This window comes from Shimia sagamensis, from assembly GCF_900182745.1.
GTDB classification, from domain to species: Bacteria; Pseudomonadota; Alphaproteobacteria; order Rhodobacterales; family Rhodobacteraceae; genus Shimia; species Shimia sagamensis.
Genome location: NZ_FXTY01000001.1, coordinates 170,814 through 228,484, shown reverse-complemented (window position 1 = coordinate 228,484; position 57,671 = coordinate 170,814). Strand labels below are relative to the sequence as shown.

At 59.1% G+C, this 57,671-nt stretch carries 48 protein-coding genes and 1 riboswitch (1 of these 49 only partly in view); of the genes, 29 read left to right on the top strand and 19 right to left on the bottom strand.

All coding sequences use genetic code 11. The features are described 5' to 3' along the window. Window positions 1–11: 11 nt before the first annotated feature. From dapB to QOL67_RS01020, 5 genes are all read left to right on the top strand, one after another. Complete coding sequence (gene dapB, locus QOL67_RS01040) at window positions 12–821, top strand: 4-hydroxy-tetrahydrodipicolinate reductase (protein ID WP_283424086.1); 810 nt, start codon at window positions 12–14, stop codon at window positions 819–821. Window positions 822–1,096: 275 nt separating this feature from the next. Further along, window positions 1,097–2,059 carry an ABC transporter substrate-binding protein gene (locus tag QOL67_RS01035; protein ID WP_283424085.1) on the top strand — a complete coding sequence of 321 codons (963 nt, stop codon included), beginning with the start codon at window positions 1,097–1,099 and terminating at the stop codon, window positions 2,057–2,059. Window positions 2,060–2,065: 6 nt separating this feature from the next. Then, window positions 2,066–3,118 carry a quaternary amine ABC transporter ATP-binding protein gene (locus tag QOL67_RS01030; protein WP_283424084.1) on the top strand — a complete coding sequence of 351 codons (1,053 nt, stop codon included), beginning with the start codon at window positions 2,066–2,068 and terminating at the stop codon, window positions 3,116–3,118. Further along, a complete protein-coding gene (locus QOL67_RS01025) occupies window positions 3,115–5,187 on the top strand; it encodes an ABC transporter permease subunit (protein WP_283424083.1) in 2,073 nt (690 codons plus the stop codon). Before QOL67_RS01030 ends, QOL67_RS01025 begins: the two co-directional genes overlap by 4 nt. Before the next feature lie 292 nt (window positions 5,188–5,479). After that, a complete protein-coding gene (locus tag QOL67_RS01020) occupies window positions 5,480–6,817 on the top strand; it encodes a tetratricopeptide repeat protein (protein WP_283424082.1) in 1,338 nt (445 codons plus the stop codon). A 7-nt stretch (window positions 6,818–6,824) separates the two neighbouring features. On the opposite strand, the gene QOL67_RS01015 is transcribed toward QOL67_RS01020, so the two are convergent. Then, entirely contained in the window at window positions 6,825–7,010 is a 186-nt protein-coding gene (locus QOL67_RS01015) for a DUF1674 domain-containing protein (protein ID WP_283424081.1), read from the bottom strand. 77 nt (window positions 7,011–7,087) lie between these two features. Between QOL67_RS01015 and QOL67_RS01010 the strand changes: the two genes are divergently transcribed. The 9 genes from QOL67_RS01010 to QOL67_RS00970 all read left to right on the top strand — a co-directional run bounded on the left by QOL67_RS01010 (window position 7,088) and on the right by QOL67_RS00970 (window position 17,263). Continuing rightward, window positions 7,088–8,359 (top strand): RsmB/NOP family class I SAM-dependent RNA methyltransferase, encoded by a 1,272-nt coding sequence (locus tag QOL67_RS01010; protein ID WP_283424080.1) that lies wholly within the window; start codon window positions 7,088–7,090, stop codon window positions 8,357–8,359. Window positions 8,360–8,460: 101 nt separating this feature from the next. Beyond that, complete coding sequence (locus tag QOL67_RS01005) at window positions 8,461–10,203, top strand: heparinase II/III family protein (RefSeq protein WP_283424079.1); 1,743 nt, start codon at window positions 8,461–8,463, stop codon at window positions 10,201–10,203. Between the two features lie 19 nt (window positions 10,204–10,222). After that, window positions 10,223–11,812 carry a bifunctional phosphoribosylaminoimidazolecarboxamide formyltransferase/IMP cyclohydrolase gene (gene purH, locus QOL67_RS01000; RefSeq protein ID WP_283424078.1) on the top strand — a complete coding sequence of 530 codons (1,590 nt, stop codon included), beginning with the start codon at window positions 10,223–10,225 and terminating at the stop codon, window positions 11,810–11,812. A 176-nt stretch (window positions 11,813–11,988) separates the two neighbouring features. Continuing rightward, window positions 11,989–12,462, top strand: a complete 474-nt coding sequence (gene lspA, locus QOL67_RS00995; protein WP_283424750.1) for a signal peptidase II — start codon at window positions 11,989–11,991, stop codon at window positions 12,460–12,462. A 26-nt stretch (window positions 12,463–12,488) separates the two neighbouring features. After that, the gene (locus tag QOL67_RS00990; RefSeq protein WP_283424077.1) at window positions 12,489–13,034 is read left to right on the top strand and encodes a DUF3035 domain-containing protein; all 546 of its coding nucleotides are present in this window, start codon (window positions 12,489–12,491) and stop codon (window positions 13,032–13,034) included. A 110-nt stretch (window positions 13,035–13,144) separates the two neighbouring features. After that, a complete protein-coding gene (locus QOL67_RS00985; RefSeq protein WP_283424076.1) occupies window positions 13,145–14,482 on the top strand; it encodes a M16 family metallopeptidase in 1,338 nt (445 codons plus the stop codon). Continuing rightward, window positions 14,479–15,777, top strand: coding sequence for a M16 family metallopeptidase (locus tag QOL67_RS00980; protein ID WP_283424075.1), 1,299 nt, complete (start codon window positions 14,479–14,481; stop codon window positions 15,775–15,777). The genes QOL67_RS00985 and QOL67_RS00980 overlap by 4 nt, the downstream gene beginning before the upstream one ends. Window positions 15,778–16,018: 241 nt before the next feature. Further along, the gene (locus QOL67_RS00975) at window positions 16,019–16,783 is read left to right on the top strand and encodes an SDR family NAD(P)-dependent oxidoreductase (RefSeq protein ID WP_283424074.1); all 765 of its coding nucleotides are present in this window, start codon (window positions 16,019–16,021) and stop codon (window positions 16,781–16,783) included. 111 nt (window positions 16,784–16,894) lie between these two features. Next, window positions 16,895–17,263 carry a MerR family transcriptional regulator gene (locus tag QOL67_RS00970; RefSeq protein WP_283424073.1) on the top strand — a complete coding sequence of 123 codons (369 nt, stop codon included), beginning with the start codon at window positions 16,895–16,897 and terminating at the stop codon, window positions 17,261–17,263. 103 nt (window positions 17,264–17,366) lie between these two features. Here the strand turns inward: QOL67_RS00970 and QOL67_RS00965 are convergent, their stop codons facing one another. Then, window positions 17,367–17,924 carry a TetR/AcrR family transcriptional regulator gene (locus tag QOL67_RS00965; RefSeq protein ID WP_283424072.1) on the bottom strand — a complete coding sequence of 186 codons (558 nt, stop codon included), beginning with the start codon at window positions 17,922–17,924 and terminating at the stop codon, window positions 17,367–17,369. 121 nt (window positions 17,925–18,045) lie between these two features. On the opposite strand from QOL67_RS00965, the gene QOL67_RS00960 reads away from it, so the two are divergent. The 13 genes from QOL67_RS00960 to QOL67_RS00900 all read left to right on the top strand — a co-directional run bounded on the left by QOL67_RS00960 (window position 18,046) and on the right by QOL67_RS00900 (window position 29,256). Continuing rightward, window positions 18,046–18,516: a YHS domain-containing (seleno)protein gene (locus QOL67_RS00960; protein ID WP_283424071.1), complete on the top strand. Its 471-nt coding sequence runs from the start codon at window positions 18,046–18,048 to the stop codon at window positions 18,514–18,516. Between the two features lie 109 nt (window positions 18,517–18,625). Further along, window positions 18,626–18,733, top strand: a riboswitch (TPP riboswitch). A 50-nt stretch (window positions 18,734–18,783) separates the two neighbouring features. Continuing rightward, entirely contained in the window at window positions 18,784–19,587 is an 804-nt protein-coding gene (gene thiD / locus QOL67_RS00955) for a bifunctional hydroxymethylpyrimidine kinase/phosphomethylpyrimidine kinase (RefSeq protein WP_283424070.1), read from the top strand. Then, window positions 19,584–20,561, top strand: coding sequence for an FAD-dependent oxidoreductase (locus QOL67_RS00950; protein ID WP_283424069.1), 978 nt, complete (start codon window positions 19,584–19,586; stop codon window positions 20,559–20,561). Before thiD ends, QOL67_RS00950 begins: the two co-directional genes overlap by 4 nt. Beyond that, window positions 20,545–20,739: a sulfur carrier protein ThiS gene (gene thiS, locus QOL67_RS00945; RefSeq protein ID WP_283424068.1), complete on the top strand. Its 195-nt coding sequence runs from the start codon at window positions 20,545–20,547 to the stop codon at window positions 20,737–20,739. The genes QOL67_RS00950 and thiS overlap by 17 nt, the downstream gene beginning before the upstream one ends. Window positions 20,740–20,742: 3 nt before the next feature. Beyond that, a complete protein-coding gene (locus tag QOL67_RS00940) occupies window positions 20,743–21,516 on the top strand; it encodes a thiazole synthase (RefSeq protein WP_283424067.1) in 774 nt (257 codons plus the stop codon). Next, a complete protein-coding gene (locus QOL67_RS00935; protein WP_283424066.1) occupies window positions 21,513–22,109 on the top strand; it encodes a thiamine phosphate synthase in 597 nt (198 codons plus the stop codon). The genes QOL67_RS00940 and QOL67_RS00935 overlap by 4 nt, the downstream gene beginning before the upstream one ends. Beyond that, window positions 22,106–23,071: a HesA/MoeB/ThiF family protein gene (locus QOL67_RS00930; protein ID WP_283424065.1), complete on the top strand. Its 966-nt coding sequence runs from the start codon at window positions 22,106–22,108 to the stop codon at window positions 23,069–23,071. The genes QOL67_RS00935 and QOL67_RS00930 overlap by 4 nt, the downstream gene beginning before the upstream one ends. 16 nt (window positions 23,072–23,087) lie before the next feature. Next, the gene (locus QOL67_RS00925; protein ID WP_283424064.1) at window positions 23,088–24,035 is read left to right on the top strand and encodes an ABC transporter substrate-binding protein; all 948 of its coding nucleotides are present in this window, start codon (window positions 23,088–23,090) and stop codon (window positions 24,033–24,035) included. Next, complete coding sequence (tenA, locus tag QOL67_RS00920; RefSeq protein ID WP_430458927.1) at window positions 24,035–24,715, top strand: thiaminase II; 681 nt, start codon at window positions 24,035–24,037, stop codon at window positions 24,713–24,715. Before QOL67_RS00925 ends, tenA begins: the two co-directional genes overlap by 1 nt. Beyond that, window positions 24,712–25,440, top strand: coding sequence for an ABC transporter ATP-binding protein (locus QOL67_RS00915; RefSeq protein ID WP_283424063.1), 729 nt, complete (start codon window positions 24,712–24,714; stop codon window positions 25,438–25,440). Before tenA ends, QOL67_RS00915 begins: the two co-directional genes overlap by 4 nt. Then, window positions 25,437–26,171: an ABC transporter permease gene (locus QOL67_RS00910; protein ID WP_283424062.1), complete on the top strand. Its 735-nt coding sequence runs from the start codon at window positions 25,437–25,439 to the stop codon at window positions 26,169–26,171. Before QOL67_RS00915 ends, QOL67_RS00910 begins: the two co-directional genes overlap by 4 nt. A gap of 176 nt (window positions 26,172–26,347) precedes the next feature. Beyond that, entirely contained in the window at window positions 26,348–28,183 is a 1,836-nt protein-coding gene (locus QOL67_RS00905; protein ID WP_283424061.1) for an ATP-binding protein, read from the top strand. After that, window positions 28,174–29,256 (top strand): extracellular solute-binding protein, encoded by a 1,083-nt coding sequence (locus tag QOL67_RS00900; protein WP_283424060.1) that lies wholly within the window; start codon window positions 28,174–28,176, stop codon window positions 29,254–29,256. Before QOL67_RS00905 ends, QOL67_RS00900 begins: the two co-directional genes overlap by 10 nt. A gap of 12 nt (window positions 29,257–29,268) precedes the next feature. Here QOL67_RS00900 and QOL67_RS00895 read toward each other — a convergent pair whose 3' ends face one another. The 7 genes from QOL67_RS00895 to QOL67_RS00865 form a co-directional block, all read right to left on the bottom strand. Next, window positions 29,269–30,057 (bottom strand): CpsD/CapB family tyrosine-protein kinase, encoded by a 789-nt coding sequence (locus tag QOL67_RS00895; RefSeq protein WP_283424059.1) that lies wholly within the window; start codon window positions 30,055–30,057, stop codon window positions 29,269–29,271. A 91-nt stretch (window positions 30,058–30,148) separates the two neighbouring features. Further along, a complete protein-coding gene (locus tag QOL67_RS00890; protein ID WP_283424058.1) occupies window positions 30,149–30,676 on the bottom strand; it encodes a dienelactone hydrolase family protein in 528 nt (175 codons plus the stop codon). 1 nt (window position 30,677) lies between these two features. Next, window positions 30,678–32,792, bottom strand: coding sequence for an NAD-dependent epimerase/dehydratase family protein (locus QOL67_RS00885; protein ID WP_430458932.1), 2,115 nt, complete (start codon window positions 32,790–32,792; stop codon window positions 30,678–30,680). A gap of 2 nt (window positions 32,793–32,794) precedes the next feature. Further along, window positions 32,795–33,763: a glycosyltransferase family 2 protein gene (locus QOL67_RS00880; RefSeq protein ID WP_283424056.1), complete on the bottom strand. Its 969-nt coding sequence runs from the start codon at window positions 33,761–33,763 to the stop codon at window positions 32,795–32,797. Continuing rightward, entirely contained in the window at window positions 33,760–34,983 is a 1,224-nt protein-coding gene (locus QOL67_RS00875; protein WP_283424055.1) for a glycosyltransferase family 4 protein, read from the bottom strand. Before QOL67_RS00875 ends, QOL67_RS00880 begins: the two co-directional genes overlap by 4 nt. Then, window positions 34,980–35,957 carry an NAD-dependent epimerase/dehydratase family protein gene (locus tag QOL67_RS00870; protein WP_283424054.1) on the bottom strand — a complete coding sequence of 326 codons (978 nt, stop codon included), beginning with the start codon at window positions 35,955–35,957 and terminating at the stop codon, window positions 34,980–34,982. Before QOL67_RS00870 ends, QOL67_RS00875 begins: the two co-directional genes overlap by 4 nt. Further along, entirely contained in the window at window positions 35,954–37,087 is a 1,134-nt protein-coding gene (locus QOL67_RS00865; RefSeq protein ID WP_283424053.1) for a Gfo/Idh/MocA family protein, read from the bottom strand. The genes QOL67_RS00870 and QOL67_RS00865 overlap by 4 nt, the downstream gene beginning before the upstream one ends. A 190-nt stretch (window positions 37,088–37,277) precedes the next feature. On the opposite strand from QOL67_RS00865, the gene QOL67_RS00860 reads away from it, so the two are divergent. Continuing rightward, a complete protein-coding gene (locus tag QOL67_RS00860) occupies window positions 37,278–38,027 on the top strand; it encodes a WecB/TagA/CpsF family glycosyltransferase (RefSeq protein WP_283424052.1) in 750 nt (249 codons plus the stop codon). On the opposite strand, the gene QOL67_RS00855 is transcribed toward QOL67_RS00860, so the two are convergent. From QOL67_RS00855 to QOL67_RS00845, 3 genes are read right to left on the bottom strand one after another with little or no spacing between them, the layout of a single operon-like run. Further along, complete coding sequence (locus QOL67_RS00855; protein ID WP_283424051.1) at window positions 38,024–38,776, bottom strand: SDR family oxidoreductase; 753 nt, start codon at window positions 38,774–38,776, stop codon at window positions 38,024–38,026. The genes QOL67_RS00860 and QOL67_RS00855 overlap by 4 nt on opposite strands. Beyond that, entirely contained in the window at window positions 38,769–40,325 is a 1,557-nt protein-coding gene (locus QOL67_RS00850) for a GMC family oxidoreductase N-terminal domain-containing protein (RefSeq protein WP_283424050.1), read from the bottom strand. The genes QOL67_RS00855 and QOL67_RS00850 overlap by 8 nt, the downstream gene beginning before the upstream one ends. Continuing rightward, window positions 40,322–42,373 (bottom strand): acyltransferase family protein, encoded by a 2,052-nt coding sequence (locus QOL67_RS00845; protein ID WP_283424049.1) that lies wholly within the window; start codon window positions 42,371–42,373, stop codon window positions 40,322–40,324. The genes QOL67_RS00850 and QOL67_RS00845 overlap by 4 nt, the downstream gene beginning before the upstream one ends. 169 nt (window positions 42,374–42,542) lie before the next feature. On the opposite strand from QOL67_RS00845, the gene QOL67_RS00840 reads away from it, so the two are divergent. Continuing rightward, on the top strand, window positions 42,543–43,055 hold the full coding sequence (locus QOL67_RS00840) for a serine acetyltransferase (protein ID WP_283424048.1): 513 nt from the start codon (window positions 42,543–42,545) through the stop codon (window positions 43,053–43,055). Window position 43,056: 1 nt separating this feature from the next. On the opposite strand, the gene QOL67_RS00835 is transcribed toward QOL67_RS00840, so the two are convergent. From QOL67_RS00835 to QOL67_RS00805, 7 genes are all read right to left on the bottom strand, one after another. After that, complete coding sequence (locus tag QOL67_RS00835; RefSeq protein ID WP_283424047.1) at window positions 43,057–44,598, bottom strand: hypothetical protein; 1,542 nt, start codon at window positions 44,596–44,598, stop codon at window positions 43,057–43,059. Between the two features lie 104 nt (window positions 44,599–44,702). Then, the gene (locus QOL67_RS00830; RefSeq protein WP_283424046.1) at window positions 44,703–45,368 is read right to left on the bottom strand and encodes a sugar transferase; all 666 of its coding nucleotides are present in this window, start codon (window positions 45,366–45,368) and stop codon (window positions 44,703–44,705) included. 484 nt (window positions 45,369–45,852) lie between these two features. After that, the gene (locus QOL67_RS00825; RefSeq protein ID WP_283424045.1) at window positions 45,853–47,124 is read right to left on the bottom strand and encodes a GumC family protein; all 1,272 of its coding nucleotides are present in this window, start codon (window positions 47,122–47,124) and stop codon (window positions 45,853–45,855) included. Window positions 47,125–47,197: 73 nt separating this feature from the next. Beyond that, a complete protein-coding gene (locus QOL67_RS00820; protein WP_283424044.1) occupies window positions 47,198–47,932 on the bottom strand; it encodes a 4'-phosphopantetheinyl transferase family protein in 735 nt (244 codons plus the stop codon). Beyond that, entirely contained in the window at window positions 47,929–52,602 is a 4,674-nt protein-coding gene (locus QOL67_RS00815; protein ID WP_283424043.1) for a MupA/Atu3671 family FMN-dependent luciferase-like monooxygenase, read from the bottom strand. Before QOL67_RS00815 ends, QOL67_RS00820 begins: the two co-directional genes overlap by 4 nt. Beyond that, a complete protein-coding gene (locus QOL67_RS00810) occupies window positions 52,599–53,609 on the bottom strand; it encodes a glycosyltransferase family 2 protein (RefSeq protein WP_283424042.1) in 1,011 nt (336 codons plus the stop codon). The genes QOL67_RS00815 and QOL67_RS00810 overlap by 4 nt, the downstream gene beginning before the upstream one ends. Continuing rightward, a protein-coding gene (locus tag QOL67_RS00805; protein WP_430458926.1) for a type I polyketide synthase crosses the window boundary here: on the bottom strand, window positions 53,606–57,671 show its 3' portion. 2,372 nt of this gene lie beyond the right edge of the window; 4,066 of the gene's 6,438 nt are visible here — the last part of the coding sequence; its start codon lies beyond the right edge, outside the window; the stop codon is at window positions 53,606–53,608. Before QOL67_RS00805 ends, QOL67_RS00810 begins: the two co-directional genes overlap by 4 nt.

Genomic DNA, 57,671 nt, shown 5'->3' with positions numbered 1-57,671 from the left:
GAGAGGACACCATGCAGGAATTGCCAGGAATCGTGATCACAGGCGCATCAGGCCGGATGGGGCAGATGCTGATCAAGACGGTGTCCGACAGTGACAAGGTGCGTTTGGTGGGTGCGGTTGAACGTGAGGGGCACGATTGGGTTGGCCGGGACGTTGGCGAAGCCATGGGCGGCGCTGCGCTGGGCGTGACGGTGACGGATCAACCGTTGGAGGCCTTTGCCAAAGCGCAGGCGGTGATTGATTTTACCGCACCAGCAGCGACCATTGCTTTTGCAAAACTGGCAGCCCAGGCCCGTGCGGTGCATGTGATCGGCACCACCGGCATGACCGACCAGGACATTGCGCAACTGGAGCCTTGCGGGCGTCATGCGGTGATTGTGCGGGCAGGCAACATGAGCCTGGGTGTGAACCTGCTGACCAAGCTGACGCAGCAGGTGGCAGCCGCACTTGATGAAGACTTTGACATCGAAATCATTGAGGCGCACCACCGTCACAAAGTGGATGCGCCGTCTGGCACTGCCTTGATGTTGGGTGAAGCTGCCGCCGAGGGCCGTGGTGTGGATCTGAAAGACGTGACTGACAGCGGTCGTGACGGTATTACCGGTGCGCGCAAGCGCGGCGATATTGGGTTCACGGCCATTCGCGGCGGCGACATCATTGGGGAGCATGATGTGATGTTTGCCTGTGATGGTGAGCAAATCATTCTGCGCCACAAGGCCACTGACCGGAGCCTGTTTGCCAAAGGCGCGCTCAAGGCGGCGATTTGGGGGCAGGGTCAGAAGCCCGGTGAGTATGATATGTTTGACGTATTGGGATTGTAAGAATCCCCTATCGACCCTGCGCAAAACGCTATGCGGCGTTTTGCGCGTCTCGTGCGATTGGCAATCTCGTAGAGCTGTGCTCAAATTGGTTGCAGAAAAAATGACCAATAAAATCAACTACTCAATGGTTGAAGGCGGGGGCGTATGACAGCCCTCTCAAATGATGCATCCAGACCAGATGCATTTTTTGTTGGCAGGTTAGAGACGTTGTGTTCTTATGCCGACAAACAAAAACTTAAATGACCATTTAAAAAATGACCAACAGGGAGAAGACCATGACGACGTTTTTGAAAGCCGGTCTGTCGGCGATTGCGGTGTCTGCAGTGGCCATGTCGGCACAAGCCGCGGAGCTTGGCGCGACCGGTGAACCCATCAAACTGGCGCTGAACGAATGGACCGGACAGCACGTGACCACCCATGTGGCGGGTGAGATGCTGAAAGCGGCCGGTTACGAAGTTGAATATGTGACTGCTGGCATGATGAACCAATTCCAGGCGATTGCAGATGGCGACATCCACGCAACGCTGGAAATTTGGTCCTCCAACGTGTCCGATCAATATGCGGTGTTGAAAGATGACGGCAAACTGGAAGAGCTGTCTGATCTGGGCCTGAATGCCCGCGAAGGTATTGCTTACCCAGCGCATGTCGAAGAGCTTTGCCCAGGCTTGCCAGCGTGGGAAGCGCTGAAAGACTGTGCGATGAACTTTGCCACCGCAGAGACCCTGCCGATGGGCCGTTTGGTGGATTATCCAGCGGATTGGGGCACACCGGGTGCTGACCGCATGACTGGTCTGGAACTGCCATTCAAAGCTGTGCCTGCTGGCTCCGAAGGGGCGCTGATCGCAGAACTGCGCGCGTCCACCGAGAAAAAGTCTCCTTTGCTGATCACCTTCTGGCAGCCACACTGGGCGATGTCGGCCTATGATGTGAAATTTGTCGATCTGCCTGCGGGCGAAGATGCTTGCTTTACCGATCCGGCTTGGGGACCAAACCCAAATGCGATCAACGATTGCGATTTTGCAGCCAGCCGCATCTTCAAAGCTGGTTGGCCAGGTCTGAAAGACAAATGGCCTGCCGCGCATGAAATCCTCGTGAACTACCAGTTGGCGGTCGAAGATCAGCAGCCAATGATGGGGGCGGTCGACGTGGACGGCGAAAAGGTTGAAGAGGTTGTCGCTGCCTGGATGGGTGCCAATGAGGCCAAGTGGAAGTCGGTTGTCGACGCCGCAACGAAGTAAGCCTTCATGACTGACACAAACAGCACCGCTCCGGCGATTGCCGTCGAAGACCTCTGGCAGGTCTTCGGCGAAAACGCCGCCTCAGCCTTGCGCGATGCGCGCGGGGCTGGAGATGACAAAGCCATCGCACAGGCGCTCAAGGACAAGACTCTCATTCCTGCCGTTCGGGCAGCCAATTTTGAGGTCAAATCCGGGGAACTCTTTGTGATTATGGGGCTTTCGGGCTCTGGCAAGTCGACGTTGATCCGCTGCATCTCGCGGCTGATTGAGCCGACCGCCGGGTCGGTGCGCATTGACGGCGAGGATATTCTACAGGCCAGTGACAAACGCCTGATTGATCTGCGCCGTCACAAGCTGGGCATGGTGTTCCAGCATTTTGGACTGTTCCCGCATATGACGGTGGCCGACAACGTGGCCTTTCCTCTGAAAATGCAGGGCGCGGGCAAAGCTGAGCGTCGTACACGCGCTATGGAAGTGCTGGAACTGGTGGGGCTCAAAGGGCGTGAAGACACCTATCCGCGCAACCTGTCTGGTGGGCAGCGGCAGCGTGTAGGGATTGCCCGCTCGCTTGCGGTGAACCCGGATATTTGGTTTCTCGACGAGCCGTTCTCCGCGCTTGACCCGCTGATCCGTCGCCAGTTGCAGGACGAGTTCCTCAACATTCAAGCGACACTGAAAAAATCCATTGTTTTCATCACGCATGACATTCAGGAGGCTCTGAAACTGGCCGATCGGATTGCGATTATGCGCGATGGAGAAATTGTGCAGATTGGCACGCCTGAAGAGATCGTGCTGCATCCGGTGGACGACTATGTGGCCGAGTTCTCCAAGGATGTGCCGAAGGGGCGACATGCCTGTGTTGAGTCCATTTTGATGGATGGCATTCCCGACAATATGCCGGATGATCCGGGCATCAAAATTGGCATGACGCTGGACACTGCGCTGACCAAATGCATGGAGCTTTATGAGCCCGTGCCGGTGCGCGATGCGGAAGGCAAAGTGATTGGCGCGGTGCATCCGCATGAGCTCGCCAACGCGCTGCAGGCGGAAGAGACATGAGCGCGGTTGAAGCTGTGCCGCAAGGCGCGGGTCGGAGGGTGTCGTTGACGCGTGGCAGCCAAGCCGCCCTGTTTGTGCTGGCGGTGGTTCTGCTGTGTCGCCTGCTGGGCGCGCAGTTTGAGTGGTTGGTGAAATGGCCCGCTGCATTGACTGTGCCCATGGCCGACTGGATGACCTGGCTAGTTGGCGGTTTTCTAGATGTTTTCAAACCTATAGCGCGGACCTTTACGTTTCTGGTGAGCTACCCGATGGAGTGGGTTGGCTGGCTTTTGAATGCGGTGCCCTGGCCAATGACAGTGGCGCTTGTGACCGCAATTGGCTGGATGATTGGTGGTCTCCGGCTGGCGGCATTGGGCTTCTTTGGTCTGATGTTTGTGGTCTTCACCGGCTACTGGTCGCAGGGCATGAACACCTTGGCGCTGGTTGCGGTGTCCGTGCCCTTGGCGCTGGTTATGGGCGCGGCAATTGGCATTTTGGCGTTTGAATACCCGCGTATGAAGGGGGCGGTGAACGCCCTTCTGGACGTGATGCAAACCGTGCCAACCTTTGCCTATCTAGTGCCTCTGCTTGTGCTTTTTGGCTTTGGGCCTGTGGTTGGCTTGATAGCGTCAGCGATCTATGCGGCGCCACCTATGGCGCGCAATGTTTTGTTGGGGCTGGAGCGTGTGGATACGGAAATCCGTGAAGCGGCGGTGATGTCGGGTGGCACGCGACGCCAACAGTTGTTCCTTGTGGAACTGCCTGCCGCAACCCAGCAGATCATGATTGGTGTGAACCAATGCCTGATGGCCGCGCTGTCGATGGTGATCATCGCCGCGGTGATTGGTGGGTTTGACGACATCGGTTGGGAAGTGCTGCAAACCATGCGTAAGGCTTTGTTTGGACCGGCCTTTTTGGCTGGGTCCGTTGTGGTGGTATTTGCAATCATCATTGATCGCATGTCCGCAGCACTTGCCGAACCACGTCAGCCGCAAAACCGGACCGTGGCTTATGGGATTTTGGCGGTTGGTGCGGCTGTGACAATTTGGGCTGTGCTGGCGGGCTGGCCGCCGTCTGGCGTGGCGGCAATGGACGGGGTGGCCAAGCGTGTGGATGAAGGGGTTGGGGTGTTCACCGCGACCTACGGCACCACCTTGGACAGCATCAAAAACACCTCGATGTTTTATGGGCTTTTGCCGCTGCGGATTGGGCTTGCAGAGGCGGTTTTGCCGTTCACATGGGGCTTTGCCTGGACTGTTAAACACACGGCCATGCTCTATGGAGCCGCATTGCTTATCTCCTTGATTTTGATCTTTAAAGGGCGAGTCACTGCAGCAGTGATGGTGCTGATCATCGCCTATATTGCAGAAATTGGCGTGGCACATTTGGCTTGGCCTGTGGTGATTTTGGGCGCCGGGGCGATTGGCTGGGTGTCCGGTGGTTGGAAGTTGGCGCGGCTGGCTGTGATCCTGCTGTCCTTGATCCTGATTTCCGGTCTGTGGGAGCGGGCGCTTCTGTCGCTGTATCTGGCAGGCGCGGCGGTGTTTGCCTGTGCAGTCATTGGTGGGCTTTTGGGGCTGTGGAGTGCCATGAGTTCAACCGCTTGGATGATCTTGCGGCCCATTTGTGATTTCCTGCAAACCATCCCGTTGTTTGTGTTCTTGATCCCCGTGTTGATGTTTTTCCAAATCGGAGAATTCTCAGCGTTTATAGCCATTTGCATGTATGCGGTGGTGCCGATGATCCGCTACACGCGGCATGGGTTGGTCAGCACACCAGATGACATCATCGAGGCGGCGACGGCCAGTGGCGCAGGCAAATGGCAGACCATGTTTGAGGTGCGCGCGCCGTTTGCGGCCCCCACCATTTTGCTCGGATTGAACCAGACCATTCTTTATGCCTTTGCCATGTTGGTGATTGCTGCGTTGATTGGCACAACCGAGTTGGGGCAGTCGATCTTCCTGGCGTTGGGGCAGTATGATGTTGGGCTTGGCATCACCGCTGGTGCCGCAATGGCGATCTTGGCGCTGGTGGCAGATCGGTTGGTGCAGGGGTTTGCTGAGGAACGTCGGCAGGCGCTTGGGCTGTGAAACTTCACCGAATCGGGGTTAACACTTCGATTCGGTTGCGTTTTTTGACATCGGTATCGCGGCTGCTTTGCGTCGGTATTGCGTCGGTGTGATTTTGTAAAAAGTGATCGGTAAACAGGGCGGGCGCTGTTGCGGTTTAGGGCTGCTTTGGGGGCAATTGCCTGCGGGTCCAGTGCTGCAACTCTGGGTGGAGTTGCATTATTGCGCTGAGCGCGTCAAACTTGCTTGGTGGAACAACACTCAGAATGAGCTGTTGAGTGGATTTTTAAGAATTCGGGGGGATTGTGCGTTCATGCCAAATCCTGACGCGCCCAAAGGTATGCAGTATAGAATTGCGCCGGATGTAATCCGGGTCGCGGCCGCGCGTGTTTTCGGCAGTCAAACCTTCAAAGCGGCAAAGCAACAGGAGCTGTTACTGCGGTTTTTGATTGACGAGCATCTGGCAGCGCGGGCCACTCACGGCAGTCAGAACGCTGCCATTTCTGAATTTTTTGCAGACCGTTCGCCTGAAGAGGCGAGCAAGAAACTGATGTGGGCAATGGAGCGATTGTCCGAGAAACTCGCTGTCTATTACGCTGATGACGGCGCTGATGATCCAATCCGGATCACAACGAACTCCGACCTCTGTGGACTGAACTTCCAGATGTGGGAAGACGAGGCTGTTCCGTCAACGTCGCAACCGCAGAAAATGCCTATGAAGGGCGTGATTTTTGTGGGTCTAATACTTGTGGCATTGGTTGTGGGTGGCGGCTTGGCGCTTTGGCCCGAAAACCAAAGATTTCGGTCGTCTGGGTCCGTACCGGTTTCGCAATCTGAGGAAGACTTGGGGGTGCCGCCTTTTCCTGAACGCTATGACGGGCTTTCTGTTTTTGAATTGGAGAAAGTGGCGCGAGAGTATCTATATCCAACTCTCGATATGGAGCGGCAGCGCGTGGCGATTGCTATCGCCAAAGAGGTGATTGCACGAGATCCGGAGTACGTGGTGGCATATGCGACGGCTGGATATGGCTTGACCGCGATTGCGTTGATGACATCGGGGGGGGCACTGTCTCGACGTCATTTGGAAGAGGCGCGATTGATGCGAGATCAGGCGCTGGCAAAAGGCCCGGAAGATCCGTGGGTCTTGTCGTCGGCCGCATTGGTTGCGTTTACGGAGCGGGACTATCGCAGTGCCATCAATCTTTCTGAGAGGTCTTATGCGTTGGGATCCCAGGATCCTGATGTTGCGGGCGCTTATGCGGTTTTAGCGTTGCTCACGAGCCGTTATGAAAATGCACGCGAAGCCACTGAGGTGGGAAGTGTCGCGGACCTTCCGCATACTTTGATGGCCCGAGAAAGGCTGTATGCGATGGCCAGCTTCCACGTCGGAGAATATGTCGAGACCATTGAAACATTGGAGACATCGGAACGTGAGGGACGCGGTGTAAATGTTGTGACGATGACATATTTGGCTGCAGCCCATCAGGCCTCTGGCAACCATCAACGTGCAAGTGAAACGGTTCAACACATTCGCGAACAGTGGCCAATGTTTCGACCAGAAATGATTGGTCGTGTGTTTTTTCAGGACCCAACAGAAGGGGATTTCCTGATGCAAAATCTGGCAGCCGCTGGATGGACGTTTATCGATTGAGGCTGGCTCAAAAATCGACTGCGATGCCTTTTTTCTCCCAGTCACCAAAACGCACCGGTTCTGGTCCATCACGGCCGCCCAATTCGGTGGGCAAGTCGACGGCTTTCGCGTTCTTGCGCCGCTCTTCAGCTTCAGCCAAGGCGCGCTTGGCGGCTTCAGGCAAGTCGTCGCGGGAATCGGAGGCGTCAGTCATGAGAGGGTTCCTTTCAGGCCTAGCCCTTGATATACGCGCCCGTCTGCCAAGCTCAAGTCCGTAAGGAAACCCGTCCCATGTCAAACTCCGGTTATTATACCCGTCGCAGCGCTGTGCGTTTGCTGGATAAAGTTATGGAAGATGGACGACTGCTCAATGACCTGATCCAGAGTGGCGGGTTGAGCAAGTTGGAGCCGGCGGACCGAGCGCGTGCGCAGCGGCTGGCGCTTGATACGCTGCGCAATCTGGAACGTGCGGACCGGGTGTTGCAGAAACATATGAAAAAGACGCCGGATTTGCATGTGCACAATGTGCTGCGGCTGGCCACGGTGGAGCTGTGTCTCGGCGGCGCGGCGCATGGCGTGGTGAACGACGCTGTGAACATCGTTGCGAAGAACAAACGCACGGCTGGCATGAAAGGCCTGGTCAACGCCGTTCTGCGCAAGGTGGACGAAAAAGGTCAGGCGGAATGGGACAAGTTGCGGGTGCCGCGGCTGCCCAAATGGCTGCGCAAGCCTTTGGCACAGGCTTATGGGGCGGACACCATGCTGGACATTGAAGCGGCCCATTTTGCCGGGGCGCCATTGGATTTGACCGTGAAAGAGGATGCTGAGGGCATTGCCGAAGCTGTGGGTGGCGTGGTGTTGCCCAACGGGTCGGTGCGGATTGCGGATGCGGGGCAGGTCACAGCGCTGGCTGGGTTCAAGCAAGGTCAGTGGTGGGTACAGGACGCGGCCGCGTCGATGGCGGCACGGGTGCTCAATGCGCAACCGGGGGAAACGGTGCTTGATCTTTGCGCCGCGCCCGGTGGTAAAACCATGCAGGTGGCTGCCGCAGGGGCCACGGTAACAGCTGTGGATGACAGCGCGTCGCGCATGGAGCGGTTGCGGGAAAACCTTAAGCGCGTGCAGCTCAACGCCACGGTGGTGGTGGGGGACGTGATGGCGCAGGAGGGGCAATATGATGCTATCCTGCTGGATGCGCCCTGTTCGGCCACGGGCACCATTCGACGCCACCCTGATTTGCCCTTTGCCAAAGATGGCAGTGAATTTGGCGATCTGATTGGCTTGCAGGAAGTGTTCCTGGATCACGCCATTGGCCTGCTGAAACCGGGTGGACGGTTGGTGTTTTGCACCTGCTCTCTGTTGCCGGACGAAGGCGAAGTGCAGGTGGAAGAGGCGGCGGAGCGCTGGGCAGATGTCACCGTGGATCGGGACGCGGTGTTGATTGATGGTGTGGATCCGGCTTGGATCACCGAAGAAGGTGGCCTGCGCCTGCGTCCGGACTATTGGGCGGACAAAGGTGGCATGGACGGGTTTTATGTGGCGATGCTGCGCAAAGGTCAGTGAGCTTTTGCCGGTTGACGGCCCGCCGCTGATTCAATCGGTGACTCAGCGCTAACACCTCGCTACACTCGTGCCAAACGCCAAAGAGCGTAGAGGCAGAGTGGATGTCCAAACGAGAAACCATATCGGCGCGCTGGACACGGTTTAATCATCGTGTTGCGGCTCGGATCAGCACCCGTGCGCGGCCCGCCACAGGGTTCACAAGCATGCCGGAGCCCCGCACCATTGGGCTTTATGCCCGTGGCAAGCAGTTGGTGGCCGGGAATTTCCTGTTTGCAGGTCATTTGATCAGCGCGCCCAAAACGTCGCTGTGGGACATTGATGTGCCCGACGATGTGTTTGCCGAAGAGCAGCATGGGTTTGCCTGGTTGGATGATCTGGCGGCCGTGGGTGACATGCCCGCGCGGGAGCGGGCGCAAGAATGGGTCTGGCGCTGGATTGACCGCTACGGGCGTGGCTCGGGGCCGGGATGGATTCCGGATCTGGCGGGACGGCGGCTGATCCGGTGGATCAGCCATGCAATTTTCCTGCTTAGGGCGCGGGATTCGGCGCAGTCCGAAGATTTCTACCGCTCGCTGGCGCAGCAGACAATTTTCCTCTCCAAGCGTTGGCACAAAACGGTGCCGGGCTTGCCGCGGTTTGAGGCGCTGACCGGGCTGATCTATGCAGGGTTGGCGCTGGAAGGCATGTCGCAACATGTGGAGCCAGCGCTGAAGGCGTTGGATAAAGAGTGTGAGCGGCAGGTGGATGAAGAGGGCGGCATTCCGACCCGCAATCCTGAGGAGCTGCTCGAAGTTTTCACGCTTTTGACCTGGGCGGCGACAGCGCTCAAAGATGCGGGGCGCACACCGTCTGAGATACACATGCAGGCGATTGAGCGGATCGCCCCTACCTTGCGCACGTTGCGCCACGCGGATGGCGGACTGGCGCGGTTCCATGGCGGTGGTCGCGGCATGGAAGGACGGCTGGATTCCGCGTTGGCAGAAAGTGGCAATAAAACACGGCAGGCGGATGGGCTGGCGATGGGCTACGCACGGCTCTCAGCTGGGCGCACCAGCGTGGTGATTGACGCCAGCCTGCCGCCGACCGGGGCAAGCTCGCTTAATGCGCATGCGTCGACAATGGCGTTTGAGTTGACCAGCGGGCGGCGGCCATTGGTGGTGAACTGTGGCTCAGGCGCGAGTTTTGGCGAAGACTGGCGCCGGTTTGGTCGGGCGACACCCTCGCATTCCACGGTCACGATTGATGAGCTGTCGAGCGCACGGTTGGGTCAAGAGGGCCGAGGCTGGCGCGAAGAGCAGCTTGTGGATGCCCCCAAAGATGTGCCGATCCAAATGAGTCAGGCGCCGGATGGACTGCGGTTTGAAGGTGGGCATGACGGTTACATCGCGTCCCACGGATTGACCCATGCGCGGACGTTGGAGCTGACATTTGATGGGCGCGGCATGGCGGGGGAAGACCTGATCATTGCGATGGACGATTCGGCCAAGCGGCGGTTTGACAAGGCGATGGATGAAGGCGCGTTGCAGGGAATCCCCTTTGAAATCGCCTTTCACTTGCATCCGGAGGTCGATGCCTCGCTTGATATGGGCGGTGCGGCGGTGTCGATTGCGCTCAAAAGCGGCGAACTTTGGGTGTTCCGGCACGATGCGATTGCCAAAATGCGGTTGGATGCCAGTGTTTTCCTCGAAAAAGGGCGATTAAAGCCACGTGCGACCAAACAAATCGTTCTATCTGGCGTGGCAATGGAGTATGCGACCCGCATCCGGTGGTCGTTGAGCAAAGCACATGAGACCAATGTGGCAATCAGGGACCTGAACCGGGACGAAATGGATTTGAACACCTGAGCCCAAGGACCCTATCCCAATGAGCGACCTCCTCCCTATTCGCCGCGCCCTGATTTCCGTGTCTGACAAGACCGGTCTGATCGATCTGGCCAAAGCCCTTTCAGACCGCGGCGTGGAGCTGCTCTCCACCGGGGGTTCCGCCAAGGCGATGCGCGATGCGGGTCTGGATGTGAAAGATGTCGCGGATGTGACCGGCTTTCCGGAAATGATGGATGGCCGCGTAAAAACGCTGCACCCTAATGTGCATGGCGGTTTGCTGGCGTTGCGTGACAATGAACAACATGTTGCAGCGATGAAAGAGCACGGCATTGCGGGCATCGACCTGCTGGTGGTGAACCTCTATCCGTTTGAGGCCACTGTGGCGGCGGGTGCGGATTATGACACCTGCATCGAGAACATCGACATTGGCGGCCCGGCGATGATCCGCGCAGCTGCCAAAAACGCAGCCTTTGTGAACGTGATTGTGGACGTTGAGGACTACGACAAATTGCTGGGCGACATGGATCAGCACGACGGGGCGACCTGCCCGAAGTTCCGCCGCAAGCTTTCCCAGAAGGCCTATGCGCGCACCGGGGCCTATGATGCGGCTGTGTCCACATGGATGGCAGAGCAGCTGGAGCTGGAAGCCCCCAAGCGCCGCGCCTTTGCTGGTGAGCTGAAGCAGACCTTGCGTTATGGCGAGAACAGCCACCAAAAAGCGGCGTTTTACACCGATGGCTCGGGCCGTCCCGGTGTGGCGACTGCGACCCAGTTGCAGGGCAAAGAGCTGTCTTACAACAACATCAACGACACCGACGCGGCGTTTGAGCTGGTGTCGGAGTTTGATCCAGCCAATGGTCCCGCTGTGGCGATCATCAAACATGCCAACCCCTGTGGTGTGGCTGTGGGCGCCACATTGGTGGACGCGTATCAGAAAGCGTTTGATTGTGATCGCACATCTGCGTTTGGCGGCATTGTGGCGCTGAACCAGCCACTTGATGTTGAAACTGCCAAGAAGATTGTGGAGATCTTCACCGAGGTGGTGATTGCGCCGGGCGCGTCTGAGGAAGCCAAAGAGGTTTTTGCGGCCAAGAAAAACCTGCGCCTGCTGCTGACCGATGGTCTGCCTGATCCACGCACGCCGATCACAACCTACAAGCAGGTTGCCGGTGGCGTTTTGGTCCAGGACAAAGACGTTGGCACCGTGGCAGCAGATGAGTTGAAGGTGGTGACCAAGGTTGCACCAACGGACGCGCAGATGGCTGATCTGCAGTTTGCCTGGAAAGTGGCCAAGCACGTGAAATCCAACGCCATTGTCTACGTCAAAGGCGGCGCGACCGTCGGTGTGGGCGCAGGCCAGATGAGCCGTTTGGACAGTGCCAATGTGGCCGCATCTAAGGCGCAGCGTATGGCCGATGCATTGGGTCTGGACGAAAGCCCAGCCAAGGGCTCCGCTGTGGCGTCTGACGCGTTTTTCCCGTTTGCCGACGGTCTGCTGGAAGCGGCTGCGGCTGGCGGCACCTGTGTGATCCAGCCAGGTGGCTCCATGCGGGATGAAGAGGTCATCAAGGCGGCGGATGATGCTGGTTTGGCGATGGTCTTTACCGGAATGCGTCACTTCCGTCACTAAAAGTGACTAAATAAGCTACCGGCCTGCGGTTGGAATTTAATCTGATCGCAGGTCGTACCCTTGTTGCGCGGCCCAAAAGTGGCGTAGCATGGGCGCTAACAATCAAGGCGCAAGATTCTGGGGATAACACGGAACGGCGCACCGAGGCAGACAGGCAGAGAAGGAGACGCGCCGTGATGCGTCTTGTGTTTTGGGCAGGCTTTTGGGCCTTCATCACCGATCAGGCGAGCAAATTTCTTGTGCTCAACGCGCTGAACCTGCGCGAGGTGATGCATATTGAGATTCTGCCGCCGTTTTTACAATTTCATATGGCGTGGAACCGCGGCATCAACTTTGGCCTGTTTTCAGACAGCCCTGAGGCGGCCAAATGGGTGCTGATTGCGCTGGCGTTTGTGATTTGCGGCTTTGTGCTGCATTGGGTGCGCAAAGATCCGCCGGGCAAATGGGGCATGATCAGTGCCGGTTTCCTGATTGGCGGCGCGCTTGGAAATGTGGTCGACCGGCTTTTGTTTGGCGCGGTGGTGGATTTTCTCAATATGTCCTGCTGCGGGTTCAACAATCCCTATTCCTTTAACGTCGCAGACATTTGGATTTTTGCAGGTGCCATCGGATTGGTGGTGTTTGGCGGGGGCAAGAAAACTGAGGCGTGACCTTCCTGTCAGGATGCGCTAAAGCTGTGCCCAAGTTTCGTGGAGTGGGGCATATGGGGCTTTTACGTCTTTTGATTTTGGGTTTTGTCGCTGTTGGATTGGCGGCGTGTTCGGGCAGTAAAACGCTGCATTCCACCGCGCCTTCGGGTGACGGACCGGATGAGTTCACCATTATGCCGGCCAAACAACTCACCCAACCCAAGGATTACGCGGCCCTGCCGCTGCCCACGCCGGGTGGTGTGAACCGTACCGATCAAGATCCTTTGGGCGATGCGGTGGTTGCGCTGGGTGGTAAGGCTTCCGCCCGCAGCCCATACAACACCGGCATTCCTGCCAGTGATGGCAATCTTGTGAATTACTCCTCGCGTCTGGGACGGGAAGCGGACATTCGCGCGAAAGTCTGGGAAGACGATGAAGAGTTCCGGCGCAAGCGGGGGCGGGGCACGTGGCTGCGGATCAGCAAAAAAGGCCTCTATGAGGACGTTTATAAACGTCAGGCGTTGGACTATCGCGATGAGTGGTGGCGTTGGAAGCGCGCCGGTGCACGCACACCGGCGGCCCCGGTTCAGTAAAGTTTTGGGCATGAATGTGCCCATTCTTGCTCACAAATTCGTTTGATGCCTTGCAGCGCCCCTTCGGGGGCGTAACTATTTGTACAAGCCTGTTTTAAGGAGATTGTTTTATGTTGCGACGCTTAGTCTGTGCGCTGGCGCTTGGGGTGGTCAGTGCGCTGCCCGCGCAAGCGGAAGATCAGGTCACTGATTTTATGCTGGAGAACGGCATGCAAGTGGTGGTGGTCGAGGATCACCGCGCACCGGTGGTGATGCATATGGTGTGGTACAAAGCGGGGTCCGCCGATGAAAAGCCGGGCGTGTCGGGCGTGGCGCATTTCTTGGAACATCTGCTGTTCAAAGCCACGGACACGCTGGAGTCCGGTGAGTTTTCCGCAACCGTGGCGGCCAATGGTGGCCGTGACAACGCGTTTACCAGCTTTGATGTGACAGCCTACCACCAGCGTGTCGCAGCCGACCGGTTGGAACTGATGATGACCATGGAGAGCGACCGGATGGTGAATATTCGCCTCGGGGAGGAAGAAATCCTGACTGAGCGTGATGTCATCATTGAGGAGCGCAATCAGCGGGTCGAGAACAACCCCGGTGCGCTGTTCCGCGAGCAGTTGAACGCCTCGCAATATCTCAATCACCGCTATGGCATCCCGATTATCGGCTGGCGCCACGAGATGGAGGCGCTCGGTCTGGAAGATGCGCTGGAATACTATGGGACCTACTATGCGCCCAACAATGCAATCCTGATTGTCGCGGGTGATGTGGAGCCGGAAGAAGTCAAAGCGCTGGCGGAGCAGTATTACGGCGTGATCCCGGCCAATCCTGATTTGCCAGAGCGGGCACGCCCTAGCGAGCCACCCCAGACCAGCGCGCGGCGGATGGAGTTTTATGATGCCCGTGTGGCGCAGCCTTATGTGACGCGCTCTTACCTTGCGCCAGAACGCAATCCCGGTGATCAACGTGGTGCGGCGGCACTCACATTGTTGGCGGAGTTGCTGGGTGGCGGTCAGACCTCTGTGCTGAGCCAGAAGTTGCAGTTTGAGGATAAGAACTCGATCTACGCCACGTCCTGGTATCGCGGCACTTCGCTGGACGCGACAACGTTTAACCTGCTGACCGTGCCCGCACCGGGGATTGAGATGCAAGAGGCCGAAGACGCGATGGATGCGGTTGTGGTGGAGTTCATGGAAACCGGCGTGGATGAGGCGCATCTGGAGCGCATCAAGATGCAGCTGCGCGCCAGTCAGATTTATGAGCGTGACAATGTGGACAGTGTGGCCAACCGCTATGGCCGGGGGCTGACCTCGGGGCTGACCATCGCGGACATTCAGGAGTGGCCGGAGATTTTGCAGTCGATTACGCCGGAAGAAATCATGGCGGCGGCGGAAATGATCTTTGACCGGAAAAAATCGGTGACCGGCTGGCTGTTGACAGAAGAGGAGATGGCACAATGATCCGTGTTTTGATTGCATGTGTGACGCTGTTTGTGGCTGTGCCTGCCTGGGCAGAGATCAAGATCAAAGAAGTCACCTCACCCGGCGGCATCAATGCCTGGCTGGTCGAAGAGCCGTCGATCCCCTTTGTGGCGCTGGAAATCCGTTTCAAAGGCGGCACCTCGCTGGATGTCGAGGGTGCGCGCGGGGCAACCAACCTGATGGTGGGGTTGCTCGAAGAGGGTACCGGCGACATGGACGCGCAGGGGTTTGCCAAAGCAAGCGAAGAGCTGGCAGCGCAGTTTGGCTATGACAGCCACGCCGATGCGGTGTCGATTTCCGCGCGTGTGCTGACCGAGAACCGCGATGAGGCGCTGGCCCTGCTGCGCAAGTCGCTGGTGGCGCCGAGTTTCCCGCAGGATGCGCTGGACCGCGTGCGCGAACAGGTGCTGTCTGGCCTGCGCTCTGATTTGAAAGACCCGGATGAAATCGCCAGCGCCCGCATGGCGGAGATCATCTATGGTGATCATCCTTATGGGTCCGGCGGCGAAGGCACCATTGAGAGCGTGACCCACCTGACCCGCGAGGACATGATTGCGGCACATGCAGGCGCACTGGCCAAAGACCGACTGTTTGTCGGCGTCGTAGGCGACATCACCGCCGAGGAACTGGGGCCGCTATTGGATGCCCTGCTGGGTGACCTGCCAGAGACCGGCGCGCCGATGCCGGTTGACGCGGTGGTGGACATCACAGGCGGCGTCGATGTGGTGGGTTTTGACACGCCGCAGTCGGTGGCGATGTTTGCGCAAAACGGCATTGACCGCGACGATGAGGATTTCTTTGCCGCTTATGTGCTGAACACCATTTTGGGTGGCGGCGGGTTTGAAAGCCGTCTGATGGAGGAAGTCCGGGTCAAACGTGGTCTGTCCTATGGCGTCTACAGCTACATCGTGCTGCGTGATCTGGCGAACGTCTACATGGGCAGCGTGTCCTCGGCCAATGACCGCGTGGCGCAGGCGATTGAGGTCATTCAGGATGAGTGGGCTTTGATGGCGGCTGAAGGCCCGACAGAGGACGAGGTTGAGAAAGCCAAGGCGCTGCTGACCGGGGCCTACCCGCTGCGGTTTGACGGCAATGGCTCAATTGCGACGATCATGGTGGCCATGCAGATGGACAACATGCCCATCGACTACATCGCCACCCGCAACGACAAAGTGGATGCTGTCACGGTGGGGGATGTGAAGCGCGTGGCCGGAGAGCTTTTGACGCCGGAGAAACTGCAATTTGTGGTGGTGGGCAAGCCTGAAGGGCTGTGAGAGCTGTCATCAATTAGGATGTGAAGCGCGGGAGGTGAAAGCCTTCCGCGTTTTTTGTTGGGGGATTAAAGCGAAAGTCAGGGTGCAGTGTAAGTTTATCGATTTTGTATCTAGACCCAACGGCAGGCGATCAAAAAACGTCATCCCGACGTCATTAAACCCTTTGACCCTGACACTAGTGTCAGGGCTCTAAGCGTAGCTCTTATCGACATCCAATGATTCGAAGATAGGAGTTCTAGACATGGAAAATAAGGGCGCCTGGCAGGGCAAGGTGGCAATTGTCACAGGTGGGAGTTCGGGCATCGGCCGAGCCACAGCGGCGGAACTCGTTGCAAACGGTGCAAACGTCCTGATCACGGGCCGTACAGAAGAAAAGTTGTCGCAAGTCGCTGCTTCAAGTGAGAATATTGCGACGCTGCAAGTCGACAGTGCGGATGTAAACAGCGGGTCCACCATCGTTGAAGCTGCAATGGCGCGTTGGGGGCGCATTGATCTGATCGTCAACAATTCCGGCGCTGGTCAACCCCTACCTGTGGCAGCTTACGATGCGGATACTATTGCAAAAATGTCGGCTGTTAACATTGTCGGGCCATCCCAGTTGGTAAAGGCCGCCCAAGCGCCGTTGCGTGACAGCAAAGGGGCAATCGTAAATATTTCAACCGCAGTTTCTCGAAACGCAGCCCCCATGTTGGCCCATTACGGCGCAACCAAAGCGGCCCTGGAAAATTTGACCAGATCTTGGGCGATTGAGCTGGCCGATGATGGGATTCGTGTAAATGCAATTGCGCCGGGGCCTGTCAAAAGCGGCGCCTTGACCGGGATGATGGGGCTTCCTGAAGAGATGGCGCAGCAGATCGAGGAACAAGAGGCCAGTCAGGTACCTTTAGGGCGACGTGGGACAACGGATGATATTGTGCCTTGGGTTTTGCGCCTTGGAAGCTCTGACAATAGCTGGCTGACAGGACAGACCTTAACAGTAGACGGCGGTTGGTCGCTCCGTACCTGACCGATTGGGGAGTCGGTTGACGGCGGTTGGCAGGACTTGTTCATTCGGCTCCCCCCTTGATTATCACCATCACGATTTACATTTTTTGGGAGGCTCATTGGAGGGGTACACATGCAGGCAAAAGAAGCTGCCGAACAACTTGGCATCACGCAACGTATGTTGCGACATTATGAAAAAGAAGGTCTTATGGACGTTGACCGCTCCCTAAATGGCTATCGTAGTTACAGCGCGGCTGATCTGCGTCGTGCTGGTCGCATACGTGATTTTATCGCGACAGGGTTTTCCGTCCGTGAAATCCGCGCCATGAGTGCGTGCCTTTCGGACGATGGCGATGGCCCATGCGCAGGCGGCATCGAGAAGTTGACCGAGAAGTTAGAGCATATTGACCGTCTTAGAGCGGAACTTGACGAGAAACGAAGTGCCGTTCTTGACCGGCTGGTCACGCTACAAAACGGGCTATCTACCCTAAGCCACCACTGAGCTGAGTTTTGTCGAGGCCTGCGGGGGCACGCCGTGATTCTCCTGCCTAGACGTGACATCCGTCGCAAGGTGACCCTTCAAAACCACAAAAGCCGTTGCTTACTCACTCCCCCAACAACCGCCTGATCCGCCCTTCCCAATCGTCCTGCGCGCGGCCGGATTTGCCCATGGCCTGAAAGCCAAAATAGAGGTGCAGGACCATCTCGGCCAGATCGGCGCGGTGGGTGGGGGAAGGGCCCCCCACACCACGCACCTCCAGCACGCCGAAAATCCCCTCTTTCAGGCGATCGGCCATTTCTTGGGTTTTCTGCGCGACCTTTGGGTTGTCCGGGGCAACCTCGACCATGGCGTTGCAGATAAAACAGCCCATGTCGGCTTTACCTGACGGGGTGAACAGCGGCATCAGGCAGGTGGTCGCCAAAGGTGCGTCGCAGGCTTTGAGCATTGCCAGCGTGGTGGAGACCACCTCGGTATCGTAGCGCAGCAAAGTCTGGAAATAGACCGCCTCTTTGTCGACAAAGGCTTTGTAAAAACTGCCACGGGTGAGGCCCATGGCGCGCAAAAGATCAGGCAGGTTGGTGGCCTTGTAGCCTTGTCGCCAAAAGATCGCCATCGCGCCGCCGATGGCTGTGCTGGTGTCAAACTCTCTGGGTCTCGCCATGGTTTTGTCCTCACGCAGTACTCACGCTCAGTTGATTTGTACCATTTGGTTCCAAATTGTAAATGGGCAATAGGAACTGATTGGTTCCAAACTTAGATCATTCAACAAAGGGACCTCCCCCATGAACGTTTTCAAATCTCTGATCACCGGTGCTGCGCTGTCCGTGGCTGTGGCCACCTCCGCTTTTGCCGCTGGCGTTGACCTCAACGCGTCTTCCACTGGCCTGGCCCTGCAAGGCTATGATCCGGTGGCCTACTTCACCGATGGCGCGCCTACCAAGGGCAGCTGGAAAATCACCTCTGCATACAATGACGCAACTTACCGTTTTGCCACAGAAGAGCACAAAGCGGCGTTTGAGGCAGACCCGGAAGCCTACCTGCCAGAGTACGGTGGATACTGTGCCTTTGGCGCGGCGATGGGCTTCAAATTTGACGGTGACCCAACCCACTGGAAAATCGTGGACGGCGAGCTGTTCCTGAATATTTCTCAGGACGTGCAAGAGCGTTGGGTCGCGGACATCCCGGGATTCATTGAAAAAGCTGACGCGAATTGGACCACCATCGCAGACAAAGATCCGGCCAGCCTGCAATAAGGCACCCTGCCACCACTCCGATGGCCGCTGGCCCTCACCGAGACATCGGTGGGGGCTTTTTGCGTCTGGCGGTGGTGATTGACGTGGCGGATGGCTTTGTCTAAGAGGCAGATAACCGTTGGGGTGTTCTGCGTTGCAGGGCTGAGAATCGCTTAGGCGTAAACCCATCGAACCTGATCCGGGCAATACCGGCGGAGGGAACGGTGTCAAAGTAGATGACGTTTTTGCCGCGCGGAATCCCGTTTTTGAAACTGGGAGGCGTCATTTATGGCCCATATCGCTTTGACAATTGCAGGCTCCGACAGCGGTGGCGGCGCAGGCATTCAGGCAGATTTGAAAGCGTTTAGCGCTCTGGGCACTTTTGGCACCAGCGTGATCACGGCTGTGACAGCCCAGAACACTCAAGCTGTGACGGCGGTACATCCCATTCCGCTGGATGTGGTGCGCGCACAGATCGACGCGGTGCTGTCGGATATGGATGTGGGCGCGATCAAGATTGGCATGCTGGCGACACCGGAAATCATTCACACGGTGGCAGAGGCGATTGCGGATTTCACGGGGCCAGTGGTGCTCGACACGGTGATGGTGGCGAAGTCCGGGGACAGCCTGTTGGCGGAAGAGGCGGTGATGACCCTGCGCGATGTGCTGGTACCGCGAGCGACGGTGATCACGCCCAACCTGCCGGAGGCGGCGGCGCTGTTGAAAGAAGAGTTTGCCTGCTGTGAAGAGCAAGTTGTGGCGCAGGGGCAGGCGTTGTGTGCCGTAGGTGCGCAAGCGGTGCTGATGAAAGGCGGTCATGCGGATGGGGATATTTGCCACGACTATCTGATGACCTATGAGGGTATGCAGCTGGAGCTGACCGCGCCGCGCAAGCAGACCAAGAACACCCATGGCACAGGTTGTACGTTGTCGTCGTCCATTGCGGCGGGGCTTGCCAAGGGCTTGCCGATGACGGAGGCCGTGACAGAGGCTCATGCGTATTTGCAGGGCGCGATTGCGGCGGCGGATGACTTGAACGTTGGTCATGGCCACGGGCCGTTGCACCACTTCCACCGCGTGTGGACAGCGTGACACTGTATTCCGTCATAGGGGCTGGCGTGGCTGGTCTGTCCGTGGCCACGGAGCTTGCCGAGCGCGGTGCGCAAGTGCAGGTGTTTGATCCTGCTGGCCCACCCGGCCCACATGGTTGTAGCTGGTGGGCAGGCGGCATGTTGGCGCCGTGGTGTGAGTATGAGAACGCCGAGGAACCTGTGCTGCGCTTTGGTCAGGAGGCAATTGGTTGGTGGTCCAAACGGACCCGCGTGACCAAGGCGGGCACATTGGTGGTTGCGAACAAACGCGACCTGCCAGACATGCGCCGCTTTGCGCGTCGCACTGAGGGTTTTACCGAGGTTGGGCGCGAAAAAGTGGCTGCGTTAGAGCCGGATTTGCACGGCTTTGGGCAAGGGCTGTTCTTTGAAGAGGAAGCCCACCTTGATCCGCGCAAAGCTTTGCAGGACTTGTATCGCGGCTTGGTCGACAGAGGCGTGATATTTCATAAGAAGATCGCGCCGAGCGGCTTGGAGAATGCAATAGATTGCCGGGGCCTGTCGGCGCGGGAATACCTTTATGACCTGCGCGGCGTGAAAGGTGAGATGCTGATCATCCGCGCGCCGGATGTAGAGATCACCCGCCCTGTGCGTTTGCTACACCCACGCATTCCGCTTTACATCGTGCCGCGCGGCGACGGGGTCTATATGCTCGGCGCGACCTCGATTGAGAGCGAAGACAGCAGCCGCATCACCGCGCGCTCGATGCTGGAACTTTTGAGCGCGGCCTATGCGCTGAACCCGGCGTTTGGCGAGGCGGAAGTGCTGGAAATTGGCGTTGATCTGCGTCCTGCGTTTCCCGACAACCTGCCGCGTATCCGGCGGTTGGGACGGACAATTTACGCCAACGGTCTGTATCGCCATGGCTATTTGCTGGCCCCTGCGCTGGCCAAAGGCGTCGCGGATTTGGCGCTTCACAACATTCATTCGGAGATGGTCGATGAAGATCGTGCTTAACGGAGAGGCCCGCGAGGTGGCGGCCACGGATTTGGCGGGCCTGTTGGGCGAGTGTGGGTTTTCGGGGCGCGTGGCGACCTCACTCAACGAAGGTTTTGTGCCCGCCGGATTGCGCGCGGCGCAGACATTGGCCGATGGCGACCGCGTTGAAGTGGTTGCGCCGATGCAGGGGGGCTGAAAGATGGGCAAGTCGTTTTATGGCGTGGAGCTGCCAAACCCGTTGATGCTGGGCACGGCGCAATATCCAAGCCCGGCGATTTTGGAAGAGGCGTTTCGTGCGTCCGGCGCGGGCGTGGCGACGGTGTCACTACGCCGCGAAGGTGCTGGCGGGGCGGGACAGACTTTTTGGCAGATGATCGCGGATCTGGGCGTACATGTGCTGCCCAACACGGCGGGCTGTCATACGGTGAAAGAGGCCGTGACCACGGCACATATGGCGCGGGAGGTGTTTGACACCAAGTGGATCAAGCTGGAGCTAATTGGCCACACCGATAGTTTGCAGCCGGATGTGTTTCAACTGGTTGAGGCCGCGCGCATCCTGTCTGAGGACGGTTTTGAGGTGTTTCCCTACACCACCGAAGACCTGATCGTGGGGGAGCGTCTGCTCGAGGCAGGCTGTGAGGTGCTGATGCCCTGGGGCGCGCCAATTGGCTCCGGGCGCGGGTTGAACAACATTTACGCCTTGCGGGCGATGCGGGCGGAGTTTCCAGACGTGCCGCTGGTTGTGGACGCGGGCATTGGCCTGCCGAGCCATGCGGCGGCGGCGATGGAGCTGGGCTTTGATGCGGTGCTGCTGAATACAGCGGTGGCGAAAGCCGGTGATCCGGTGGCCATGGCCAAGGCGATGATGGCCGCCGTGGAAGCGGGCCAGATGGCTTGCGACGCGGACCCGATTGAGGCGCGTGACATGGCCGAAGCCAGCACACCGGTTATTGGAAAGGCATTCCTGTCATGAGCCTGCATAAGTTTTACCCGATTTTTGATGATGTGAACTGGCTGAAACGCATGTTGCCGCTTGGCATCAAACTGGTGCAGCTGCGCATCAAGGATGCCACGGAGGACCACGTCCGTGCACAGATTGCCGAAGGCCAAGCGCTGTGTCGCGAATATGGCTGTGTGTTGGTGATCAATGATTACTGGCAGGCGGCAATTGATCTGGGCTGTGAGTGGCTTCACCTGGGCCAAGAAGATCTGGACGATGCAGATCTTAAAGCGATCCGCGCGGCTGGGATCAAATTGGGCGTGTCGACCCATGATGACGACGAGTTGGAGCGGGTGCTGGCATTCGCCCCTGAGTATGTCGCGCTTGGGCCGGTCTATCCAACCATTCTGAAAAAGATGAAATGGCACCAACAGGGCCTGCCGCGTGTGACCGAATGGAAAGCACGCGTGGGCGATGTGCCGCTGGTGGGCATCGGCGGCATGTCGGTGGACCGTGCACCGGGCGTGTTTGAGGCTGGGGCGGACATTGTTGCGGCGGTCACTGACATTACGCTCAACGACGATCCAGAAGACCGCGTGCGCCAGTGGCTGGAGGTCTGCAAGTGAGCCGCTACGCGCGTCAGATGATTTTGCCCGAAGTGGGTGCAGATGGGCAGGTGGCGCTGGCTACGGCCCATGTGTTGGTCATTGGCGCGGGTGGTTTGGCGGCGAGTGCGCTGCCTTTACTGGCGGGCGCAGGTGTTGGGCGGATTACCATTGTTGATTGTGACACTGTGGAGCTGTCCAATCTGCATCGTCAGACGATGTTTATCGAAGCGGACCAAGGCCAGCCCAAGGCCGAGGTGGCGGCGGCGCGATGTGCGGCGATCAATGGTGAGATTGCGGTTGAGGCTGTGGTGGCCAAGCTGACCCCGGCCAATGCGCCAGCGCTGCTCGACGATGTGACCTTGGTGATGGATTGCGCTGACAGCTATGCGGTGAGCTACACGTTGAGCGATTTGTGTTTGGCGCAAAACATCCCGCTGATCACAGGATCTGCCTTGGCGCTGTCGGGCTATGCGGCGGGTGTTTGCGGAGGCGCTCCATCGTTGAGGGCGTTGTTCCCGGAGGCCCCGGAAAGCGGGGCGAGCTGCGCGACGGCGGGTGTGATGGGGCCGGTGGTGGCCTTGATTGGCGCGATGCAGGCGCAGATGGCACTGGCCACGTTGATGGGGCAGGAGCCAAGCCCGCTGGGGCAAATGGTGCAGTTTGACGCCAAGACCATGCGCAGCGCGCCGTTTCGGTTTGATGCTGCGCCGGAGCCGGAGACAGCCTTTAGCTTTGTGTCGCTGGAGATGCTTGGCAAGGGTGACACGATTGTGGAGTTGCGCGGCATTGAGGAAGCGCCGGAGCCTTCACATCCGGATGCGCTGCGCCTGTTGCCGGATCAGTTGAAAGATGAACTGCCAATCGCCGAGGGGCGGCTGGCTTTGTGCTGTGCAACGGGGCTGCGGTCTTGGCGTGCAGCCGAACAGATACAAAAAGATTGGCCCGGCGAGATTGTTCTTGTCGCGGCCTCCGCTTCTTAGAATGAGAGGAAACGTAATGAAGCACTTTATCGCAGCTGTAGCCCTGATGGCCGCAACTCCGGCCATGGCGGCTGACAAGATGACCCTTTTGCTGGACTGGTTCATCAACCCCGACCACGGTCCAATCATTGTGGCCGCTGAGAACGGCTACTTTGAGGAGCAGGGCCTTGAGGTTGAAATTGTGGCCCCGGCCGATCCCTCCATGCCGCCTCGCCTTGTGGCCGCTGGTCAGGCCGATCTGGCAGTGTCTTACCAGCCGCAACTGCACCTGCAGATCCACGAAGGTCTGCCGCTGAAACGTGTTGGCACGCTGGTGGCGACCCCGCTGAATTGCTTGCTGGTGCTGGAAGATGGCCCGATCAAGTCGCCAGCGGACCTGAAAGGCAAGAAGGTTGGCTTCTCCGTCGCGGGCGTGGAAGAGGCTGTACTAGGCGCGGTTCTGGGCAAATATGGTGTCACCACCGATGACATCGAGCTGGTCAATGTGAACTTCTCCCTGTCGCCATCGTTGATGTCTGGTCAGGTGGATGCGGTGATTGGCGCGTATCGGAACTTTGAGTTGAACCAGATGGACATCGAAGGCCATCCGGGCACCTGTTTCTACATCGAAGAAGAGGGTGTGCCATCGTATGATGAGCTGATCTATGTGGCCAATCCAGAGACCATGGATGCTGACAAAGTGGCGCGTTTCATGGCGGCAACTGAGAAAGCCACCCAGTATATCGTGAACAACCCGCAGAAAAGCTGGGACATCTTCTCCGGCACCTCTGTGGAGCTACAAGATGAGCTGAACAAACGGGCTTGGGCCGACACGCTGCCACGATTTGCGCTGCGCCCAGCGGGCTATGACGCGGGTCGTTACGTGCGCTTTGAGCAGTTTCTGCACGACAGTGGCATGATCCCGTCGATCAACCCTGTCGAGGCGATCACCATCGACGTGACCGCCCCGGCGATGAGCCAATAATGAGCGCTCAGACCTATGGGCGTGCCTTTGCATTGATGCGTGAGGCGGCAGGCGAGGCATGGGGGGAGTACACCCGCCATGCCTTTGTCGAAGGGCTGCGTGATGGCGCGCTGGCACGTGAGGCGTTTCTGCATTACCTGCGCCAGGACTATGTGTTTCTGATCCACTTCTCTCGCGCCTGGGCGCTGGCGGTGGTGAAGTCGGAAACCCACGCCGAAATGCTTGGCGCGGTTGCAACTGTGAACGCGCTGGTGGCTGAGGAAATGCAGCTGCACGTTGGCATTTGCGAGGCCGCGGGCATTCCGCAGGAAGAGCTTTTCGCCACACCAGAGCGGGCCGAAAACCTCGCCTACACGCGCTATGTGTTGGAGGCGGGCTATTCTGGTGATCTGCTGGACTTGCTGGCAGCATTGGCACCTTGCGTGATGGGCTATGGCGAGATTGGTGCACGGTTGGGCGTTGAAAAGACGTCAGAGACCTACGCCGATTGGATCGGAACCTATGCCGGTGACGGCTATCAAGGCGATTGTGCCGCAGTGGGGCAGTTGCTGGATAGTGCGCTGGAGAGGCGTTTGGGCAAGGACTTTGAAACCAGTCCGCGCTTTGCCACGTTGTGCGACAAGTTCCGTACAGCCACCGAGCTGGAAGTTAACTTCTGGCAGATGGGTCTGACCCCATGACATTGGCGCCCGGCATCACGTTAAAAGGACAGGCACACATTGATGGGCGGCCGCTGTTTGCGCCGCTGTCTCTGGCCTTGGATGCCGGGCGCTGGACCTGCTTGTTGGGTGGGTCCGGCGTGGGTAAAACCACGGTTTTGCGGCTGATGGCGAATTTGCCAACGGGCGCGGTTTTTGATGGCAAGATTACCGCCACAGACGGCGCATCGGTGGCGGAGCGGATCGCCTATATGGCACAAGATGACCTGTTGTTGCCCTGGGCAACAGTGGAGAAAAATATCGCGCTGGGCGCCCGGTTGCGCGGGCAAAAAACAGATATGGCGCGATTGCATCGGTTGGTGGACCGCTGTGGCTTGCGCGATCATTTGGGCAAGAAACCCAGTGAGCTGTCTGGCGGGCAACGCCAACGGGTGGCGCTGGCGCGGACGCTGATGGAAGACAAGCCAATCATTCTGCTGGATGAGCCGTTTTCGGCGCTGGACGAGAAAACCCGCGCGGCGATGCAGGATCTGGCCGCAGATTTGCTCACCGATCGCACCGTTTTGGTGGTGACCCACGATCCGGGTGAGGCGGCGCGACTGGGCCATGCCATTCACGTCATGACAGAAACCGGACTTACCTCTGTTGCCCCACCCGCAGCGGCGGTGCCTCGGGCAGTGGATGCACAAGAGACCATTACATGTCGCTCTGATCTGTTGCGCCTGCTGATGGAGACATCGTCATGAAGCTGTGGCCTCCAATTGCTGCGACCGTGTTTGCGCTTTGCGTGTGGCAAGCCATCGTCACCCTGACCGGGGTGCAGAAGTTTATCTTGCCCAGCCCGGCTCTGGTGGCAGAAACGTGGTGGCTCAATCGTTGGATTATTGCCGAACACACCTTGATCACGTTGAACGAAGTTTTGATCGGGTTGGTCATTGGGATTTCGTTGGGTGTTGTCACTGCTTTGACACTGGCGTCCTCCAAAACAGTGCGTACGTTGCTGGCGCCCATGTTGGTTTTCACGCAAGCCCTGCCGGTGTTTGCCTTGGCGCCGATTCTGACGCTGTGGTTGGGCTATGGGCTTTGGTCCAAAGCGGCCATGGCCGTTCTCATCACCTATTTCCCGGTCACGTCAGCCTTCTTTGACGGGTTGATGCGCACGCCACCGGGCTATCTCGATCTGGCCAAAACCATGCAAGCCAGCCCGCGGCGTGTTTTGTGGCATATTCGTGTACCGTCGGCGTTGCCCAATTTGGGGGCTGGTGTGCGTTTGGCTGCGGTCTATGCCCCAATCGGAGCGGTGATTGGAGAGTGGGTAGGGTCCTCCAAAGGCCTAGGGTATTTGATGCTTCTGGCCAATGGGCGGGCCAAGACCGACTTGATGTTTGCCGCCATGTTGACGTTGGGGGTGCTGTCTGTGCTGCTCTATGTCTTGGTGGCCAAACTCACCCGTGGGTTGGGTGATCGTGAGACGTGATCTCCCTTGTGATTTTGGCCAATCCCAAAGCGGTTTGGGGTCATTTTACAAAAATGAACAACAAATTCAGCCAATCTCGACAGAAATGCTTCGGAACGTAGGGTCATTAAGACTACCTTAACCACCTGCTGGCACTGCTTCTGGGGTGGATTTTGTGTTTGTAGATTGACCGCTGAATGTCGAAATTGCGTATTACACGACGGTATCTCCGCTGGCGGAGCGGCATTGCCCTAAGCATTGTGCTTGCGGCAGCTATTACAGCGATGTGGGTGGCCCTCATCGGGCGGGACACCGTGGCAACGCGTAACCAGAACACTGCGTCTGTGGACACGTTGCTGCTGTCTTTGTCTGAAATGTCGATGGCCTTTCAGGAGTTGCGTATGGCGCCAGTCTCGCAACGTGGAAAAAACTCGAGCGCACATGTACGGCGTGCGGCGCATGCGGCTGAGGAAGCGGCGGAGCGCATTTCTCAAGAACGCACGCTGAAGACATTCTCACCTGAAGGTCAGAGCATTCTGCGCCGAGATGCGATGAACCCTCTTCTCGAGCTGGAGGATGTGCTGTTCCTGGCGGAGGTTGCCGTGGATCCACGGCAGAATATGACCGACGTGGCCCGTGCGGCTGGCATGGCGGGGGATCTGTCGATGCGGTTGTTGCCAATATTCAACCGGATCAAGCAAGCAGAACGCGCCGCCGCACAGGAGGCCGCAGACACACAAGTTGCCTATGGGATTTTTGCATTGGTGATCACAATGGTCGGTGTTGGACTGGCCGCGCGATTTGTGCTGTTGCCGATGGAGCGCTTTGTGATCCGCGCTCAGTCCGAGATTGAACACAATCAGCGCAAAGCCGAGGCGGCGTCTGAAGCCAAGTCCATGTTCCTGGCGACCATGAGCCATGAAATTCGCACACCGTTGAACGGGGTTCTGGGGTTGGCAGATGTGCTGACCGGCACGCCGCTCGACAAAGAGCAGGGGCGCATGGTGGCGATGATCAAAAGCAGTGGTCAGGCGCTGTTGCAACTGATCAATGATGTGTTGGATCTGGCCAAGATTGAGGCTGGCAAAGTTGAGCTGAGTTATGAAGCCTTTGATGTTCAGGCCCTGTGCCAGGAAACCGCAGAGCTGTTTTCCGGTCAGGCGGCCCAAAAGGGTGTGACCCTTACGGTGCATGCGGCGCCTAATGAGGCTGGGTGGTTTGTGCACAGCGCACCACAAGCGCTGCGACAGGTGTTGGCCAATTTGGTTGGCAATGCGGTAAAGTTTACCGAGCAAGGTACAATTGAGCTGCATTTGGAAGATGTTGCGCCGTCTCAAGGTGAAGAGCGACGTCTGCGGATTGCCGTGAAAGATGACGGTATTGGTATTGCACCAAATGCGTTGGAACGCATTTTTGATCAATTTGAACAGGCGGATTCCAGCACCACCACCCAATTTGGCGGAACGGGATTGGGTTTGTCGATTGTGCAGCGCATGAGTGAAGCGCTGGGCGGACACGTGCGTGTGGAAAGTGCCCTGAATGAAGGTTCTGAGTTCATTTTGGAACTGCCGGTGGGCACGGCGCAGCAGGAAGTGGTTGTGCCGACTCAACATGAAACTGTGCATTTTGGCAAACGGGTGCTGGTGGCGGACGACAACAGGGTCAATCAAGTTGTGGCCCGCAAGATCCTCGAGACTCTTGGCTGTGAAGTGAGTTTTGCCGCCAACGGGCTCGAAGCGGTGGATCGGGCCGCCAACTGGAACCCTGATTTGATTTTGATGGATGTGCGCATGCCAATGATGGACGGGCTGCAGGCCACCCGTGCCATCCGGGCTGACACCCGCCACAAGGCGGCTTTGGTGCCCATTGTGGGTCTGTCCGCCAACGCCCAAACAGAACATCGCGAAGCAGCTTCAGAAGCCGGCATGTCTGGTTACGTGCAAAAGCCGGTGACCCGCAGTGCGCTCAAAACGGAGCTGTTGCGGCATTGGCCAGCAGTGACACACGAACAGGAGGATGGCGCGTGGGCCTAAAGGTATGTGGACTTACTGTTGTGGCAGCTTTGGGGCTGGCCTCGGCGCCGCTTCGGGCCGGCGAGGATGCTGTGTGGTTCTATGCGTGGAACAACACGATCCCGCAGGAAGTTATTCAAAACTTCGGCGAACGGCACGGGATCAATGTGATCGTTGACACCTTCATGGTGGCGGATGAGGCCGAAGCACGGTTGGCGGCGGGCCAGACCGGGTATGATTTGGCGGTTGTACCAGTGGAGGTCATGCCACGTCTGGTGAGCATTGATGCTTTGCGTCCCTTTGATCCTCATCAACGGGCCAGGTTGCACGGCAGTCACCCACAGTTGATGGAAAAACTGTCCGAAGCGGTGCCGATGGCCAAAGACTATGCTGTGCCTTTTCTTTGGGGCACCACTGGTCTGATGGTGGATATTGACGATGTGTTGGAGCGCGTGCCGGAGCGGACGCTGAACAGTTGGGATCTGGTCTTTGACCCCCAATATGCGGCGGCGTTGTCGGATTGCGGCATTACCATCGCTGATGCGGTTCAAGAAGTTGTCGCGATTGCGCTGAATTACTTGGGGCGCAATCCAAACTCGATGGCTGAGGAAGATCTAAACGAGGCCTTTGATCTGCTCGCACAAATTATGCCGTACGTGAACACCATTGACGGCAGCCAGCAGGAGCAAATCTTGCAGAACGAGGCCTGTGTCGCGCTGACCTGGAGCAGCGATGCTTTGGCGCCGCAGTCCCAACTTGGGCGGGATGAAGTGCGGTATTTTGTGCCCGAAGAGGGCACCGTTTTGTGGGCGGATGTTCTGGTGTTGCCAAACGACACAGAACACCCTGCACACAGCAATCAATTGTTGCGCTATATGAATGAGCCGGAGGTGCTTGCCAAAGTGTCCCAGTTTTCGCTGGCGTTGACGGACATCCCGGTGACACACGCCGCAATGCAGAGCATTGACCGAAAGATTTTGGAGCAGGTGGCGCCCACAGACCGGCGGGATAAACTGTTTATGCTCACCCCGCGGACAGGGGCGGAGAAACGCCTTTTGGATCGTCGGTGGCGGCGCATGCAATTGGGCATGTAAGATTTTGCGAGGTCAGTAAGACACCGGCCCGTCTGCCTTGTTGAGCATCACGCCAAGGATGGGTTTCACCTCTGACAGGATTTGTTCAACTTTGGTGATGTCCTCGGCGGTGGAAATCCCGCCTCCGGCAACTACTAGAACAGCGTCGACATTGGGCAGGAAGCCCAGCACATCGTCAAATTCCAGCGCAGGCGGCATGTCAAACAACATCAGATCTGGGCACAGCGCCTCTTCGAGTTCTGCGAGCACTTCGGCGGTCATCTCGTTCTGAAACAGTTCCGCGGAATTCTCACTGGCGGTGTCGTTTAAAGCCACCGCAAGGTTGGGTTGGATGCGCTGCAGGAAGTTTTCCGGTGCAATCACGCCGCTCAGGTAATCAGCCATGCTGTCCGGCGCGGTCAGGCTCAGTGTCTTGGCCAGACTGGGAGAGCGCAAATCCATATCAAGCATCACCGTGCGCACAGAATCCAGACGCGCAAAGGCCATCGCCAAGTTGGTGGTGACAAAACTGCTGCCGCAGCCACGGGTTGGGGCGGTTACCGCCACACGGCTCCAGCCATGTTCGTTGAGGGCTTGCAGCAGGCGGGTGCGCAGCATGTCAAACGCAGCATGCGCTGGGTGGCTTCGGGTGGCGCTGACAATGAAGTTTTTCTCCAGGTCGGCGTCAGTGAGCGCGGCCACGGTCATGCTCTCCCAAAACACATCAGGATCATGCACAGCTGGCAGCCGCGCCTCCTCGTGGGATGCGTCGGTGACCTCGTCGTCGGGGAGGTCGGTCTCGTGGGTCTGATCTGTGCTCATGGCGCGTGAATCCGCTCTGTTTGAGACAAAATTAACAGGGTAATGCGGTCAAAAGAAAGGCACCAATGCGGAGATAGGGGGACGCGCAGTCTTACACGGTGTTCCATTTGCCGAAGGTGCTGGCGATTTCAGCGGCGAGTCGGGCGCGACCGGGATGGTCCGCCTCGGCGTAAAAGGCATGCGCGGCGTCGGGCAGCACGGCGGCGGCGTTGGGCACGGTTGCCAGCCAATCTTCTGAGGGGCGACCGAGATCCTTGTCGCCAAAGTAGACTTGGTTTGGGATCGACAGAGCTGTTTCGTCCCGCAACCGCGTGGAAGAAACGCAGACCAAACCTGACAGACGCCCGCCCGCTTTGGCTGCTTTCCACAGCGCGGTGCCCCCGGCGCTATAGCCGAGGCCAATGAGGCGCGGTTGGCCTGACAGATGGACACTTAATGCGGTCACGGCCTGCGCCATGCCAGCTGCTTGGAACAGATAGTGGTGTAGATTTTCACCACTCAAATCAGGACGCCCACAGAGTTCGGCAAGGGACAGGCGCAGTGCCACAGGTAAGCCCGCGCCCAAACACAGCTCCGGTTCCGGTGCACCGTGGATGTCGGTGACAACAATAAGCGACACGTCAGAAGCCAAGCAAATTGGCCTCATCTATCGCCTTGGTCAGAAAGATATCACGGCGGCGTTCGGGCTCCCAGCCGAGCACCTTTTTGGGCAGGCTGTTGTCAAACGGGGAGAAATGCGCGCGGCTTTTCCAATCAGCCAGAGACGGGTTGGACAGGCCACCGCGACGCAGCACCTGTTTCTTCAGGAAATACTTCACTGAGGCGGAGGCATAAAATGCGGTCAGGTTGCCCGGTTTCACTTTGATCCGCGCACCCAGGCGGGCGTGGATCGCATCAAAATAATCCGTGGCGGAGAACATCGGTTCACCCACCAGATTGAAGCTTTGCCCCAAAGCGTCGTCGTTTTCTGCCATCAGGATCAGCCCTTCGGCGATGTCTTCATTCAGCACAAACGGCAGGATGTGTTTGCCTTTGCCCCAGATGCGCACCGCGCCTGCGCCATGCCAGCGGCCAATGCCCCAGTGTTGCAGCGGGCCACCTTTGCCCAGCACAATGCCGGGGCGGGCAATCACCAAAGGCAGGCCGTGTTTGCGGTGCATCTCCAAGAGCCGCGCCTCACATTCCGCCTTGGAGCGGGCGTAGATGTTGCGATCTTCCATGTCGTCGCCAAAGCCCTGGCTCTCGCGGATGGTCACGTTTGGATCGGACATGTCGTAGCTGGCAATGGTGCCGGTGTAGATGAAACGCTTTACACCGGCAGCCTGTGCGGCCTGCGCGATGGTTTCGGTGATGGCCACGTCATTTTTTAACGCCGCATCCCAGGTCGCATCCATGGACTTGCCGAGGTGGTAGACAATCTCGATGCCCTCCATGGCCTCGGCCAATTGATCCGAGTCGCGTAGGTTGGCACCAAACAGCTCCACATGGTCGGCGATGTCATCAAACGGCCCGCTGGTGCCACGTGACAGCACGCGCACATCGCGGCCTTTGGCGACCCAGGCGCGGGTCAGATCACGGCCAATAAAGCCGGTGCCGCCGATGATCAGCACAGACGGCTTGGGCTTGGCGCGGCTGGCCGGTTTTGGCTTTTTGGCTGGTTTTGGCATCTTTGCGATGGCGGCATCAATCGCCTGCATCACCAGCGTTGCGTTGTCGCCATGGAAGCGCGCGTCTAGCGGGCGGCCAGAGCGGATCGCGCTGTAAAAGGCGCCGGACAGACCGGCAAAAGACAATCCGTACGGAGACTTGCGGTTCAGTGAGATAAGCTGGCGTGTGCCATTCACCACACCTTCGCGCAGGTGCTGGCCAGCGAGGCCCATCTGGCGCAGGAAGGGATTTGCAACGATGTCAGCGGCGTTTTCAGCATCCACGGTCAGCACGTCGTGCGCATAGTCATACCGTGCAGTCGCGGTGGAGCCGTGCAGGATCACCGAGCGGTCGTCCATGGTTTCCACCAACGACAGGTTCAGTGTGATCGACACATCCCCAGCCGACGCGAGAATGCGCCAACCTTGTGGACGGGTGGTATCACCGGGGATGTCCACCGGTTTGGACAGGCTGAGATGCTCAATGGCGAGTGGTCCAAACAGGTCGACCGCAAAAGCAAAGAGGTGCGGGCCAAGTTCCAGCAGCATGTTTTGGGGGTCGCGCAGCAGCCACAACCCATAAGGCCCGGAGCGCAGCGGCATCATCGGGAAGTTCCAGTTGATTTCGGCGCTGGCCACCCGGCCAATCTCACCGGCTTCAAGTCGGGTTTTGAGGCGCTGATAGCCCGGCGTACCCATGAAGTTGTGCCCGGCAGCAAAGACGCGCCCCGCCTCTGTGGCGATCTGCTGGATTTCAGCGGTTTCGGCACCGGAGAGCGCCACGGGTTTCTCTACCAGCACGTGATGCCCCGAAGTTAGGCAGGTCTCGGCCAGTGCCCGGTGGGTGCCGGGGGGCGTGACGATGTGGATGGCGTCGGCCACCTTGGCCGAGAGCAGCTTGTCCAGATCGGTGTAGGCGGCAATGCCATAGGTCTGTGCCAATGCATCGGCGGCGGCGCGGGATTGGTCACAAACCGCAACCAGTTCTACACCCGGTGTGGCCAGAATGGCGGCGGCGTGCCAGTCGGCAATATAGCCAGCGCCCAGAAGGGCGGCGCGGATCGGGCGGTCGTCGGAAAAGGTGTTCATGATCATTTATACTCGATGATGTGCATCGCGCGGCCACGCATGCGGCGCCAGTGAAATAGGATCATGCCCATCACATTGGGCAGTTTGGACAGGGTCAGAAGGCGGGCGTGGCGCCAGGCCTCCCAATAGGGCAGCCCCTCGCGGACAAGGCCGTTTTTGGTGCGGATGTAATTGGCCACGTAAACGGCAAGCACCAGCAGGAACAGCACCGCGCTGTCCATCAGACCCCAGAGCGCGAGCAGCGGCAGGAGCATCCCGTAGATCACGCCGCGCAGTTGTTCTTTGCGAAAATAAGGCGGGTGCATCCAGCCAACCTGGGCAAAGCCATGGCCGGTGCGTATGGCGCGTTGCCACCACTGGCCAAAGCGCAGCATCGCGGCGTCATGGCGGGTCATCTCTTGTGGCAGGCGACGGAGTTTCCAGCCTACCTTGGCGAGCCGTACACAGAACTCGTCATCCTCAGCCGCGATGACTGTGGCGTCAAACCCACCCGCCTCTACAAAGGCTTTGGAACGCACCATCATGTCGCCACCACAGGCGACAATTTCGCCCGCTGGGCGGTGCCATTCAAAATCACAAAGCGCGTTATAGACACTGCGCTCGGGATAGAGCTCCGCCCGCCAGCCGGTGATTAGGCCCAGGCTGTCATCTTCGCGCAGCGCCTTTTCGCCCGCCGCGATCCAGCCGTCGACAACAATGCAATCGCCATCCACAAACTGCACAATCTCCGGCAGGTCACCGGTTTGCGCCAGCGCGTCAAATCCGGCTTGGCGGGCGCGGGCGGCGGTGAAGGGCAGGCTGCTGTCCAGTTCCACAACCAGTGCGCCAACCTTGCGCGCTTCAGCCACGGAATTGTCCCAACTGCCGCTGTCGACATAGACCATCTCCGAGCCCTGAGCTTTCAATGAGGCGAGGCAGGCGATCAGCCGTTTGCCCTCGTTGCGGCCAATGATGATGGCGGTGGTGCTCATGTGAGGTCCCCGTCCAGCAACTGGCCCATTCGCGCAGCTTCCTTGTTGATGTCAAAGCCCTTTTCAACCATCGCGCGGCCTGCGATGCCCATGGCTGTGGCGCGGGCTGGGTTGGCGAGGATTTTGCCAATGGCGGCGGACAATGCGTGCGGGTTGCCGGGTGGCACCAACAGGCCGGAAGCACCGTCGGTCACAAGCTCTGGAATGCCCGCGATATGGGTGGTCACCACAGGGCGGCGCGCGGCCATGGCCTCCATCAGCACAACGGGCACGCCTTCGGCAAAACTGGGCAGCACAAAGAGGTCGGAGGCGGCCAGGGCTTCGGCGACTTCAGATTGGGATTTGTAGCCGACAAATGACACATTTTCTGAGAGGCCAGCGGCCTCGGTTTGATGTTCGAGCGCCTTGCGACCGGGACCATCGCCGATCACGGTGAGGTGGATTTTGGGGAACTCGGCTTTCAACGGTTCCAGCGCGCGTAGCAGGATCGGCAGACCTTTCACAGGCGCGAGGCGCCCCACAAACAGCAGGTTGGTTTCCACGGGATCTTCGCCTGCGTCATAGCGCGCAGGCTCCACGCCACAGTGGATGATGTGCAGCTTGCCCCAGTGTTTGGGATTGCTGAAAGCCATCGCCTGCGAGCGGCAGAAATGGCTGATACAGGCGACAAATTTGGCGCGTTTGATTTTCTCGTCCAGCCGCCAGTGATCCGGCGCAAAGAAGATGTCCGGCCCGTGCAGTGTGAAGCTGTAGGGGATGCCGGAGAGCGCGCTCATCAGCATGGCGACAGTGCAAGAGGATTTGGCAATATGGTTGTGCAGATGCCGCACGCCTTTTTTGCGCAAATGTGCGGCGAGCACGGCGGCCTCGGCAAAGTAGAACAGCTGAAAAATCAGATTGCGAAAGCCGGGAGGCGCGGTTTTCACAGCCAGCACCAAGGCTTTGAAAAAGCGCGCAGGGTTGCGCAGTAGTGCGCCAAAGACCGCGCTTAACAGGGTTACCGGCGACTTGGCGGCAGCGAGTATATAGAAGGTGGCTTTGGCCTCGGCCTTCTGCTCTTCGCCCACCAGATGCTCCACGCCGGTACGGCGCACGGAGCAGGTTTCCACCGGTTGGCCTAGGGCACGCAACGCCGCGACCTCGCGCTGGATAAAGGTATCGGTCGCGCGGGGGTATTCGCCGGTCAAATAGGCGATGGGGGTCTTTTTTGTGTCGCTCACGGCGGGGTGGCCTGCTGCTCTTGCTGTTCAATCGCGGCCTGCATTGCAGCCGCAAAGGGCAGCATTGTGACAGGGCCAAGGCGATTGTGCATCATGGTGTTGGAATAGGTGACGGGACGGTGGCGGGCTTCCAAAACTGCGCGGCGCAGAAGGCCGGGCATGGTGGGCTTGTCTGGTGTTATGAACGCCGCCATGCGCCAGAGCCAAAGTGGGGTTGGCAACACCTGCTTGGGCCAGCCACAGGCGCGAAAAGCGGTCAGGAAATCCGTACGGTTGGGGCGGTCATCATCCAGTATGTTGAGGGTGCCAACACCGGTGTGTTCATGGGCCGCTTTGATCAATGCTTGCGCAGCCAGTTCGACACGGCACAAGGGGACTTCGCCGCCGCCGTCAATTTTTAGAAGCGTGCTGCCAACCGCTGGGCCAATATGAGCATTAAACAGGTGATCTGGCCCCCAAACAGCGCCGAGCCGCAGGACCGACAGGGCGTAGCCATAGAACGATGCGCCATCGTGAAACAAGGTCTCCTGCGTGAGTTTGGCCTGCGCGTAGGTATCGCGGCCGTCGGTGTTCACGGGGGTGGACTCCTCCAGCGCACCGCCTTTGGGTACGCCGCTCACGTCATAGACCGACAGCGACCCCGCCAACACCACATGCGGCACCTGCGCGGCGATCACCGCATCAATCACCGCGACCGAGGCCGCCACTGTGTCGCGGTCCTGATCGCCGCTCAGGGTGGCTGCGCAGTGGATCACAGTACGGATGCCGTCCAGAGCGTTAGCAAGCCCATCGCCAGTGTTGGTTAGGTCCATGGCGATGATTTCGACGGTCTTATCGGTTTGCCAAGCGGTGGGCACTTTGGCCATGTCGCGTACAAACAGCCGCAAGGTGGTGCCTTCGGCCCGCGCCTGCTCAACGCAATGCCGCCCAATAAAGCCGGTGGCTCCGGTTATGGCGAGCGCGGCCGCGCTCATATGGCCCACGGCATGGGTGCCATCGGCTCACACCGTGTGGACATGTCCTGTGCACAGCCGTCCGCACCGGCGTTTTGAATGGCGAGTGTGACCTCATTGAGGTGCAATGCGAAGTCCGGTGACAGGCGGCAGGGGCGATCTTCTGCCAAGGCGTCCAGCATCTCTGCGGGGCCAAGTGCGAAGTTCATCGCGGCTGCGCCCCAGCGGGCCACTTTGGGATGGGTGTCGCCTTTGATCTGCTGGCGCGTGCCAATCGGATGTTCGATAAGGCGACGGCGCAGGGTAAAGCGCCGGTGGAATTTGACCGGTGCGTCATTGTCCCAGGCCTGTTTCACCTGAAGAACACCTTTGTCGCCAAACACGCGGATCTTGTGGTCGTGGCTCGCCACAATCGAGCATGTCAGCCGTGCTGTGATGCCATTTTCAAAAAACAACGTGGCGGTGGAGAAATCCGGGGTGCCCATTGCCTCTTTGCCCGGCAGGCATTCGGCAGAGGCGGCCACCACGCGCCGCACGCTGCCAAACATGCCAATTAGCCACGTCAGGTAGTAGCCTGCGTGCTCCAGCGTGCAACCCACGGCAAACTCATCTTGGGCAGGCCAAGGTGCGCCGCTTTCGCTTTTCCAATCCGCATAAGGCGCTTGTGGAATGAAGCCGTCGTCCAGTTCCGCGTAGATCAGGCGCACGGGGCCTGCCACATCGTCGCGAATGGCTTTGGCCAAGGTCTGCGCCGCTTCACCCAGCACTGAGCAAGGTGCGGAGGACAGCAGCAGGTCTTTCTGTGCGGCCAGTTCATGCAAGGCAATGGCATCGGCCATTTCCGTCGCCAAGGGTTTTTCGGAATAGACGTGATGCCCGGCTTCAAGACAGGCGCGGGAGACATCGTAATGGGCGCCGGGATTGGTCAGGTTCAACACCAGTGAGCCTTGGGGCAGGTTGCCCAGTAACCGCTCCAGGCTGTCCGCTGTGTGCAGGTTCCAATGATCGGCAAAGGTTTTTAAGCGGTTGGGATCATGATCATACACCTGCGTCACCGCGATGTCGGGGTGGGCCGCAAAAGACCGCATGTAAAGATCAGCGACAAAGCCGCAACCAATGATCGACACACTGCGGGTTTGGGCGGCTGACATGGCGGGAATCCTTTTGAACCAATACGAAGTGACTATAAGTATTTTGGCGTGAAATACCACCAAGGCGGGTGGCTCAGTCAGGGGAATTGTGGCGCTTTTGAACCACTTGAGGGAAATTGTAGCGCAATTTCTGACGCCGGGGGAGGGAGTTGGTAAGGTATTGTGCAAATGAGCCAGAAGGACCGCCTGCGTGCAGTTTTCCACCACTAAAGGACCGGTCACGGTCAATGTTGCCGATCGCGCCGCATTGGAGCGTGCAGTGCGGGCGCGGTTTGTCGCTCATGAGGGCTTTGCCTTGGCGACCATCAACCTCGACCATCTGGTGAAACTTGCCAAGGACGAGGCCTTCGCTGCGGCTTACCTGGCGCAGGATTTTGTGGTGGCGGATGGCAATCCTATCGTGTGGCTCTCGCGCAAGGCCGAGAAGCCTGTGGAGCTGTTGCCGGGTGCGGATTTGGTGGTGCCTCTGGCGCAATGGGCCGCAGAGGAAGGCACTCCGGTGGCGTTGATTGGCAGCACGGAGGAGGCTCTGGCTGCGGCGGCAGAGGCGTTGAAGGCGCAGGCCCCTGGGCTGGAGGTAGTGGCCTGTATCGCGCCGCCAATGGGGTTTGATCCCGAAAGCGCGGCGGCGGAGGCTGTGTTGAAACAAGCCGCCGAAGCTGGCGCGCGGATGGCCTTTCTGGCGTTGGGCGCGCCAAAGCAAGAACGGCTGGCGGCACGTGGGCGGCAGGTTGTGCCACAGATGGGCTTTGCCAGCATCGGTGCGGGGTTGGATTTCCTTGCGGGCACACAAAACCGGGCCCCGGCCTGGGTGCGCAAACTGGCGCTGGAATGGCTCTGGCGCGCACTCAGCAATCCGGCACGACTGGCGGGGCGCTATCTGCGTTGCATCGGGATTTTGCCACGGTTGATGAAAGAGGCGCGCGCGCAGCGGGACTAGGTCGTGATCAGCCGAGGCTTGCGGCGCTTCAATCGCACCGCATCTTTCAAGCGACCTTTGAGGCCTCGGGGCGGCAGGATTTCCCGGTCCATCTCAAACACAGCGCCATTGAGCGACGGATCCTCCCAAAGCGCCAATCCCGCGCCCCATTTGGCGGCCACGGCCGGGTCCAATCCCTCAGCCAAACCCATGTCGGTGTTGAGCATGCCGGGCATCCAGGTGCTGATGACAATCTTGGGCAAACGGTCGCCAAGATCAGCCACCAGCGCGCGGGAAAAGGTTGTCACCGCGCCTTTGGACACGGAGTACGCCGCGCTGCAGGGCAGGGGATGCATATCCGCAAAGCTCGACACGTTGAGGATGCGGCCTCGTCCCGCCACAGTCATGTCCTTGAGCGCCTCGGAGGTGCAGGCCACGGTGCCGCCAAGGTTGATTGCGACGGTCTGCATGAAGCTTTCCGGCGTCTCATCCAGAATGTCGCGGTGCGGGTAAACACCGGCGTTGTTGATCAGGATCGAGACCGGCGCGATGGCGCGGATGGTCTCAAAGGCAGCGCGAACTTGGCCCGGATCGGACACGTCCGCCACAACGGGAGTGAAACTGTCTCCGGCCAGAGTGGCGGTCTCATTCAGGGCGTCTTTGCGCCGTCCCAAGCCCGCGACCAGCAGGCCCCGTCCACAGAGTTCTATCGCCAAGGCCTGCCCCAATCCGGAGCCCGCGCCGGTGATGGCCGCCAGTTGCTTAGCCATTTTGGGTCTCCTTTAGGTTCGCAGCCACAACCTCGCCAACCCGCAGGGCGTTGGCGGCGATGGTCAGTGACGGGTTCACCCCCATTGAGGTGGGCATAAAGCTTGCATCCGCCACCCAGAGGTTTTCCGTGCCGTGCAATTTGCAATTGCGATCCAGCACCGAGTTTTTGGGATCGTTACCAAACCGCAGCGTGCCGCAGGGGTGGCCAAAGTTCAGCTCCGGCCTCGCGCCGGTGAAGGCCATGCGGATGCCTTTGAGGCGTTGTTTCAGTGCCTTGCGGAAAGCCTTGCGGCGGGAGAGCAGCTCTGGCGCCATGTCGTAGCTGATCGCCAATCGGCGCGGATCAGCGGGATCGTAATGCACACGGTTCTCGGCATACGGCAGGTCTTCTAGAATACCGACAAAGATTTTGGCGCTGCCAAACAGCTTCACCGCAATGGCCGCAGGCAGGCGTGTGAACTGGCGCAGCCAGCGCAGCTTGCGCAGTGGCGAGCGGTCAAACGCCATGTTGAGGTAATGCACAATCTCGCCATATCGCGCCTCCACGCCCAAGGCCTGCACCATGCCAAAGCGTTGCCCACCTTGGTGATAGAGGTCGCGAAAGGCGAGAGATTTGGATGCGCCCGCGCTGTGTTTGCCTTTGGGCGGCCACAGGGCAAGCATCTCGTTCATGTGGAACATGAGGTTGCGGCCAATGAGGTCATTTTTAGTGCCCGAGGCCATCAGCAGGCGGGGTGAATGCAAAGCCCCTGCCGCAAGCACATAGCTGCGTGCGGTGAGCGTGGCGTCCGTGCCTTTGCGCGTCACTTTGAGGCCGGTCACGGCACCATTTTCGGAGACAATTTCCTGCACTTCGGTCAGGTCCAATAGGGCGGCATTGCCGGTTTCCATAGCAGGCTCCACCCCGGCGGAGCGCCCATCCATTTTGCAATCGTTGGGACACTTGCGACCCAAATACTGCTCAAACCCATCGTCTTCACGCACCGCTATATGGCCCTGATATGGGTTGAGGCCAATTTCGTTCATGGCAGACATCAAGCCTTGATCTGCCGCGCTCATCGCCGTGGGGGGAAAGAGGCTGCCGTTTGGTTGCAAAGGATCGGGCGTGCCGCGTACGTGGTAGAGCGTTTCGGCACGGTCAAAATAGGGCGCCATCTCGTCATAGCTGACGGGCCATCCGCCGGTGGGATGTGGTCGAACCTCGCTGTGGTCCAGATCATGTGGGGCGGGACGCTCCAAGGTGGCGGCGTAGAACACTGAGCTGCCGCCCACACCCGCCCCTAATGGCGCGTTGAAAGTGGTGGTCACACCGTTCACTGTGGCTTCCAGGGGCTCGGGCCAATAGCCGCGCACCAATCGCGCCTCTCGGTCCCAGATGTTGGGGTTGAGCTCTTGTTCTTCTGCGCGCACGCCGGTTGGGCCACGTTCGACAAACAGCACCGATAAGCCTTGTTCTGCCAAAAACCGGCCAATGGTGCCGCCCCCCATGCCGGTGCCAATGACAATCACGTCCCAGGGTTCGGTGCTGGCCGCGGCGAGTGTCGTCATTGCGAGGACCGCGCCATCACCGGGTAAAACACCGAGCGCATCCGCCGTGCCGCCGCATTGGTCACATGGTTGTTGTCAAAATACTGGCCAACGCCGCCCTGAACGGCATCACATAGGAACGGGTCACAGAACCAGCGCCAGCTGTCCAAAATGGTCGCGCCGCTGCGTGCCAACGCCGCTGCCGCGCCGCGTTCTCGGGTTTTGGCATCGGTTACAGTGATCTGGCCAATGCGCCGTGCAAGCTGCTCTGAGAGGCGGCCATGCACCAATTCACGCGCCACTTTGGGGGCGCTGTAATTCTGAATTTCCGGCGGTTGGCGCAGGATGTAGACGGTGCGGTCCAGATCGCCAATGTCAGCCACTGTGGCTGCCAAGGCGGTGCCCAAAAGCGCGTCCTGAGTCATGTTGCCATAGACGTCGCTTTTCAGGCGGATGGTGTTGTGCGCATCGCTGCCGCTCCCATGGCCTGAGGCGTAGTAGGCCCATCGGCCCACCAAAATTACATCTTGCAAATGTGGCATCTCGCGCAGGGATTTGCGGATTTGCGCATTGGCGGTGGTGCAGGCGGCATCTTGGGCCGGTGTGGCCGCGCTTTCGCGTTTTTCAAGATCAAACGCAGGCGCACAGCCCGCGCGCCAGATCACCAGGGCGCTGCGATCCGCCTCTCGGGCAGCTTGTTTCAAGCCTTCGTAATAGGCACGCACATGGCTGTCGCCCCAGATGATCAGGTTTGGTGCTTCGGATTTCGGGCCTATTGGGCACACTTCAATATCTTCAAAAGGCCCTTCATCAGGCACGTAACAGTCTGAAAAATCCTGCAAAAAGTCACCGGTTGCGGCGATGTGCACCTGCGCCTGTGGGCCAAAGCGTTTGGGCATGCCGTCCGCTTTGAAGACCATAAACGACAAGCCCAGCAAGCTGACCGAGGCCAGTGCCGTGGTGAACAATAGCCCCCAAGTGGGCAGGGCTTTCGCTTGGCGCACGGGTTGTTCCACCAAACGCCAAGACAGCACCGCCAACACAAGCGAAATTGCGATCCACAGCGCCACTTCGCCAGGGCCGCGGTACTGGCCTTGCAGGTATTTGGTGAAGGTGAACACCGGCCAATGCCAGAGATACAGCGAATAGGAGATCAGCCCGATCAACACAGGAATACGCATGGACAGGCCGCGGTTGACCCAATTGTCGTCTTGTCCGTTGCCAATCAGCAGGACCGTGCCCAGCACCGGGACAATCACCTGCCAGCCGGGGAATCCTGCACCGGGCGCAACCAGCACTATCGACGTGAGGACAAGGCCAAGACCAATCCAACTCAACGCTTGGTGTCGTCTCCAGAGGTCTGGCCGTTCGATATTCAAGATGGCAAGCCCAACCCCGGCCAAAAGCTCCCAGGCGCGGAAGGGGAACAGGAAGAAAGCCGCGGGATGGGACAGGGGGGTGGTGATCAAGCTGCTGATCAATGAGAAGCCAAACACCGCACCCAAAGCCCAGAGCATCACGGTTTTGTTGCGGGCAAACAGCAGAAACAGCAGCGGCAGGAATATGTAGAACTGCTCTTCGACAGACAGCGACCAGGTGTGAAGCATGACCTTGTCTTCAGCCGCGCCGTCAAAATAACCGGATTGGCGGAAGAACAGCACGTTGGAGAGATAGACTGTGGCCGCAATCACGCCTTTGGCGGTTTCGCGGAAATCGTTGGGCATCAGGATTAGCGCGCCCACAATCAGCACCGTGAAGGCCATGACAAAATATGCGGGTGCCAGCCGTTTGATGCGGCGAATGTAGAAACGGCCAAGCGCCAGCTTGCCGGTTTCCTGCTGTTCGCGCCACAGAATGCCGCCAATCAGAAAGCCGGAGATGACAAAAAAGATGTCGACGCCAATGAAGCCGCCGCCAAATCCCGGCACGCCAAAGTGGTAAAACACCACGGCCAGCACCGCGATGGCGCGCAGGCCGTCGATCTCCGCGCGGTGACCTCTGGCCGCATTCAAATCAGCGGCAAGTTTGGGCGCGGAGGTTTCTACCTCAGGCGACTCTTGGGTGCTCATGCGCGGGCGCATCCTTGGATTGCTTTGCGTTTGGGGACCAAAAAACATGAGTCGCAGCACCGCCGCAAGCGCCTCTGGGGGGCAGAGTTAAGTTGCTTTAACACAGAGGTTTTGCGACAACGCTTTGAAAGCGCCCGATTTTGCGGGTTTTGGTGCGGAGGCAAACACTGTGCAGACTGACCAGAATGTGTCCGCCACAGAGCCGGATTGGTCGCGGGAGGCACCGCGTGGTTTCTGGGACCCCGGTCCAAAACTGTTGCGCGCGCTGCGCCGGTATCAGGCGGCCAAGGCCCGCGGGGGGGTGTTTGGTAAGCTGGCCTGCAAACGTTGGGTGTTGTCGCATCAATTTTGGTCTGTGATCACACAGTCCGAGCTGCACCTGAATATGCACATCGATGGCGGGCTGCGCCTGCCACATCCAACGGGCATCATTGTACATCCCAATGCCACCATCGGCCCCAATTGCCAGTTGATGCATCAGGTGACGCTTTCAGGTGCAGTGGTGCTCGAAGGCCATGTAGATATCGGCGCCGGGGCCAAGCTCGTTGGGCCGTTGATCATTGGGGCAGATGCCGAAGTGGGGGCCAACGCTGTGGTCACAAAGGACGTGCCTGCTGGCGCCGTTGTGGGCGGGGTGCCAGCGCGTATTCTGAAAATGAAACCAGGCCACGGTACGCCCTAGATTATAGAATGGTCCGACGGGGTTTTGGCACAGGTGTCGCGGCGCTGTCGGGCTCTGCTTCGTCCTGGTCGCCTGCATCACTGCTCATCGGGCTGTGGCGCATCGCGGATTCTGCCGACCTGCGTCGCTGCGCAAGCCGTTCTGCGTGGCCAAACAGGGTGCCCGCAATCAGCCAGGTTGTGGGCGTCAGCGTGGCGTTGGGCAGCATGTCGATCATGTTGAAACCCAGCATCAGCGCCAACGGCCCCAGGTAAGGGGACAGTCCGGGACTTTTCCGTTTTTGCAAGCGTTGTTCATCCAAAAGTGCAAAAGACGCGTCGCGTTTGAAGCTGTCTCGCTCGGCCACTTTGATCCGCCCAAGTTCACGGTGCACAAGGAAGATTGGCAAGGCCATCAGGCCAAATTGTGCGATGTATCCAACCCAGCCCCAGACGCCGAGAACGATGATCCAATAACCGTCCGTGACCGAGGTGATCAGACCGGTTGTGGGGTCATGAAGATGATTGCGGCCCCAGATACCCCAGCCAAACAACGGTTTGCGCATGGCATGATCCAGCAAGATGTCTTCGTTCTCGATCCGGAAACTGAGGGAATGCGCCCGCTCCGCGCTCACTTTTTCTGCCTGTGAGATGATTGCGTCAGTGGGAACCAGACCCGTTGTTTTTAACACGGGGTAAGCCAGCATCATGATCGCCAGAACCGCGGCAATTTTCACCTGCGCGCGGGTGTTGAGAAACACAATCAACAGGCCCGCGGCTCCCGCGTAAATCAACGTGGCCAGTGTTTTGCAGAGCACCAGCACCGCCGCCAAATAAAAGACAGCAATCAGGTATTTTGCCCGCGTGCGGCTGGTGTCGGCTTGCCAAAGGGTGATCGCTGCTAACAACGCAGTCAGCACAAAATACGCCAGCCAAATGCCATGATACAGGAACACCATCGGGCGATAGCCACTGCCGCGAATGGTCTGGCTGAACAGGTGCTGATAGTAGCCGTAGACCCAGTTGTTGAGCTGGGGGCTCAGCCGCACTTCGATTAGAATAGGGAGGGAATAGGCCAAGCCTGCAATCACCAGCGCCAGCAACAGATCTCGTTGATCTTCGCGGGTGCGCAGCAAGGCGCGAGCCATTAGGAAACCAATGATGCCAATGAACTGGTTGATTGGTTGCGCAATTGCGTCTTGAAAGTAGAGGCCGCGTACAAAGCCCTCGGTGAAAATCAGCGGCTCGCCATTGGTGAAAACCGTGGCAACGGGGCTGAGGATCAGCAAACCCAATAGCCAGCGGGCCACGATGTTGTCGGGCAGCAGTTTGGGCCGCTGCGGCAGGACAAAAAACACCACAATCAGGATTGCCAAATTGGGCAGGCTGCTTTTGTCCAGTGCCGGCATCAGCGGAAAATCAAACTCAGCCGGGGGTGGTGGCAACAGCAGATAAGCCCCGAGTAAAGACCAGATCAATGCACGGCCGGGGGAGAGGCTGACAAACAGTCGCCAAATGACCACTGGCCAAAGCATCAGCATCAACGTGGCGAGCAGGTTGGGCATTGGCGTCAGGTCTTCCTTTGTGAGCGGCGTGGTCGGGGCCACACAAACGCAAAACGCGCACCATGACTATAGCGCGCGTGTCTCAAACTGTCAGGGTGTGGCGTTCACACGCCGGTGCCGGCCATCACCACGGCCACAGTGCGCCAGACAACCGAGACATCGGTGCGCAGGCTCAGGGCGCGGTCATAGTGGCTGTCGTGAATGGCGCGCTCGGCAAAAGAGCACTCATTGCGCTCGGAAATTTGCCAGAACCCGGTGATGCCCGGGCGCATGCGGTAATAGGCGGTGCCCGGATAGAGCGCGGTCTGTTCCGGCATCATTGGGCGCGGGCCGACCACGGACATGTCACCCACCAGCACGTTCAGGAACTGTGGCAGCTCGTCGAGCGAGGTTTTGCGGATGATGCGACCAATGGGCGTGATACGCGGATCATGGGCCAGCTTCTGCTTTTCGGTCCATTCCAGACGCGCGGCTGGATTGGCGCGCAAATAGGCCTCCAGCTTGCGGTCGGCATTGGGCACCATGGAGCGCAGCTTGAGCATGCTGAAACGCTTGCCGTTTTTGCCAACACGTTCCTGACGATAAAACGGCGACGCGCCATCAAATGAGATAAACAGGGCGAGCAAAAGCACAACCAGAGTCACCGGAACGGCGATGGCCAGAACAAAAAAGATGTCAAAGGCACGTTTGAAGACGCTGCGGTACACGCTGTTGCGTGCCGACGAGACCTCAAAGGCCTGATCAAAATCTTCCCGCGAAAAAATCGCCATCGGTGTCATCCCCGTAACCCAACCAGAAGGGCATCAATTTAGACCGCAACATCCCGTCGCCGGACCAGTCATGGCCCGAACGTGTGTTTCACGTACCTAGTTGGAAAAAGCACCCCGGCAGCAGGGGCTGATCACATAGGTCCTTGTGACGTCGTTGTTTTTGATGCTCCTTCATCAGAAGCGCCCACCCAGGACTTACATTAGTCACAAATTTACAGAAATCCACCTTAACTTTCGGATAGTTTGGCTTAAGTGGTTGAAAATAAACGATTTGACACATTCTGATTTTGATATTTTTTTCAATTATGGTTAAAATTTGTGGCAAGCACGCCATTATGTGACCCTCAACTGGAAACGGTGAATGCCTTCTATTTTTGATTGTTTCTCGATTCGAAAAATTGACGCAGAGTCAGGGTGCAATTTTGTGGAGACGATTCGGCGGAAAGCCGCTCGTGGAGGTTGAATTGTGGCACAATTGTGGTCGCTATTTGCCCAATTTCAGGATCATGGCCGCCAATCCGCTCGACAGGGCCAACAGACCAAAGACCTTGGTCAAGCGCGCAAGCTTACGCCATCGGCGTTGTCGGGGAGTTTCCAAAACAGGGATCGCAGCCACCGCTCGCAGGCGCAGCTGGCGCTCCAGTTGGCCACGGGTCCAGATCACCGGACTGCGCATCTCCAGCATAAAGACGAGGCTCAAGGCCACCAACACACTTAGCACCCCACCCATGGCAAGGATGCGTTTGCGGGACGGCGCAATGGGCCAATCCGGTGGAAGGGCTTTTTCAAGCACGGTGAAGCTGTCGGAATGCTGGCTGGCTTCCAACATCTGCTGCATTTCTGCGCCTGCCTTGCCGGCGGTGATGGCTTGATACTGTTCTTCCAGTTTGGTCCGCTGTCGTTCCAGCCGGTTGTATTGCTGTTCAATGCGCGGCGTGTCTTTGAGGGCGGTTTCGATCTCCGCGATCTCGATCTGATAGAGTTCGCTCTCTTCTTGCAGGCGGCGCAAGCGCTGGGCGCGCACCGAGTTGCCTCCGCTGGAAATGCCCACGTTTTCCAGAAGCTGGCGTTGCACCTCAAGTTCGATTTGCTGCAAATCCGTCAGGCGCGTGCGCAGGGCTTCCACACCGCCGGGTAGCAAAACTGCGTTTTCCTGTTTGTAGTCGGCAATCTGTTGTTCCAGATTGGTGATCGCAGCACCAATACGGCGCTCTTCGCTGTCAAAGAATGACAGGGTTTCGGTCACCTGCTCGGTGCGACGATCTTGCTCCTGCTCCAGCACGTTGGTCACCAGCTCATTGGCGACATTTGCCGCCAGAACCGGATCGGTCATCCGTACAGATACCAACAGTGCGGAGGGGCTGATGTCCTGTCGCCAGCGGAAGTCCGGGTTGGTGATATGCATCACACGCGCTGCTCTGCGCAGCAGCTCCACTTTTTGCAGTTCACTCAAGGGGGCGTCGTTGTAGAGACCGAACTTTTCAATGATGGTCAGCAGATTGTCGCGTGCCATCACGCGCTGTTCGACAATTTGTAGCTTTTGCAGCATGTCGGCGTTTAACGCGCCGGGCGAGGTTGCGCCGGTTTTGATCGAGGGTTGCTCGATCTGAATGGTGGCATAGGTCTCATATTCGCGCGGCAGGCCCAGCACGTAGGCCAGCGAGATCAACCCGCCGATGACAATGATGCTGGCCCACAGGAAAAACCTCCTGCGCAGCATGCTCAGCACCTCGCCAAATGATTGGAACTTGTCCATGCCCGTCCTCAAATTCGGTGTGGCGCGACTCGGATTCGCGCTCTTGAAGACAATTTATGACAATCGAATGTGGTTATCCCGTGGCGCAAACCGGAAAATCTGCGTTCTCCATGCCTGCTTGTGCGCCCAATGTGACCATGGCCAACACATGCCCGCCACCGGTGCCACATTGACCAGACAGAACCGTGCCCTCGGGCACATCGCCCACGGTTTGCATAAACCGCGCAGTGAAGCCGGTGCTGCGTACGTTGAGGGTGACTTGAATTGCGTCAAAACCAAACAGGGTTTGTGTCAGCGGGTATTGCGCTTTGTAGACAGCCTCTTTGGCGCAAAACAGGCGCCGCGCCATTAAGGCCCGACGTGGTGCCGGGATGTCCAACAGCCAGGCCCGTTCTTGCGGGAGGCAGATTTCAGCGGTCAGATCGTCATGAAGCGGTGCATCAGGTTCCACATCCACACCAAGGGCGCGAAATTGCGTTCCCGCAGCGACAATGGCAACACAGCTTGTGGCGTCATGGCTGATCGAGCCGGTCAAGCCTTGTGGCCACTGCGGCGCCCGATCCGGTCGGGTTGGCACCGCCTGTTCCCGTTCCCCCAAGGCGCGCATCGCCAAACGCGCCGCCTGGCGTCCGGCGGCAAACTCGCGCCGCCGCTTGGGCACGGCGCGGGCAATGGCTGGCGCTTCCTGTGGCCAAACCACCGCAATGCCGCGGGTTGGGTCGGTCACGGCCACAGCAGTTTCTGGCGGCGCTATGCGCTCCGCCAGAGATTTTAGGGCCACAAGATGCTGGTCCGAGGACAGGGTCACGTGTTTGTCCTCCGGCGTGCGCGCATCGCACGACGCTTGCTCATGGTCTCGGACCGGCTTTGGGCCTGTTCTGCCACTTCTTCGCTGTCTTTGGCTGCAGGTGCATCCGCTGGTTTTGGTGTGCCGGTCAATTCCTGCACGCGGCCTGCCAAGGCATTGAGCGTTGGGAAGCGGAACACATCGGTGATCGACAGTTTTGCGGCCCCCGCACGCGCCCTGATTTCGCGGTGCGCTTGCACCGCCAGCAAGCTGTGACCACCCAGATCAAAGAAGTTATCCGTGGCCACCACTTCGCGCACGCCAAGCACCTCAGCCCAGACATCTGCGACCAGTTTGGCGATGTCACCACCCGCCTCAACTGGCGCAGCAGGGGCTGTGGTCTCCACCTTCGGTGTGGTGATCTTGCGGGTTTCTTCGGGCCGTGGAAGCGCCTTACGATCCACCTTTTTGTTCGGTGTTAGCGGGAAATCTGCCAAGGTCACATAATGCTGCGGCCGCATGAAGCTTGGCAGGTGCTCGCGCAACTGCGCCCGTACGTCAGCTTCTGCAGGCACATCGCCACGCAGATAGGCCACCAGCCGCACATCGCCCTCAGTGTCCTCGCGCGCCATGACCACGGCCTGCGCCACGCTAGGCACCTCCTCCAATCGGGTTTCAATCTCGCCCAGCTCAATGCGATAGCCGCGCAGCTTCACCTGATGGTCAACACGCCCAAGGAAATCGAGCTTGCCATCTGTCCGCCAGCGCGCAAGGTCGCCGGTACGGTACAAACGCCCACTCTCGTCTTTTGGCCCAAACGGATTGGCCACAAACCGTTCCGCCGTGAGGTCTTCGCGCCGCCAATAGCCTCGGGTGACACCTGCGCCGCCAATCAGCAGCTCACCAGCCACGCCGACTGGTACCGATGCACCGGCGTCATCGACCACATAGACCTGTGTGTTGGCAATGGGATCGCCAATGTTGGCCACGCCTTCGGAGGCGTCGACCAGTGCGGTGGTCGACCAGATGGTGGTTTCGGTTGGCCCATACATGTTCTGGATTTTGGCCCCGCTGGCCGCGTTCAAATCGGCCACCAGACTGCCCGACAGCGCCTCGCCACCCACCATCATCTGCTGCACACCAGCAAGGGCAAACCGCGCCTCTTCGTTGTCCGCCAGCAAACGCGCCATCGACGGGGTGCATTGCAGGTGGCTGACCTCATGGCGCAGCATCTGCGCTGCAATCGACACATCTTCAGGGTCCAACTCGCCGCCTTCATTGGCGCGTTTCAACACCTCGGCGATGGGTTTCAAACCTTCCATCACCGTTGCGCTGTCGATGCCATAGTCAATCAAACAAGCCACTTCGGTCACGCCAATGCGTTTGACCTGTTCCACCCGGTCCAGTGCGTCCTCAACCGTGCCAAACAACCCGCTGTCCTCAAAGTAGCGGTTGAAAGCAGCCTCAAGAATTTCCTCGAGTTCATCTTCGCTAAGAATGCCAAGATCGAGCTCAAAGGCGTTGTTCACGCCTTCCGGGCGTTTGAATGCCGGGAAAGCCCAGGCAAACTGTTTGATCAGCCCGGCAGCGGCGCGCATGTAATCTTTCATGGGGCCACGGGCGATGTCGCGCGCAACTTCACGGTCCTCTGCCAGATAGCTGTGCAACATCAAAGTGATGGTGAAATCGTCCGGGTTGTGGCCGTTCTCGCGCAGGGCATCGTGGTAGAGTTTGATTTTGCCCTCAACCTCTTCGATGCTTTGCCCCAACAGGTGGGTCAGAACGTTGCAGCCATGTTTGCCGGCCTCAACCCACGTGTCGGGATTGCCCGCGATGGTCACCCAAATCGGCAGTTCCTTTGACACCGGGCGTGGTTGCGTGACCACGCCGTGCATGGTGCCGTCCGCCTTGGCAAAGTCGACCTCCTCACCACGCCAGAGTTTGCGTAGATCGCCAATCTGATCGAGCATCACGTTTTTGTTGTTCGGTGGTGAGTTTTCTGGGCGCAGCACAAAGTCATTGGGCTGCCAGCCCGCGGCCACGGCCAGACCCGCGCGCCCGTCCGTCAGGTTGTCGATGATCGCCCAGTCTTCGGCAATCCGCGCCGTATGATGCAGCGGAGTCACGCAGGAGCCTGCGCGCACGCCAAGGTTTTTGGTCACAGCAGCCACCGCCGCGCCGGTCACTGCCGGGTTGGGGTAGGGGCCACCAAAGGCGTGGAAGTGGCGTTCCGGCGTCCAAAGCGCGGTAAACCCGTTGGCATCGGCAAACTTCGCGCCTTCCAACAGCATTTCATATTTCTTGGAGCCTTGGCCGTCATCGTTGCCCCAGAAGTAGAGCGAAAACTCCATGCCGCCAGCGGAGGTGGGCAAACGCCCGCCCGAAATCTGCGTGGTGGTTTCGTCGCCAGACAAGACCAGCTTAAACCCGCGCGACAGGGTCCAGAACAGTTCCAGCACCGAAATGTCAAAGGACAGCGAGGTGACCGCCATCCAGCTGTCACCCGTTTCATAAGGAATGCGCGCGTCCATGCCCGCAAAGAAGTTGGCGACGTTGCCATGTTCAACCATCACACCTTTTGGGGTGCCGGTGGAGCCGGAGGTGTAGATCAGATAGGCAAGGTCTGCGCCGGACGCAATGGCTTCGGGGGTGTTTGCTGAGGCTGTGGAGAGCCGTGCATCGGTGTCCATTTCCAGCACTTGCGCACTGTGATCTGGCAGATCGCGGGTCAGGGCCGCTTGGGTGACAATCACGCCACAACCGCTGTCGCTGATGTAATGTGCCAGGCGGTCTGCCGGATAGGTCGGGTCCATTGGCACGTAGGCACCACCGGCTTTCAGGATCGCGAGGGCGGCCACCACCAGATCCGGCGAGCGGCGCAGACACAGACCAACAAGCGCGCCACGGGTCACACCCATGTCACGCAGCACATGCGCGGCGCGGTTGGCGCGGGCGTTTAGCTCGGCGTAGCTCAGCATGTCATGTTCAAACACCAAAGCAGGTGCATCAGGAGTCTTGGCAACCTGCGCCTCAAACTGTGCTGCCATTGTGAAATCGACATCAAACGGTGCTTCCGTCGCGTTCCAACCGGTCAGTACTTCTGCGCGTTCGGCTTCCGGCAACACATCCAGATCGGCCACTTTGGCCGCGGTGCCGATCTGTGCACAGATCAGCTCCAACCGTGCGGTCAAACGTGCGGCATGGTCTGGTGTTATGCGCGCCGCATCAAAGTGCAACACCGCGCCCGCGGCGCCAATCGCCACGGTCATCGCCGCGCCCTCAATAGGCCCGGCCAAACCACCGGTTGTCACCGCCAAGTCAGGCATTGTGGGTGCAGCAAGCGCCGGATCGCGGGCAATCAGATCGCTGGCAAAGCTGCCTTGGGCATCGGCTTGCGCCACACGCTCAGCCATGGCTGCATTAGCCTCGGCCACCGAGTCATGCAGCAGTTCCGCGCCAACACGCAGCGGCACCCAGGGGGAAATCAGCCCGGCAGCTTGCGGATGATCCGCGCCGCGATAGGCCACATCACACACCTCCGGAAGGCCTGACCGCAGCGCCCAAATGGCGACTGCGGTCAGAATACTCTTGGAGGGAGTCTCGGAAATAGAAAGCGGCAGCTGCCGCAAGTCGGCCAGATCACCTGCACCTCGGATCAGCGGCAGGGTGGCGGGCACAAATTCGGTCAAGCGCGCGCGCCAGAACGGCTCGGCTTTGGCAATCGGGGTCATGGTGGCGGTCAGTGCATCGCTGGCGGATTTGTCCAGCAGCGGCAGGCGCTCACCGGCGCGGATCACATGGGGGACGGTTTCTTCTTGGCCTGCCACATCGGTTAATCCACCAAGGACAACAGCGCCCCGGCCACAGGCCACGGTTACGCTGTCGTCACTCACAGCCAGCACTGCGCCGGGCTCACCCCGGCCTGCGCTTTCGGCGACTTCGGCAGATTTTATCAGCAACACCCGTCCGGCGGCGACCATCTTGGGCGCAAACAGCGGGTTGAAATAATCGCCATGATCCAGTGCGCGTACCAGCGCCACAACGTCCTGTGCATCGCGGCGGAAGTCGACCCGTCCAGCTGCGTCTGGCCGTTTTGCGCGGCCAAAGTAGCTGCGCTGGCTCAGGTCTTGCACCCGCACATTGGCGAGGTCTTCGCCCAGGGCGCGCATCACATCCGCAAAGCTTTCAATTGCGACGGCGTAGCATTTGGTGTTCAGCGTCAGCGCGGTATCCGCCTGGCCAATGTCAAACATGCGCTGCGCCACAATCTCGCCTGTGTCTGCGCCGATCTCCATCTTGTGCCAGGTGATGCCGTGGCGCGGTTCTTGCGCCATACGGGTCCAGACTGGTGCATTCAGGCCGGCGTAACGTGGTAAGGGACCGTCGTGGAAATTTACCGCGCCTTTGGTGGGCAATTTTAGAAGTGTGTCAGACAACATGTCCAAATTGGCGATACTCAGCAGCCAGTCAAACTGTTCCCCCAACAACTCACCCACAATGTCACTGTCTGATGATATCACGCGCAGCCCAGCCTCTGTGGCCCAGCGGCGAATCTCTGGTGACCGCGTGACCACAGCGGTCAGCGTGTTGCCGGTGTCCAGCCAGAGCGTGGCACATTGGATCAGCAGGCTTTCGTTGCCAATCATTACGGCAGACATCGGGGCGGCATTGGTAAAGGTATCAAGGCTCATGAGGAGGCCTCCTTGCGAACAGACAAAGTGGGAGTTTTGGACGGTTCGCGCGTCGTCCGGCGGAAGAGAGATTTTAGGTAGTGGGTGATCAGGTCCCGCAAGAAATGGTCCGGGTCCCGTTTGGGTTTGCCCCCAATCACGCGGCGCAGTTTCCACAGGCTGGTACCCGCGATATGCGCCAATGTGGCGGCAAAGGTATAGGTGCTGCCATGGTTCTTGCGGAAATAGTGCAGGCGGCTGTCAAACCAATATTGCGGCATGCGTTGCCAGGTTTTCATACCGGTTGAGACAGATCCGATATGGGTCACGGAGCTTGAGCGCACATAGTCCGTGTGCCAGCCCGCGCGCTGCGCCCGCAGGCAGAGGTCGGTTTCCTCAAAATACAGGAAGAAGGTCTCGTCAAAGAGGCCAATCTGCTCCAACACCGCGCGCCGCATCAGCATAGATGCCCCCGCCAGCCAATCCACCCGAGTGGTTTCCGCCGGGATCGGCAGCGGCACGATATGTTTGTGTAAGGCGCGGCTGATCAAGCCTACCCGCGCGGCCCCTTCCAGCTCACCAGCCATAGAGGGGAACCGGAAAGCGGTTAGGTGAGGTTCGTTGTCATCGCCGTGGATGTAGGAGCCAGCAAAGCCGCAAGTTGGCATCTGCGCCATGTGATCCAGCAGCGCGCTGATGCTTCCCGCGTCCGGGAAGGCGTCTGAGTTCAGGATATAGACAAAGTCAAAATCGCGCTGTGCCAAACCATGACGAATGCCAAAGTTGTTGCCCGCGCCAAAGCCACCATTATGACCCGACTGCACCACTTCCACACGGCCCGCAGCCCAATCTGCCACAGCCACGCCCGCTGTCATGGCCTCAAACGAGCCATCGCCGCTGTCGTTGTCGACAATCACGATCTGGCCGTCGATTGTGGCCATCTCCCGCGCCGCTGCCTCGGCAGATTTCAACGTCATTTCCGGCGTGCGCCAATTCAGGATCACAGTCAAAAGGGAAGGCGCACTCATTCTGCTGCCCTCCGTGCTGTGCGCTTGAGCAGGTTTTTCTCCGCTGCCGTAATCACCTTTTTCATCCGGGTTGCCAGTACCCGCACATTGGGTTCCAGCACCATGCTGTCATGATCCCCCGGCACCTCAAACACTTGCACATCCGGCACCCATTGTTGCCAGTCGTTGTCGTGGAACACATAAGCCCGGTCCGCGTCGACCAGACGCCCGTCACCCATGTCCCATTTGCCGACCATTGGCGGGCGGAAGAGCACCAGGTTGCCCTGCCAGGCGTGCATCGGATATTGCGCCACAGCCTGTAAGAATGCCGCCTCGATCTCCGCATCGTGGAACTGCTGCCCCTGTGCTTCCTCGTCGGTCTCTTCGCTTGGACGGCGCTTTTCGATCTCCCAAGCAATCCGGTTCTTGGCCCAGATCAGCGGATACATTGCGCCTTTGGATCTGAGCTCCTGCATCTGGATGCGCATCCGGTCCTGCCGCGAGAGCGGACGGCGCACTGGCAGCGGCGTGTCAAGCATCGCCACAAGCGCCACCTCATCCCCCTGTGCCTCCAACTGACGCGCAATCTCATAAGCTGTGATGCCGCCACCGGAGAACCCACCGAGCAGGTAAGGCCCCTCCGGCTGCACCTGTTTCATCTCCGCGATGTAATCCGTGGCGGCCTCCACAAGATCATCATGGGGCGCAGCGTCGCCAAACAGACCGCGCGCTTGCAGGCCATAAAACGGCCGGTCCGCGCCGATCAGATGTGCCAGATGGCGCAGGTTCAACACGTTGCCAAACATGCCTGCCACCAGGAAGAACGGCGTGCGATGCCCGCCTTCGCCCTGATGCATCGGCACCAGATGCGTGAACCGGCTTTGTGGGCGCGCCTCTGCCTCCGCAGCGGCGCCTCCCGACACGTCGTCCCCCAAAGCCGTGTCACCGACCCGCTCCGCAATCATCGCGGCGCAGGTTTCAATGGTTGGCGCTTCAAACAGCACGGAAATCGGGAACTCAATCGCCCAGGCCTTTTTGACCATCGCAAACAGGCGCACCGCGATCAGGCTGTGGCCACCAAGGTCAAAGAAACTGTCGCGGATGCCCACTTGATCCACGCCCAACAAATCCTGCCAGAAGCCTGCCAATGTGCGCTGAATGTCGGTTTCCGGCGCGACATAATCGGTTTCCAGCTCTGGCCGCTCAAAGCTCTGGCTTGGACCGTTGTCCTCATGGGCCCCCGCCTCGGCCTGCGCGATCAGTGCCGCCAGATCCAGCGAAGACACCACCACCTGCGACCGGTTCCCGCGCAGCGCGGCCTCAAACAGCTCAGCCCCCATCTCCGGCGGAATGCCTTGCGAGAGGTTGTGCGCCAGTCGCTCTTCGGCGGCGGACAGCGGCGCTTGCGCCTGCGCGTCCTCATCAAAGACAACTTCTGCCTTGCTCAGCGGCTGCGCCTTGGCAAAGCTGGCAGCGGTTTCCACCTGCCGCAATGACAGGCCTTTAACCTCAATGCTCACCGCGCCATTCCTGTCGGTCAGCACCACGTCAAACCGAGCGGAGCCAGTGTCGCTATCGCCGTCCACAAGGGTTACATGGCTCATCACTTTGGCGGGCAGTGCGCTGTGGCGTATCAGGCGGTCATAGCCTACCGGCACCCACAAATGCCCCTGCGCATAGCCGGGGATCAAATCCATGGCCCAGCCGGTGGCGATGTCCAAAAGGCCCGGGTGCAGCTGCAAACCATCGCCATCAAACTGTGCGTCCAGGCTCAGTCGCGCGAGGCCTTGTTGGGCGCCAAGCGCGGTTTCGCGCAGGACTTTCCAACGTGGCCCAAAACGCATGTGGGCTTCCTGCGGCGCGCTTAGTGCCGCGCCAAAGCCGTTTTGCTGCACCGGACAGTCTGCCTTAAGCGCATCGAGATCCAGCGCCGCCGGGGCACTGGACCGCACCGGTGCCAACCGCGCCTCGGCGTGGGTTTGCCAGCCGGGCCGGCCATCAAAGCTCACTGCCGTTTGCACCTCAAACCGGTAGCCCTCATCCGAGCGGATCAGGCGCAGGCGCATCTCTGTGCCGCCGTTATCACTCACCCGCATCGGGCGTAAGAACAGCAGGTCGTGCAGTGCAAATGCATCAGACTCGCCTTGCGCTTTCAACGCCTCATAGGCCAAAGAAATATAGCCAGTGCCGGGCATGACTGCGTCGCCACCCAGCGTGCGGTGCTCGTCCAAAATCCAGTTTTTGGCCGAGAGGGCAGCAGTGAATATCCGGTTGCCCTGCGCATCAAATCCCGCGCCTTGCAGCAGCGGATTGTCAATCGCCTCGGTGGGGGTGTCGACCATATGACCCTGCCGGGCTGCGACCGCTTCGGCGGCCATGCCAACCTCGGCCCATAGGCCCCAGTTGATTGCGCGCACGCGGGTTTTGTCACCCTGTCGCGATTGCGCGTAGGCGTTGAGATAGGCGTTGGCGGCGACATAATCGATCTGCCCTGCCGGCGCGGTGGCGGTGGAGGACGAGGCAAACAGCACCAGCCAATCAAGACTGCCATCCGGGAAAATCTGTTCCAACACCTGCGTGCCGTGCAGTTTGGGGGCCAAAACATCGTCGATGCCCGCCGAGGTTTTGGCGAGCAGCGGGCCGTCGTCGATCACACCAGCGGCATGAATCACACCGTTGATCGGGCCAAAGGCCTCCCGCGCAGCCTCAATGGCCTCTGACATTTCATCGACATTGCAGACATCCGCCGCCAGCGGCAGCACCTTGCCGCCAAGGCTTTCCAGACGCTCCACTGCGCGAATGCGCTGCGCCACGCGATCATGCGGCGCATGGCCTCGCAGGTAATCACCCCACGTGTTGCGCGCCGGCAGGCCCTCGCGGGCCAAAAGCACCACATTGGCGCCGGTGCTTTGGATCATGCGCTCCGCCAGTGTCAGGCCAATACCACCAAAGCCACCGGTGATCAGATAGGTGCCGCCATCCTTGAAAACCGGCATGTCGTTGCCGTCCATCATCACCTTGCGGTAGCTGCGCTCAAAGCGTTTCTCGCCGCGCCAAGCGGCGATCTGCCCACGCGGGGCGGCCAGAAGGTCTTCGAGCAGCTTGCCAACCAACCCGTCGCGCGCCTTCTTTGCCGGCACTTCCACATCCAAAAGCGCGCAGGTCACACCGGGCAACTCGCGGCCCATCACTTGCACTGCACCCAGCACTGTGGATTTCTCCGGATAAGGCAGTGCCTCTTTGCGCACCTGCACCGCGCCGGAACTCACGGTGGTGATGTGCAAAGGTGTGGGCAGGTTTTCGTCGCTCACCGCTTGGGCAAGGAAAAACAGGCTCATCAGCCCTTGCTCCTGATTGCGGTGGAAAAAGCTCGACCCAGGACGGTGGTTTTCATCCTCGGTCAGCAGCCACATATGTATAATGCGATCAGGCACGCGGCCCTTGCCCATCAGGCTGTGGACCAACGCGTCATAGCCATCACGCCCGCGCTCCGGCGCGAGTGCATAGCTGTCCAGCCCGGTTTCGGCAAAGGCGTCGCCGGTGGTCACGGTGACCACGTCCTGCCCCGCGTCACGCAGGCGTTTGGCGAGCGCCGTACCGGTGCCACCCTGGTCGGTAAAGATCAGCCAGCTGTGCTTTTCTGCATCCACCAGCTCGCTGTCTACATCAATCTCACATTCCGCCAGCTTTGGTGTCCACACCGGCGCATAGTTCCAATCTGCGGTGTCTTCGAGCCGCATGAGTAGCTCGTCTTGCGCCTCAATCTGCCCCTGACCCGGCTCGATAAAATAGCGACTGCGTTGGAAGGCATAAGACGGCAGCACCACGGTCTGGCGCGGCCCGTCGCCCCAGTATTGGTCAAAGTCCACATTAACACCGCAGGCCCAAAGCTGACCCAGTACAGTGAGGAAATAGGCGTCATCGCCAATGTCATCTTCGGGATGGCGCAAGGAGGACAGCACCTTATCGGCTTTCACCTGCCCGTGCATTTTCACCAGAGACGACAGGGCTTTGCCCGGCCCAACCTCAAGAAACACCCGCCCGCTTTGTTGGGCGAGCGTGGTGATGCCGTCAGCAAAGAAG

What these genes read in the sequence shown, in the direction of transcription:
- dapB (WP_283424086.1), top strand. Translation starts at nt 12, where the DNA reads ATGCAGGAATTGCCAGGAATCGTGATCACAGGCGCATCAGGCCGGATG.
- QOL67_RS01035 (WP_283424085.1), top strand. Translation starts at nt 1,097, where the DNA reads ATGACGACGTTTTTGAAAGCCGGTCTGTCGGCGATTGCGGTGTCTGCA.
- QOL67_RS01030 (WP_283424084.1), top strand. Translation starts at nt 2,066, where the DNA reads ATGACTGACACAAACAGCACCGCTCCGGCGATTGCCGTCGAAGACCTC.
- QOL67_RS01025 (WP_283424083.1), top strand. Translation starts at nt 3,115, where the DNA reads ATGAGCGCGGTTGAAGCTGTGCCGCAAGGCGCGGGTCGGAGGGTGTCG.
- QOL67_RS01020 (WP_283424082.1), top strand. Translation starts at nt 5,480, where the DNA reads ATGCCAAATCCTGACGCGCCCAAAGGTATGCAGTATAGAATTGCGCCG.
- QOL67_RS01015 (WP_283424081.1), bottom strand. Translation starts at nt 7,010, where the DNA reads ATGACTGACGCCTCCGATTCCCGCGACGACTTGCCTGAAGCCGCCAAG.
- QOL67_RS01010 (WP_283424080.1), top strand. Translation starts at nt 7,088, where the DNA reads ATGTCAAACTCCGGTTATTATACCCGTCGCAGCGCTGTGCGTTTGCTG.
- QOL67_RS01005 (WP_283424079.1), top strand. Translation starts at nt 8,461, where the DNA reads ATGTCCAAACGAGAAACCATATCGGCGCGCTGGACACGGTTTAATCAT.
- purH (WP_283424078.1), top strand. Translation starts at nt 10,223, where the DNA reads ATGAGCGACCTCCTCCCTATTCGCCGCGCCCTGATTTCCGTGTCTGAC.
- lspA (WP_283424750.1), top strand. Translation starts at nt 11,989, where the DNA reads ATGCGTCTTGTGTTTTGGGCAGGCTTTTGGGCCTTCATCACCGATCAG.
- QOL67_RS00985 (WP_283424076.1), top strand. Translation starts at nt 13,145, where the DNA reads ATGTTGCGACGCTTAGTCTGTGCGCTGGCGCTTGGGGTGGTCAGTGCG.
- QOL67_RS00980 (WP_283424075.1), top strand. Translation starts at nt 14,479, where the DNA reads ATGATCCGTGTTTTGATTGCATGTGTGACGCTGTTTGTGGCTGTGCCT.
- QOL67_RS00975 (WP_283424074.1), top strand. Translation starts at nt 16,019, where the DNA reads ATGGAAAATAAGGGCGCCTGGCAGGGCAAGGTGGCAATTGTCACAGGT.
- QOL67_RS00970 (WP_283424073.1), top strand. Translation starts at nt 16,895, where the DNA reads ATGCAGGCAAAAGAAGCTGCCGAACAACTTGGCATCACGCAACGTATG.
- QOL67_RS00965 (WP_283424072.1), bottom strand. Translation starts at nt 17,924, where the DNA reads ATGGCGAGACCCAGAGAGTTTGACACCAGCACAGCCATCGGCGGCGCG.
- QOL67_RS00960 (WP_283424071.1), top strand. Translation starts at nt 18,046, where the DNA reads ATGAACGTTTTCAAATCTCTGATCACCGGTGCTGCGCTGTCCGTGGCT.
- thiD (WP_283424070.1), top strand. Translation starts at nt 18,784, where the DNA reads ATGGCCCATATCGCTTTGACAATTGCAGGCTCCGACAGCGGTGGCGGC.
- thiS (WP_283424068.1), top strand. Translation starts at nt 20,545, where the DNA reads ATGAAGATCGTGCTTAACGGAGAGGCCCGCGAGGTGGCGGCCACGGAT.
- QOL67_RS00940 (WP_283424067.1), top strand. Translation starts at nt 20,743, where the DNA reads ATGGGCAAGTCGTTTTATGGCGTGGAGCTGCCAAACCCGTTGATGCTG.
- QOL67_RS00935 (WP_283424066.1), top strand. Translation starts at nt 21,513, where the DNA reads ATGAGCCTGCATAAGTTTTACCCGATTTTTGATGATGTGAACTGGCTG.
- QOL67_RS00925 (WP_283424064.1), top strand. Translation starts at nt 23,088, where the DNA reads ATGAAGCACTTTATCGCAGCTGTAGCCCTGATGGCCGCAACTCCGGCC.
- tenA (WP_430458927.1), top strand. Translation starts at nt 24,035, where the DNA reads ATGAGCGCTCAGACCTATGGGCGTGCCTTTGCATTGATGCGTGAGGCG.
- QOL67_RS00915 (WP_283424063.1), top strand. Translation starts at nt 24,712, where the DNA reads ATGACATTGGCGCCCGGCATCACGTTAAAAGGACAGGCACACATTGAT.
- QOL67_RS00910 (WP_283424062.1), top strand. Translation starts at nt 25,437, where the DNA reads ATGAAGCTGTGGCCTCCAATTGCTGCGACCGTGTTTGCGCTTTGCGTG.
- QOL67_RS00905 (WP_283424061.1), top strand. Translation starts at nt 26,348, where the DNA reads ATGTCGAAATTGCGTATTACACGACGGTATCTCCGCTGGCGGAGCGGC.
- QOL67_RS00895 (WP_283424059.1), bottom strand. Translation starts at nt 30,057, where the DNA reads ATGAGCACAGATCAGACCCACGAGACCGACCTCCCCGACGACGAGGTC.
- QOL67_RS00885 (WP_430458932.1), bottom strand. Translation starts at nt 32,792, where the DNA reads ATGAACACCTTTTCCGACGACCGCCCGATCCGCGCCGCCCTTCTGGGC.
- QOL67_RS00880 (WP_283424056.1), bottom strand. Translation starts at nt 33,763, where the DNA reads ATGAGCACCACCGCCATCATCATTGGCCGCAACGAGGGCAAACGGCTG.
- QOL67_RS00870 (WP_283424054.1), bottom strand. Translation starts at nt 35,957, where the DNA reads ATGAGCGCGGCCGCGCTCGCCATAACCGGAGCCACCGGCTTTATTGGG.
- QOL67_RS00865 (WP_283424053.1), bottom strand. Translation starts at nt 37,087, where the DNA reads ATGTCAGCCGCCCAAACCCGCAGTGTGTCGATCATTGGTTGCGGCTTT.
- QOL67_RS00855 (WP_283424051.1), bottom strand. Translation starts at nt 38,776, where the DNA reads ATGGCTAAGCAACTGGCGGCCATCACCGGCGCGGGCTCCGGATTGGGG.
- QOL67_RS00850 (WP_283424050.1), bottom strand. Translation starts at nt 40,325, where the DNA reads ATGACGACACTCGCCGCGGCCAGCACCGAACCCTGGGACGTGATTGTC.
- QOL67_RS00845 (WP_283424049.1), bottom strand. Translation starts at nt 42,373, where the DNA reads ATGAGCACCCAAGAGTCGCCTGAGGTAGAAACCTCCGCGCCCAAACTT.
- QOL67_RS00835 (WP_283424047.1), bottom strand. Translation starts at nt 44,598, where the DNA reads ATGCCCAACCTGCTCGCCACGTTGATGCTGATGCTTTGGCCAGTGGTC.
- QOL67_RS00830 (WP_283424046.1), bottom strand. Translation starts at nt 45,368, where the DNA reads ATGGCGATTTTTTCGCGGGAAGATTTTGATCAGGCCTTTGAGGTCTCG.
- QOL67_RS00825 (WP_283424045.1), bottom strand. Translation starts at nt 47,124, where the DNA reads ATGGACAAGTTCCAATCATTTGGCGAGGTGCTGAGCATGCTGCGCAGG.
- QOL67_RS00815 (WP_283424043.1), bottom strand. Translation starts at nt 52,602, where the DNA reads ATGAGCCTTGATACCTTTACCAATGCCGCCCCGATGTCTGCCGTAATG.
- QOL67_RS00810 (WP_283424042.1), bottom strand. Translation starts at nt 53,609, where the DNA reads ATGAGTGCGCCTTCCCTTTTGACTGTGATCCTGAATTGGCGCACGCCG.